This window comes from Azospirillum sp. NS33 (assembly GCF_059703765.1).
Map to the genome: position 1 here is coordinate 1 of NZ_BAAKJB010000027.1, position 56,413 is coordinate 56,413.

Below are 56,413 nucleotides of genomic sequence, written 5' to 3' on the forward strand. Positions count from 1 at the left end.
GGTTCAATCACCGGCGCCTGCTCGAACCCATCGGCAACATTCCTCCCGCCGAGGCCGAAGCGCGCTACTATGCTCAAACCGAGGGCGTCGCCATGGCGGCGTGACTCAAGCAAAATGGCCTCCGGGAAACCCGGGGCGGTTCATCACCAACAAAGCCCGCGACCTCGACACAGATTCAAGATCGACGAGCGCCGGATGGACGGTGCTTCGCATTTGGGAGCATGTCACCATGTATGATGCTATCGCGCTGATACGCTCCCAATTGCAGCAGATCAGTGCACGTGCGCCTGTACGTGCCCCACGAGCGAACGAGCGATAACTTCCCCAAGCCGAACGGGCACGGCGTTGCCGATCAGGCGCCCCAGCTTGTTGAACTTGATCGGAGCGCCAGGCGGGGCGAATGCGTAGGACTCCGGGAAGGTTTGGAGCATCGCTGCCTCTCGGAGTGAAATAGCGCGATCCTGCTCTGGATGCCCGAACCTTCCGTTGCCGTACCCAAAACATTGCGTGGTGATGGTCGGCGCGGGCTGATCCCATTCCATTCGTCCGTAGACGCTCGGATAGGTGGCGCCCGTGTCCTTACGGTGGCACGATGCTTGTAATTCTTCGGGCCAATCTCGCCACGTCCCTCCAGGGCGTGACATGCGAATCCTCGACATGTTCAAAGGACTCAAGGACGAGGCGGTGTGCAATTCGTCTTGGGGATCGCGCTCGCCAGCCTCGATCGGGGGAAGCGAGCCGATCGTCTCGCGCACGGTCACCTTCCGAACTTGATCTTGCGAAAGCTCCAGACCATCGCTGCCAAGTTTCGATGCGAGCAGTACCAGGCGCTTTCTAGTCTGCGGAATACCGATCGACGAGCACTCCACGACTTGCCACCATTTCTTGTAGCCGGAAAGGCTCTTGAGGAATTGCTGGAAGACCGGGTGATCGGCTAGTTGCGGGACATTCTCCATGGTCACGAGGTCGGGCTTGATCTTCTTGACCAAGCGGCCAAAGGAGGACACGAGCGGCCATTGCGACTCATATTTGCTGTTTCGTCCGCTGCGACTGTAGGTGGAGAACGGCTGGCACGGGGCGCAACCCGCGAGCAGCGTGAAGTCGGCACCCTCATAGAAGGGCATGATGTCCTCGGGTTTCAGCTCCCCGACATCGCACTCAAGGAACGAGGCGGAATTGTTCGCCTCAAAGGGGAACTTGCAGCTCGAATCGATATCAATTCCTGCGGCCACTTGGATGCCACCACGAACGAGGCCATGCGTGAGGCCGCCCACACCGCAGAAGAGATCGACCCCCACGATTCGAGGCATGTTCTTTGTATTGCGGCTCATGCAGGTCGCCTCTCGGGGAGGAGATATTCGAAACTATCGATGTAGCTGGTGAAGCAATCCACCACTTCTCTCAGGTAGTTAACGGTTCTATCCTTCAATTCGACGAGCCGTCCGACAGTCACATCTTCAGCGCACTGCGCGAACGAGATGGACCCGTGCGCGAGACGATTCCTCAGTTGCTTCACCAAGGCGAGCGGCCCCAGGTCGTCCCGGAAAGGCTGTTTGATGGCGCTGTAAACAGGCGGACTCACGACCAACTGGAAGCCCAGCCGTCTACTGAACGCTTCGATCTCGAAGTCGTCCCAATTGCCACCGCCCCCTTTTTCGATATCAAAGGCGCTGATCGGCAACGAGGCCACCAGGTGCTCGCAAAGGCGTAGTGCGCTCTCCAGCCGGTTCTCCGGTGCCAATTCGATGTGTGTGCGAGCGGTCACACGCACCCACTCGCGCCTCATCGAGTCGCTCAGATCGCCAGGCTTCCATTGAGCATTCTCTTTTGCGGCTTCCGAAACTGCTTCGATGCAGCGGGACATCGTTGCTTCGACAAGGTTATACAACTGTAAATATACGCTCGAATAAAGAATTCGTTGCTGTTGGGTCGTAATGGGATGTTCTGCACCTTCGATCCGTGGCGGTCCTTGTTGGGCCTGGGCTTCCATGGTCGAAAGGAATTCCAGATATGCCTCGACTTCCGCCAGACGCTCTTGGAATCCGATGGCTAAGTTGCTGCTCATTCACTCACCCAGCAGTCGATTTCGCACGAAGCCAGTACGTTCCCGCAGGCGTGCGATGGCATTGGCACCATCCGAACCAGTGACCTTCGTGAAGTTGGCACTGGTCAGCCATGGCGTCACGTTCTCAATGTCGTCGTTGGCGAGGCCGGGGCGGTCGTCCAGTGCGAGGCGTGATCCCACGGCAATGGCTTCGAACCTGGCCCTGGGGGTAGCCTTCCCTTTTGGAGCCCTGCGGAACCCATACGGGAACACCCGTTCGATGAAGTCGATGGCCTCCTGGAACCGCGCGCGGTACCGATCGGCCAATGCCGGATCATTGGCCGCTTCGACGTTCATCTTCTTGACGTAGTTGAAAATGAACTCGGATGGACGATCCTTGTAGCCTTCCAATCCATCGCTGTAGGCGAAGAAGCGGGCAACGAGTTCTTCATGCTCGCGCTCGCTCAAGTCCTTCTTGGATACAGGTGCTAGAGCAACGAACTTCGGAAGCACCGAAAGTTCGATGATGAGATCCATGAAAGGACCAGCAAGAGCACCGCGGCGGACCTCGGCCATGTTGGCGATCTTGCTGCCCGTGTTGATCCGCTCGAACATGTCGAAGCGTGCCTGCTCATCGGCATGTTCGTTGAGCACGATGCCACGTATCGAGCGATTGTTGATCTTCCTTTGGCGGGAATCGGGAAGGTCGGAGAACTTGAAGCCAGACAATGCCGTCAGGCTTTGCAACTCACCGAGCCGAAGGTCGCCGAGCACGAATTCCTCGATCGAACGCAGTCGCTGCGAGCCATCAACGATTTCCAGCTTCCCGTCCGGCATTTCCCAGAAGAAAAGGAATGGAATGGGAAGACCCAAGATCAGAGATTCGATGAATCGGGATTTGCGATCATGCTCCCACGTGTATTCGCGTTGATACGGAGGAACGACGAACTCTCCCTTGCTCATCTTGCTGGCCAAAAGTTCGACAGAATACTCCGTCAGATAGAACTCAATCCTCTTGGAAAGCTCGACGATTTGATCTTCGGCTTGTACGATCTCGTCCTCGGACTTGATGGGCGCCAGTTCTTTCTGCTTTTTCATGTCTTTTCGTCCGAGTTCTGCTTGGCGCGCCGCCCCGATACCTCGGCGGAGGGGGCCGTGTCATGCGTCATCCCCAGTTCGACCAGCCGCCTCACAGCTTCCGGCCTCGTCGGCAGATCGTCCTGTTCCTTGCGCCAACTGTCGATGGCTTCGAGCAGAGCTGCCTGAAAGCGAGTTCCGACGAGGGTGCCCGTGGTTGTGGCGCGTCGTCTTGGCCTTGCATTCATGGGTGATTCGACCGCTATGCATGTTGTCATGTTAACATGATACCACAGAGTCCAGCGTTCCGCGAGCGTTATCCAGCTCCTTTTCCTCGGTCGGGTTCGCTGGTGGCACATGGTGACAATTGGCAGCAGTCCCACGGTGTCGATGCCCCGTCTGCAAGTCCTCGTAGAGCAGAAGATGTTGGCTCGACAACGCCTTATCTTCGGCGGACAGGATGGACTGACGCCGCATCTGTACCCTAAATGTGCGTCCCCCGACATGGCCGGGTCGCGCTGTCGTGCTTCGCATCGAGCCTCGCGGTGCGAGTCCCGCCCCTGGCGGGCTCCCATCGCTGAGGCCTACGGCCCGGCTTCCAGCTTCGGGCCTGCGCGCTTCGCTTGCGTGCGGTTCAGCACACGAGGACGGCCGTTGCCTGTCCAGCCATCTTTCCTGACCTCATCACCTTGTCCGCGACTGTAGCCCACGGCCGGAGGCCGTCAAGGCGCACAGGGCCGTGTCCTCCGCTGCGCCTGCGGGCCGCCCCAACCCTGCGCTCGTTTCCTTGACGCTCCCCGGCCGCGCGCTCCCGACCGTCGCGGGCGATGAACTCAGGAAAGACGGTGGCAACGAGGCCAACCAGGCTCTTCGTGCCCACCGCACAGAAGGCCGAAAGGCTGGGCTCTGAATCTAGCTAGACGTAGTCGCCCAGCACCCGCAGATAGGGCCGCGCCTCCTGGATCAGCAGCACGATGTCGTGGAACAGGGCCTCCGGCGTCACGTGCCCCTCCACCCGGGTTTCGGAGAACAGCAGGATCTTGTTGCCCTCCTGCACCAGGAAGCGGGCCCGTCCGCCCGGCACCGGCGCCGCCTGGATCGCCCGCAGCGCATCGAGAAGCCGGCGGCGGCGCTGCGGCGACTGGGCGCTGTAGGGGATGTGGCCGACCTCCGCCCAGATCTGGCAGACCGCACCGTCGGCGCCGTCGCGCTCGTCGGGGCTCACGGCGACGTGGAAGGGCAGCCCCTCCGCGAAGAAGTTGAGGCGCGACGGCCGCGGCGGCCGGGCGATTCCCAGCACGCCCTCCGGCGTCATGAAGACGGCGTTCATGCCCAGCGGCAGCGAAGCGCGTGCGACCTCCGCCAGGGACGGAATCGCGTCGAGACGGGCGGACAGGGGAACGGACAAGGGCCACCGGCCATTCATCAGGGATCGGGACCCGCAGAATCCGCTGCGGCCCGCTAAAATTCTGTAAAGGCCGGGACGGCGTGACTAGAATGCGCCGCTTTCGAACAGGGGGGTTAAGGGCCGGGGATGACCGCCATCGACACCGTACTCGTACCGATCCATCGCGCGGGCTGGCCGTTCATCGCCGGATTCGCGGTGGTGTCGCTGCTTCTCGGCCTGATGGTCGCGGAACCGTTGGGCTGGCTGGGGCTGCTGCTCACCGCCTGGTGCGTCTATTTCTTCCGCGACCCCGACCGGGTGACGCCGGCCCGCAAGGGGCTGCTGGTCAGCCCCGCCGACGGGCGGGTGACCATGATCGTGCCGGCGGTGCCGCCGCCCGAGCTGGGCATGGGGGAGCAGCCGCGCACCCGCATCTCGATCTTCCTCAACGTCTTCAACGTTCACGTCAACCGCGTGCCGGGCGACGGCGAGGTTGTGGCCGCGGAATACCATCCCGGCCGCTTCCTCAACGCCGCCCTGGACAAGGCGAGCGACGAGAACGAGCGGATGGCGCTGCGCCAGCGCCTGCCCGACGGCCGCGAGATCGCCTATGTCCAGATCGCCGGGCTGGTGGCGCGGCGCATCATCTGCACCCTCAAGCCGGGCCAGGTGGTGCGCGCGGGCGAGCGGTTCGGGCTGATCCGCTTCGGCAGCCGCACCGACGTCTACCTGCCCTACGGGGTGGCGCCGCTGGTCTGCGTCGGCCAGCTGGCGATCGGCGGCGAGACGGTGCTGGCCGACCTCGAGTCCCCTGAACCGCAACGGCATGGCGAGGTGCGTTGATGAAGCGGAACCCGGTCTTCAAGCAGGGCGTCTTCAAGCCCGACGCCTTCCAGCGGCGCCGGACGCGGCGGCCGCACCCGCGCCTCAAGGGGCTGTCGCTCAACCATCTGCTGCCCAACGTGCTGACCGTGCTGGCGCTGTGCGCCGGCCTCACCGGCATCCGCTTCGCCATCCAGGAGCGGTGGGAGCCGGCGGTGACGGCGATCTTCATCGCTGCCGTGCTCGACGCGCTCGACGGGCGCATCGCCCGCCTCCTCAACGGCCAGAGCAAGTTCGGCGCCGAGCTGGACAGCCTGGCCGACGTCATCAGCTTCGGCGTCGCCCCGGCGCTCACCATCTATCTCTGGGCACTCGACGGCGCCGGCAGCCTGGGCTGGATCGCCACCCTGGCGTTCCCGGTGTGCGCCGCGCTGCGCCTGGCGCGCTTCAACTCGCGCCTCGGGGCGCCGGACCTGCCGCCCTTCGCCTTCAACTATTTCACCGGCATTCCCGCGCCGGCCGGGGCGGGGCTGGCGCTGCTGCCGCTGGTCGCCGGATTCGCCACCGACCCCGACGTCACCGGGCACCCGGCCCTGGTGGTGCCGTGGATGCTGGGCATGGGCGGGCTGATGGTGTCGACCATCCCGACCTTCTCGTTCAAGGGGCTGCGGGTGCCGCAGCGGATGGTGGTGCCGGCCCTGGTGGGAGTCGGCCTGCTGGCCGCCTTCCTGGTCAGCCAGCCCTGGTGGACCTTGACGGCGCTGGGGGTCGTGTACCTCGCCAGCCTGCCCTTCTCCGTGGGCCAGTTCCGCAAGCTGCAGCGTGCCGCCGCGCTGATCAAGGACAGCGAGGCGGAGGAGGGCGCCGCACCGCCGCCGGAGGGTGCCGGCACCGGCGGTGCCGCCGGCGCCGCCGTGCCGCCGCCGGCCCCGGACGGCGGCACGCGCCGCTGACCGCCGCGCGCCGGCCGGGCCGGGCCGCGCGTCAGGCCACGGCCTCGAGACGGTGCTCGCCGGTGAGCACCTGGGCCACCCCGGGGATGGTGCGCAGGCAGTTGGCGATGTGGTCGGACTCCGCCCGCGCCAGGCCGCGCACGGCGATCTCGAGGGTCAGGGTCTCGCCGTCCGCGGCGAGGTCGCTGCGCAGCGACAGCGGCACCAGGCCGCGCTTGGCGACCAGTTCGAGCGCCCGCGGCAGCAGCCCGGGGTCCGCGTCGGCGCGCAGCGCGAAGGTGACGGTGCGGCCGGGGTCGGCCGGTCGCGGCTCGGCCACGGGAGCGGCCGGTGAAACAACGGTGACGGTCATGGAGATGGTGTCCTGCTCTGCGGTGGGCAAAACCGGCCGCGGATCAGCGCGGCGCCGGTGCGGCATGGGTCCCGGCCCTCACACGAGGACCGGGCCGCTAATTCGCGCACGCGTCTGGAACAGGCGATGGACCATGCCTCCACATTAGCCGGCCGCCCGGCCGCCGGTCAACCGGCCCGCGTGCGGCCCACCGGCGCGCTGGGCGTGCCCGGCGGCGCTTGGCGTGCGCCGGTCGCCGCGCCACATTCGGCACAGCGCACCCCCGACCCGGACCCGGCCTCCCCCTCCCCGGCCTCCCCTCCTCCTTCGTCAACGGACGCCACCTTGGACATCCTCATCCGCCCCGCCGACGCGGACGACGCCCCCGCCATCGCCCCCCTGGTGCTGATGGCCGGCGGCGGCGTCTACGAGTTCCTGCTGGACGGACTGGTGCCGGGCGTGCCCGCGTGCGACCTCCTCGTGCCGGGGATCGCCGGCCGGAGCGGATCCTTTTCCCACCGCCACATGGCGGTGGCGGTGACCGCGGCGGACGGCCGGGTCGTCGGGGTGGCCCACACCCACCCGACGGATTGGATGCGCGACGCCGACCGCAGCTTCATCCCGGCCGACCGCCTGGCCCACCTCGCCCCGTTCGACACCGCCCACGACTGGGGCAGCCATTTCCTGTCGGCGCTGGCGGTGGAGCCGGGCTGGCGCCGCCATGGCGTGGCCCGCCGCCTGTTGCGCTGGAGCTACGGCCACGCCGTCGAAGGGGGCTACGACCGTCTCACCCTGCACGTGTGGGCCGACAACGCGGCGGCGCGGCGCCTCTACGCCGGGGACGGATTCGACGAGGTCGTGGTGGCGCCGATTCCCTGGCACGAGCGGCTGCCCCACGACGGCGGCAGCGTGCTGATGCGGCGCCGGCTCGACACCCCGGAATCCCCCACCGACGCCCCATAAATGACCGCCGCCGGTTGCTCTCTAGGGTGTGAAGGCATCCACCGTCCCGTCGCGAGGAACGCCGCATGCCCGCCACCAGCCTGGCCGCCGGCTGCCCGGGCCGGGCAGCGACGCGCGCGGCTCGGTCGCTGGGTCAACGGTCTCTTCCTCATCCAGCAGCACTATCGGACCCGCTTCACCTGGGAGCACCTGTGCCCCGAGCGCAACGCGCCGTGGCGGGTCGGCGTCGTCGTTCCCGACCATGTCGCGGTGTCCTTCCGCTTCCACAGCCCCGGCGCCACCAGCCGGATCGTCTCCTGCCGCCCGCCGGCCCAGGACCGGGCCGTCTGCACGACGCGGCAGCGCTGCGCCGTCGCCAGGGGGAAGGACGGCTGAGCCGGGTCGATCCCCGTCCCAGAATGGCGATGGCGCCCCCGGGGCAATTTGCAGTTTGCGAGGACTTTCGCATCCTCACGGCGGCAGGATGCGGAAAGCGGGCGCGCAGCAAACGGCCGACTGGTCGTGCACGTCGCGTCAACCGCTTGGATTCGTTGGAAATCTATAAAATGCGGACGCACGGTGAAGCCGCGGCATCGCGTTTGCTCCTACCGGGGAAACCCATCCACGGAGGACCCAAGATGAACGCCATGACCGCGACCATGCCGACCGCCGACGCCACCGTCGCCGCCACCACGGCGCACAGCCCCGACCGCCGCTTCGACCTCGCCGCTCCGGCCGCGCCCCGCGATCGCGAGCACTCCCTGGCCCCGCTGAAGCCGTCTGCGGAGATGCTGATCGCCGGTTCGCGCGCCGCCGGCGTCTCGGTCGAGGTGGTGTGGAAGATCTACCACGCCATGCTCAAGGAAGCCGCGTGATCCCGCCATACCCTGTGTCGCCGCCGGCAAAGCGGCGGCGACCGGGGATGGAGCGAGGCGACCAAGGATGACGCGGGGGTCGCACCAGGTTGATCCACCCGTCCGTCACCGCCCGACAAGATCAGTTCCTCGCCGCTGCCGAAGCGACCCCCGGACCTGGGTCGTTGAACCCGGAGATGTCGGCGCCACTCCCGCCGAAGACCGCGGTGGGCGCCTGCCCCAGGCCGAGAACGATGCCGGCCTCGCCATAGCCGTACAAGAATACCGCGACCGCCGGGCGGGCCCAGCCTGAAGACCATTACACGAACATCGTGCCGTTGTTCCCGGCGGCGAAGGATGACCGCCGGGCTACCGGTGACGTGGGGGAGCGGATGGGAACCAAGCGGCTCGACGGGTTGGGGATCTCGCCCGGCACGGCGTGCCCATTCCCGTGCGGTGCCGGTGCTGCGGGCACGGGGCGGAGGCGCGGCCGGAGCCCCTGATCCCCCGTTTCGGCTGGGCCGCCGCCCCGGACGCCCTGCCCTGGCGCTGCTCGGTCTGCAACGCGACGGGAGACGCGATCGCGGTGGGGCGCGCCGCGCGCAGGCGCTGAGGCGCCATGGCGTTTACCGACCATGCCGTCGATGAACAAGCCGCGGCCATTGGCCGAGAGCCGGATCCGCCCTGCCATGCCCCCGCCCGGCGCTGAATCGACTCAGGTCTGTCCGTAGGGGAGCAGATGGTTGACCCGTTTCATGGGCACGGGCTGCAAGGCGGACGCCTCCAGCGCGGCAAGCGGCTGGGGCGCAATGATGCCGTGACGGATGATGATGACGTTGTAGGTCTGGTTTGTCGGCGGCGATCCGGGACTGGGATAGGTCTTGTCTTTTACGTTCTGAAATTGTACGTCGTGGTCTTTTCCAAAGCACTCGTGACGGACGAGGACATCTTTTCTGTAGACGCCATTCGCGCGGAGACATCCCGAGCTGTTGTTCGTCGTGACGCATTCATGCGACGGATGGGAAGCCGCCGAAATGCTGGAGATCACGCAGTTCGGGTACAACGACCTCACGCCGTGGGTGGCGCGCCGGTACTCGGAGATGAGCAGCGCCAGGAATCGGTTGAGGCCGTAGTAGGCCGTGATGAAGGGCCCTCGATAGACGACATGCACCTGGGGAGGGTTGCCCAACATCTTGGACACGGCGGACCGCATGGCGTGGTGCCGCGGCTTCAACGCCCCCCGCGCGTTGAGGCCGAGCAATTCGTCCACCGCATCCCGATGGGCCTTCTCCAAGGCAGCGAAGTAGGGCCGTTGGTGGGCATGGCGCAAAACCGGGTCATCGTCGTGCGCCCAGCTGCGTCCCCGATGGGCTTCATCCTCCGCGGACATGATGTTCAGCAGGATGTCGGCGGGGATCTCCGCGCGGGCTTCCAACATCCTGAGGATGTCGATGGGACGCTTGCCGCCGGTCACGATGCGCAGGAAGTCCTGGAGCGCGCCGTCCCCGCTGCCGCTGATCAGCACCGCGTGCGTCCCGTTGACGGCTGACGCGAAGTCATCCGGCCCCCAGAACGGTTGGCCCTCGTAGGCGAGACGGCCGCCGTCTTCGAAGCGGCAGTTCTCGCTTCCGATCCCGAACCCCTGGATGACGGCGGCGACCCTTACGTTCAGAGAGCCGTGCGCCGGATGGTGGAAGCCCACATCCAGACGCTCGGCCACGCCGGACGGGCCGACATGCGGCCATAAGCCGGTCAGAGCGTATCCGAAGTGGGTGGCGAGATTGCCCGAGAGGTGGGACGCCGCGAGATGAAGCTGCCCTTGCCAGTCGATGCTGAGGAGGTCGGCTGATTTCGGCTTGTATGGCAACGGGAGGGCGTTCCCGTTGTACTTCAGGATGCCGCCTCTGAAGTGAACCGCGGGCCAGTCGTACTGGGTCGGATGCAGCTCCCGATTGTCGGCGTAGCTTTGGGCGGTAAACGGCCTGTTGGCCACGTCGACCAGAAATGTCGGCACCCCGAGCTCGGCCGCCGTCATGGCGGCGGAAGCGCCCCCCACTCCGGCGCCGAGCACCAGAAGGGGGCGGTCGTCGCCGATGTCACCGGCCTGGCTCAGGCGATGCGCAATGGTGACGCCGCGCAGCATCTGATCCCGAATGCTGATGGGCGAAGGACCGCTGATCGCGTACCACATCGACGCTCGCCGATGCGCATCGAGAATCGGGTCGCCCATCACACGTCGATCAGCCAGCCAGCATTGTTCAGGCGGCTGCCATCCGTCAGGGGCGCCGTCAGATTGGCGTAGGCCTCGTCGATTCCGGATCGCACGGCGTCCCCCCTCACGAACGCATCGGTGGGGCGGGCGGCGGTGGAGGTCCCCCCGGAAGACGACACCGCGGGGTTGGGGAAGGCAGCGATCACATCCTGCGGCGAACCCAGACGGGCAAGCTCCCGAAAGAGGCCCTGAAAGAGCAGCGCGGACGGCGATGCCTCGTCGTCTTCAAGTTCCTCCGGCGTCACAGTCCTGCTGACGACGGTGGCTCCCGCGTCCGCCAGATTGACGACGCTTTCGCGGTCCAGGCCGGGCGCGTAGACCACCAGGATTGGCCGGACCGCGCCATGGGCGGCGTAATCCCTCAGGATCGCGCGGACAATCCGCTCCGTCTCCTCGGCGAGATCAGCCAAACCGCTCGGGCCGACGGACAACACCAAACAAAAGGCATTAAAGCCAAAACTGCCGGACCAAAATTCTCCGTCCGACCTCCTGGTTTTTGCGCCTGTACGCGGAATTGGCCATAGTTTCGGTCTGGACATTTGCCCTCCCCGATTGCCGCGGGTCGCGTCCGAAACGCTGATGTTAGGGCATTCCTCCGCACACAGGAAGGATTTGGCGGTGGGAGACATCGGAGATTCGGTATCAGAAGTTTGCGAAAACGCCATCTCCCCGTCCCCCAACGGTATCACCACTGAGGGTGGGAATAAGACCACGGGTCCTCCCTCAGGTCAACGTCCGAAAACGCGAGCCGGTTCCAACGAAAACACTTTCGGAAGATTTTTGCTTTCGCTCGGCATGCCCGGCGCATACGCCAGTATTTCGTGCGCGTTGCCGCCGGGTGGCTTCGCCACGACCGCCGCCGGCCGCGCCACACATTGCCGGCGTCGTGCGGGCGGCATCGCTCGAGGCCGGGACGACCCATTGGCCGCCGGGGCGACGCGGAAGCCATGCGGGCACAGGCCGGCCAAGCGTTTCCAAACCGGCGAGCGGGAGCGATGGCGATCAGGCGCCGTCCAAAGACGGTGCGGAAACGGCGCGCAATGGGGGGAGGCCGACCGCCGACGGAACCAGCGCACCATGTCCACCAGTTTGACGTCCTGGAGGAAATGGTGGGCGCGACAGGGATTGAACCTGTGACCCCTCCCGTGTGAAGGGAGTGCTCTCCCGCTGAGCTACGCGCCCGCCGTCGTGCGGTGAGCGGCGTATTTAAGGGGTCGCGGGGCGCCTGTCAACACGGAAAAGCGGCCGCGTCAGCCGCCCAGCCGGGCGAGCGCCGCGGGCAGCTCGGCGAAGCGGTCGATCACCAGGTCGGCGCCGAGGTCGGCCACCGCCATGCGCGGGTAGCCATAGCTGACGGCCACGACGGGCACGCCGGCGGCGCGCGCCGCCGCGACGTCGTTGGCGTTGTCGCCGACCATCGCCGCGGGGCCACCGCCCAGCCGCTCGACCACCCAGGCGAGGTGGCGGCCGTCGGGCTTGCGCACCGCCAGGGTGTCGCCACCGGCCACCGCCCCGAACAGCGCCTCCAGGCCGAGCAACCCCAGCAGCTTGCGGGCGATGCGCTCGGGCTTGTTGGTGCACAGGCCGAGCCGGGCGCCGCCGCCGCGCAGCGCGGCCAGCGTCTCGGCCACCCCGGGGTAGAGGCAGGAGGGCTCCGCCGATTGGGCGAAGTAGAGGTCGAGGTAGCGGCCCACCACCGCCTCCAGGGCGCCCTCCTGCACCGGTGTCCCGGTGGCCGCGAAGGCCTGGCGCACCAGGGCGGCGGAGCCGTCGCCGACCATGCCGCGCACCTCCGCCACCGACAGCGGGCGCCGGCCGTGCTCGGCCAGCGTGGCGCCGAGGGCGCGGGCGATGTCCGGGGCGCTGTCGATCAGCGTGCCGTCGAGGTCGAAGACCAGGACGGTGGGACGCGGGCCGGGCGGACGGGGGGCGGTCATCGGTGCGGCCTCCTCGACGGGGTGCGACGGCCCCCTGCATACCCCGTTCGCGCCCGCGCCCGGAAGGCGCAATCGGCGGCGGGCGGGGGCGGTACGCCGACCGGCGGCGTTGCGGTGCGGGCGGGCACTCCATACCTCGGTCTCATGGGCAACGGCGTCCCCGGATCGTGTGACGGGGCGTTACAAAAGTTGACTTGGGTGCGCCCGGCGGACTGTGTCATCTAGGCGCGCCGCCCCTCCGGGCGCGTCGTGCGCCACGCCGAACCAAGGGTCGAAACAGGGATTGCCATGAGCCATCGCCCTCTCGCTTGCGTCATCCTTGCGGCCGGCAAGGGAACGCGCATGAAGTCCGACCTGCCCAAGGTGCTCCACCGCGTCGCCGGGCGGCCGATGATCGGCCACGTGCTGGCCGCGGTGGCGGCGCTCGACCCCGACCACGTGGTGGTGGTGGTCGGTCCGGGGATGGACGACGTGGCGGCCGCGGTCGCCCCCTATCCCACCGCCGTCCAGGAACGCCAGCGCGGCACCGCCGACGCGGTGCGCGCCGCCTTCGGTCTGCTGGAGGGGTTCCGCGGCGACGTGCTGGTGCTCTACGGCGACACCCCGCTGGTCACCCCCGACACCCTGCGCGCCATGGTCCGCGCCCGCGAGCAGGCCAGCGACCCGGCGGTGGTGGTGCTGGGCATGCGCCCCGACGAGCCCGGCGCCTACGGCCGCCTCATCCTCAACGCCCGGGGCGGGCTGGAGAAGATCGTCGAGTACCTCGACGCCACCCCGGAGGAGCGGGCGGTCGGCCTGTGCAACGCCGGGCTGATGGCCTTCGACGGCAGCCGCATGGCGGCGCTGATCGGGCGCGTCGGCAACGCCAACGCCAAGGGCGAGTACTACCTGACCGACGTGGTGCAGATCGCCCGGGCCGAGGCGATGCCCTGCGCCGTGGTGGAGGGTGCGCCGGCCGAGGTGATCGGCGTCAACTCCCGGGCCGAGCTGGCGGAGGTGGAGCGCATCATGCAGCGCCGCCTGCGCAAGGCGGCGATGGACAACGGCGCCACCCTGGTCGACCCGGACAGCGTCACCTTCTCCTACGACACCCGGCTGGGCCGCGACGTGGTGGTCGGCCCCTGCGTGGTCTTCGCCCCCGGCGTCAGCGTCGGCGACCGGGTGGAGATCCGCCCGTTCTGCCACCTCGAGCAGGTGCGCGTCGACGACGGCGCCCAGATCGGCCCCTACGCCCGGCTGCGCCCGGGGGCGGAGATCGGGCCCGACGCCCACATCGGCAACTTCGTCGAGATCAAGAACGCGCGGATCGAGGCGGGGGCCAAGGTCAACCACCTCACCTACATCGGCGACGCCCGGGTCGGCGCCCGTGCCAATGTCGGCGCCGGCACCATCACCTGCAACTACGACGGCTTCGCCAAGCACCGCACCGAGATCGGCGCCGGCGCCTTCATCGGCTCCAACACCGCGCTGGTGGCGCCGGTGCGGGTCGGCGACGGCGCCATCGTCGGGGCCGGCAGCGTGGTCACCCTGGACGTGCCCGCCGACGCCCTGGCGGTGGCCCGCGGCCGGCAACAGGCCTACCCCGACTGGGCCGCCGATTTCCGCGAACGGAAGCGAAACGAGACCGCGAAAAAGGCGTAAGATCGGGGCTTCGGACCCCGCAGGCGACGCCCCGGCCGGGCGACCGGCGACACCCGCGACACCTTTCAGGAGAACGGTTCGACATGTGCGGCATCATCGGCATCATCGGCATCCACGACGCGGCCCCGCGCCTGGTCGAAGGCCTGCGTCGCCTGGAGTACCGCGGTTACGACAGCGCCGGCGTGGCGACGCTGATCAACGGCCACATCGACCGCCGCCGGGCCGAGGGCAAGCTCTCGAACCTCGACATGAAGCTGCGGGACGACCCCCTGGCCGGCACCGTGGGCATCGGCCACACCCGCTGGGCCACCCACGGCGGCCCCACCGAGGTCAACGCCCACCCCCACGCCACGCCGCGGGTGGCGGTGGTGCACAACGGCATCATCGAGAACTACGCCGCGCTCAAGGCCGAGCTGATGGGCCACGGCTACGTCTTCGAGAGCGCCACCGACACCGAGGTGATCGCCCACCTCGTCACCCACTACCTGGAACACCACGGCCTGGCGCCGGCCGAGGCCGCCAGCGCGGCCTTCAAGCGCTTCGAGGGCGCCTTCGCCCTGGTGCTGATCTTCGCCGGGGAGCACGAGCTGATGATCGGCGCCCGCCACGGCACCCCGCTGGCGGTGGGCTACGGCGACGGCGAGATGTACCTGGCCTCCGACGCCTTCGCCCTGGCGCCGCTAACCAACCAGATCTGCTATCTGGAGGACGGCGACTGGGTGGAGGTGACGCGCACCGGCTGCACCGTCCACGACGCCGGCGACGCCGTGGTGCAGCGGCCGGTGAAGACCACCGCGGTGTCCGGCGCGCTGATCGGCAAGGACGGCTACCGCCACTACATGCTGAAGGAGATCTACGAGCAGCCCCAGGTGATCGGCGACACGCTCAGCGCCTACATCAACCCGGAGACCTCCTACATCACCCTGCCCGAGTTCCCCTTCGACGTCGCCAAGGCGCCGCGCATCACCATCGTCGCCTGCGGCACCGCCTATTACGCCGGGCTGGTCGCCAAGTACTGGTTCGAGACCCTGGCCCGGGTGCCGGTCGAGATCGACATCGCGTCGGAGTTCCGCTACCGCGAGGCGCCGATGCCCGAGGGCGGCGTCGCCGTCTTCATCTCCCAGTCCGGCGAGACCCTCGACACCCTGGAGGCGCTGCGCTACTGCAAGCGCCAGGGCCAGCACATCCTCTCCATCGTCAACGTGCCGGAGAGCACCATCGCCCGCGAGAGCGACGCGGTGCTCTACACCATGGCGGGACCGGAGATCGGCGTCGCCTCGACCAAGGCCTTCACCACCCAGCTCACCACCCTGGCCTGCCTGGCGGTGACGGTGGGCCGCGCCCGCGGCGCCATCGCGCCGGACCGCCTGCGCGCCATCGCCCAGGCCCTGCGCGAGGTGCCGGCCCGCGCCGCCGAGGTGCTGGCCCATGACGAGCGCCTGCGCGAGCTGGCCATGGAGGTGGCGGAGGCCCGCGACGTCCTCTACCTGGGCCGCGGCGCCATGTACCCGCTGGCCTTGGAGGGCGCCCTGAAGCTGAAGGAGATCAGCTACATCCACGCCGAAGGCTACGCCGCGGGCGAGCTCAAGCACGGGCCGATCGCGCTGATCGACGATTCCGTGCCGGTGATCGTCCTGGTGCCCTCCGACCACCTGTTCGAGAAGGTGGTGTCGAACGTGCAGGAGGTCTGCGCCCGCTCGGGCAAGGTCCTGCTGCTGGCCGACAAGAAGGGCATCGACCGGCTGTCCGACAAGGTGCGCTGGTCGGTGGAACTGCCGGCCTGCGACCCGCTGGTGGCCCCGCTGCTCTACGCCATCCCGGTGCAGCTGCTGGCCTACCACACTGCGGTGCTCAAGGGCACCGACGTCGACCAGCCCCGCAACCTCGCCAAGAGCGTCACGGTGGAGTGACGGGGAACCGCGGTCGGGGCCGGGGACGCGCGCCCCGGCCCTTGAACCGCGCCGGCGCCTCTGGGACAGTCGCCCCCGCGGGCGACCGCCGGCCGGGGGGCCGGGCCGGCGCCCCGGGGAGCCGAGGAGCGCCATGTCCGTCATCATCCACGGCATCAAGACCTGCGACACCATGAAGAAGGCCCGGGCCTGGCTGGACGGCCATGGCGTCGCGTACACCTTCCACGACTACAAGACGTCCGGCGCCAGCCGCGACGCCCTGGAGCGCTGGTGCGCCGCCGCCGGGTGGGAGACGGTGCTGAACCGGGCCGGCACCACCTTCCGCAAGCTGACCGACGCGGCCAAGACCGGCCTCGACCAGGACAAGGCCATCGCCCTGATGCTCGACCAGCCCTCCATGATCAAGCGGCCGGTGCTGGAGACGGGCGACACCGTCGAGATCGGCTTCCGGCCGGAGCGCTACGCCGCGCTGTTCGGCGGCTGACCGGGCGGCGCGGTGCCGCACCCGTCCGGCCGGTAGGGGTGCCGGCGCCGCCACTCCGCCAGCTCCGCCGCCGACAGGCGGGCCCCCGCCATGGCCGGGCGGCGGCCGTCGAGGGCGGCCAGCACCGTGCCGTCGGGGGCGACGATGCGGCTGTGGCCGCGGAAGCGGAAGGCGCCGTCGGGGCCGGCCGCGTCGGCGTAGACCAGGTAGCTGACGTTCTCGTAGGCCCGTGCCGGGACCAGGGCGTCGGGGATCACGCCATAGCGCTCGTTGGTGGCGCTCAGCACCACCAGGGTGTCGGCGCCCCGGGCGGCGAGGTCGCGCGCCGGTTCCGGCCGGTCGAGGTCATGGCAGATCAGGAGGCCCAGGTGGAAGCCGTTCCACGCCAGAACGGGGAACGGGAAGCCCGGCGCGAAGAGCGCGTGCTCGTAGGCACCCCACAGGTTCAGCTTGCGGTAGATCCCGCCGATCTCGCCGTCGGGCAGGACCACCAGGGCGGCGTTGTACAGGGCGTCGCCGTCGCGCTCGGCGAAGCCGGCGACCAGCCCGGTCCCGGCCGCGGCGACCAGGGCGCGCAGGCGGCCGACCAGGGCGTCGTCGCGGGTCAGGGCGAGACGCCGCACCCGCCCGGCGTCGCCGTAGCCGCACAGGGCCAGCTCCGGCAACACCACAAGGTCCGCCCCGGCGGCGTCGTGCAGGGTGCCGGCCACCAGGGCCAGCATCTCCTCCCGGGTCTCCGGCGCGCCGTCGGGCTGGACGACGCGCACGTCGAGCCGCCCCGGCGTCACCGCGGTGCCTCCGCGGGGGTCACTCGCAGCTCCACGTCGCGGGGCCGGCCGTCGGCGCCGTTGATGACGATCAGGTCCTGGGGACAGGCCGAGACGGCGAACAGGCAGTCCATCTCCGCCTCCAGCAACACGAAGTCGCCCGGCGCCGCGGCGCCGGGATGGTCCGTGAGGTCCCGGTCGCCCTCCACCACCGTGTGCATGAACAGGTTCCACGGGGTCGGCACGATACCGGCCGGGAGCCCGTACCCGGCGGCCGCCATTGCGCCGCGCAGGTTGTCGGCGCAGTTGGCGTGCTCCCCCTCGACGCCGTAGTAGAGGCGGTAGCTCTCCGCGCAGCAGGCCGGGCACAGGGTGTCGTGGACACCCGGCGAGCGGTCCTCGACCAGCCGCAGGATCGGCCGCAGCCGGTTGGTGACCAGCACGTCGCCCGGCCGGAACATCAGGCGGTAGTGGTGGACGCGGGAATGCTCCATGGACAGGTATTCGACGCCGCCCTCGGGGGCGGCGGGGAACGCCCAGGTGTCCACCACCTGCCCGCCATGGGTGTTCACCACGGCGACCCGGTCCCCCATCTTCAGGGGGACCGTGCGCGCCGTGCGCGCGGGCACCCGGACGACGATCCCCGCCACGCCGCCGGCCTCAGTAGTCAAAGCGGTCACGCCAGCGCCGGGAGAACACCGCCCGGTCGTCCTCGAAAGCCTCGTACGCCGCCTCCAGCACCAGCTTGCCGTCCTCCCAGAACACGTCGCTGCGGCTCTCCAGGCGGACCGCCCAGCCCGGCCGCTCGTAGCGCTGCACGCTCTCGAAACGGGCCCGCGCCGACGCGGGATCGCCGGGCAGGATGGAATAGCCGTGGCCGCCGCGCCCGCCCATGGTCAGCTCGCCCAGGCGCACCGTGGCGCGCCGGCTGCGCGAGGTCAGCTCGGACCGCCCGGTCGTGGCGTCCCAGGACACGGTGCGGACGATGTCGCCGGGCTCCACCGTCTCGCACGGGATCGGCGGTGCCGACACCGCGGCGGGGAAGTCCGGCAGGTCGTGGACCGCCGCGGCGGGCATGCCGGGCAGCCGGAACAGCGTGGTGGCGGGATAGAGGGTGATGCCCCCCTTGGCGTGCTCGGGCCACACGAAGGGCCAGTAGGTGGTGGAGAGGGCGAGGCGGATGCGGTTACCGGGGGCGAAGGCGTGGGCCACCCCCTTCAGCGGGATCTCGTGGAAAAAGCGCTCTCCCGCCGCCACGCCGGCCGGGCGGCGGATGCGCCGCACCGCCAGGGTGACGCGCGCCGAGGTGCCGTCGGCGGCCACCTCGTTCAGGCGCACGACCACCGTCGCCGTCTCGCCGTCCATGGCGAGGTCGAGGCCGAGGCGGGGAATGCCGACCACCTCCACCGTCTCGCGCAGGACCGGGGTGTCGAAGCACACCGACAGCCCGTCGTCCATGCGGTTGTCGGCCTGGAACTCCGGCCCGTCGCCGCCGCCGTCCAGCGGGCACCACTCCCCGGCGTAGGCGCCGAGGTGCTGGGGCGTGTCGACGCGCACCGGCGTCGGGTCGGCCGGCGGTGCCGCGGTGAGGGAGCGGTCGGAGAGGTGGAAGGTGACGGGCGCGCCCTCGCACGGCCAGCCCGGCACGGCGATCCAGCGTCCGTCGATCGCCGGGTGGCGCGGGTGCGGCTTGAGGTCCCGGCCGACCCACAGGCGCAGCATCGGCTCGTCCATGATCCCGGTGTCCTCGTCCAGCAGCCAGTGACGCCACCAGCGCATGCACTCCTCCAGGAAGCCGATGGTCGGGCCGGGCACGCCCCAGTTCGGGTACATGTGGGTCCACGGCCCGATCAGCCCCTTGCGCGGCCCCTTCAGGTTCTCCATCAGCCGCAGCACGGGGTCGGAGTAGCCATCGGTCCAGCCGGTCACGGCGTAGACCGCGCACTCGATGGCGTCGTAGGTCTCGCAGACCGATCCGTGCTTCCAGAATTCGTCCCGCTCCATGTGGGCGAACCAACGTTTGAGCGGCGGCTCCAGGTTCTCCAGCCGGTTCATCCACATCTCGCGCCAGCGCTCGCCCACATGGGCGGGGTCGGCCGGCCGGCCGAGCTGGGCGAACAGGCCGGACCCCCACTGCATGCCGTCGATCAGCAGGCCGCCGCCCATGAAGTGGACGTCGTCGGCGTAGCGGTCGTCGGTGGAGCAGCAGGTGACGATGGCCTTCAGCGCCGGCGGCCGGCGCGCGGCGATCTGCAACCCGGCGAAGCCGCCCCAGGAGATGCCGATGATGCCGACCTTGCCGTTGCACCAGTCCTGGGTGGCCAGCCAGGCGATGACCTCGCAGGCGTCGTCCTGCTCCTGCTTCAGGTATTCGTCGTGGAGCAGCCCGTCGGAGTTGCCGCTGCCGCGCAGGTCCACCCGGACCGACGCGATGCCGTTCATGGCGAAGTAGCCATGCACCATGGAATCGCCGACCGCCGTGTTGTCGGACTGGCGGTAGGGGATCCACTCCAGCACCACCGGGACCGTCGCCGCCACCGGTGTCTCCGGCAGCCACAGCCGCCCGGTCAGCACAGCGCCGTCGCTCATGGGGATGGTGATCTGCCGGTAGGGCGGCGGCCGATCACCGAGATACGTGTTCTCCATGGAAGGTCCTTCAGGGGTTGTGCGGCGGAAGGCCGGGGGCGACGGGGATCGGCAGCGCGGGGACCGGCTCGGGATGGTCCGGCAGGCGGCCCACGGCGAGCGCCGTGGCGGCGCACAGGACACCGCCGGCGACGAAGGTGAACGGCATGCCCAGCCAGTCGCCGAGCGCGCCGACGACCAGGGAGCCCAGCGGCACCGTGCCCAGCATCATCATCGAGTACATGGCCATCACCCGCCCGCGGAACGCCGGCGGGGCGAAGTGCTGCAGCAGGGTGTTGGAGGCGAGGTTCTGCGACAGGATGGCGAAGCCCATGGGCAGCGCCAGGGCCGCGGTGAGAACCAGGTCGCCGGACCAGCCGATGCCGATCTGCACCAGCCCCAGCAGCAGCGTCGACCACACGGGGTAGCGCCGCAACACGGCAAGGTCGTCGAACACGGTGAGGGTGATGGCCGCGGCGACCGCGCCGACCCCGGTGATGCTCATGAGCATGCCGGCGACGCTGGCGTCGGAGTGCAGCATCTGGTTGGCCAGGGCCGGCAGGAACGAGAAGTAGGGCACGCTGGTGAAGCTGCACACGCCCACCAGCAGCAGGATGCGCACGGCGGTGGCGTGGCCGCGCACGAAGGCGAAGCCGCGCCGCATCTCGGTGAGGAAGCCCTCGCCGCGCACCCGCGGCTCCTGGGGCCGGTCGACCAGGGTCGCCAGGGTCAGCAGCATCGGCGCGTAGGCCAGCGCCTTCAGCACGAAGCACCAGCCCTCGCCGAACGACGCGACGATGGCCCCGCCAACGGCCGGGCCGACCAGGCGGGCGGCGTTGAACAGCATGGAGTTGAGGGCGATGGCGTTGCGCAGGTCGTCGATCCCGACCAGCTCGGCCACGAAGGCCTGGCGGGCCGGGCTGTCGAAGGCCGTCACCACGCCGATCGCCAGGGTGAGGGCGAGCACGATCTCCACCGTCACCCGGCCGCTCAGGGTGAGGCCGGCCAGCACCACCACCAGGCCGATGAACGCGCCCTGGGTGATCATCAGCAGGCGGCGGCGGTCCATGCGGTCGCACACCGTGCCGGCCACCGGCCCCAGCAGGAAGGTCGGGCCGAGGTCGCACAGGGCCAGCAGGCCGAGCAGCCACGGCGAGGCGCTGAGCCGCCACATCAGCCAGCCGATCGCCAGGGAATGGAGCCAGGAGCCCACGACCAACGGCGTCTGGGCCAGGAAGTAGCGGCGGTAGAGCGGGTTGCGCAGCGCCCGCCCGGCCCGCTGCCGCCAGCGGGCGGGGGCCGGATCGGGGGTCGGCACGCCGCTTGGCACGGGGTGTCTCACGCCGCCCTCCGGGCCGCAAGGCGGCGTCCGGCACGGGCCGGACGCCGGGGCAAGCAGCCCGGAACGGGGCCCGGGCTCCAACGGGGGATCATTCCGCCGCCATCTCCCGCAACAGCGCCCACTGGCCGTCCGGCGTCCACGCGCCCTTGAAGCCCTTGGGCGACAGCCAGGCGTTGACGCCGTGGTAGAGGAAGACGTAGGCCCCGGTCTCCTCCAGCTTGTCCTGGAGGTCGACGTACAGGGCGGCGCGCACCGCCGGGTCGGACTCCTCCGCAGCCTTGGCGTTCTGGTCGTCCCAGGCGGCGTCGCAGGTGCGCTGGAAGTTCCACACCCCGACCTGGTCGCACTTGAACCATTCGGTGACCCAGCTGGGGTCCGGCGCGGTGGTGAAGGTGATGAAGAACAGCTCGATGTCCTTCCAGGTGCCGCCCTCCTTGTCCTGCTGCTGGGCGGTCAGGGTCGCCTCGTCCATCTGGCGGACGTCCAGGGTGATCCCCACCACGGCGAGCTGGGCCTGCATGACCTGGGCCGCCACCAGCAGGTCGGCGTCGGTGCCGAACTCCAGCTTCAGGCGCAGGTTTGTCACGCCGGCCTCGGCCAGCAGGTCCTTGGCGGCGACGGGGTCGTAGGGGTAGAGCAGGCGGTCGCGCGCCCCCAGCAGCGGTGGCGGGATGATGCCGTAGGCCTGGGTCACCGCGTCGCCGAAGGTGCCGCCGACCACCTCGGGCACGTTGATCGCCCGCTGGATGGCCCGGCGCACCCGCACGTCGGCCAGCTTGGGGTTCTCGATGTTCATGCCCATCCAGGTGTAGGCCAGGGCCGGCTTGACCGTCAGGTCGGCGGCGCCGCCGCCGCGCAGCGCGATGGAGCTGACCGCGATCTGGGTGACGTCGAGATCGCCGGCGTCGAACGCCGTCTCGGCTGCGGTCTTGTCGCCGACCGGGTAGAGCTGGATCTCGTCGAACCAGGGCTGCGGGCCGGTCCAGTCCGGGTCGCGGGTGAGCGTGATGCGCTCGTTGGGCTGCCACTTGGTCAGGGCGTAGGGGCCGCAGGTCGCCAGCGGGTCGGTGCCGATGACGCCGCCGGCCTTCTCCACCGCCGCCTTGCAGACGATCAGGCCCGACGCGTGCGGCAGGGTGCTGGTGAACAGCGGCGCGAACGGCTTCTTCAGGCGGATCACCCCGGTCAGCTCACCGGTCACCTCCACCGTGTCCAGCGCCGCCCAGTCCGAGGCGTAGACGGCGTTGACCTTGGGATCGGCGAAGCGCTCGTAGGAGTACTTCACGTCCTCGGCGGTCACCGGGCCGAAGCCGTTGGTCCAGGTCAGGCCCGGCCGCAGCCGGAAGGGGATGGCCAGCGGGTCGGCCGGGTCGAGGCTCTCGGCGGCATCGAGCTGCCAGCCCCATTCGTCGCCCGCCTTGAACTGGACGAGTCCGCAGAAGATGGCGAACATCACCGTCTCGTCGTACCAGCCGCCACGGGTCGCCGGGTCGAGGTTGCGGATGTCGCCGTCGTTGCGGATCTTCAGGGTGCGGCCGTCGATGGCGAAGGCGGCGCGGCTGCCCACGAGGGTGGAACCGACGACGCCGAGGGTGGCGGCGCTCAGCGCCTTGAGCATCTGCCGGCGGTGGAGGATGGGCGGGATCATCGGGGGCTCCATGCGGTTGACGGGGTGGGCGCCGCCGGCTCCGGCCGGCCGAGCGGAAGCGGGGTCTGCGGGAAGTGGCAGCGGACCTGGTGGCCGGCGCCCAGCACCCGCTCGGGCGGCGCCTCGCGCCGGCACAGGTCCTGGGCGAGGGGACAGCGGGTGTGGAACGCGCAGCCCGGCGGGCGCCGGCGCAGGCCCGGCACCTCGCCGCGCAGGGGCGGGCCGCCGCCTCCGGCGTCGTGGGCGCTCAGCAGGGCCCGGGTGTAGGGGTGGGCCGGGCGGGCGAACAGGTCGGCGGTGCGCGCGCATTCGACGATCCGCCCGAGATACATCACGGCGACCCGGTCGGTGACGTGGCGGGCGACCGCAAGGTTGTGGGTGATGAACAGGAAACTGACCCCCGCGGACGCCTGGATGGCGGCCAGCAGGTTCAGCAGCTCCCCCTGCACCGACAGGTCCAGCCCGGCCGTCGGCTCGTCGGCGATCACCAGCTTCGGGCGCAGGGCCAGCGCCCGCGCGACGGTGACCCGGCGGGCCTGGCCGCCGGACACCTGGTGGGGAAAGCGGTCGGCAAAGCCGGCCGGCAGCCCGACCTCCTCCAGCAACTCCACCGCCCGGCGCTGGCGCTCCGCGGCGCCGGCCCCTTGGATCGCCAGGGGCTCGGTGATGGAGGTGGCGAGCCGCATCCGGGGGTCCAGCGCCGCCATCGGGTCCTGGAACATGAAGCCGATGTTGCGGCGGATCTCCCGCCACAGCGCGTCCTTGCGCCCGGTGACGGCGGCACCGGCCACCGTGATCGAGCCGGCGGCGATGGGGGCGATTCCGCCGATGGCCCGGCCCAGCGTGGTCTTGCCGCTGCCGCTCTCGCCGACCAATCCCAGCGTCTCGCCCTGCCCCACCGTGAGGCTGACGCGGTCGAGCACCACCACCTCGCGGGGCTCGCCGCGCAGGGCGTCGAGCACGGAGCCGACGGGGTAGCGCACGACCAGGTCGTTGACTTCGAGGAGGGGGGTCATGGCGCGCTCACCAGATGGCAGGAGACCCGGCCCGGACCGACGTCCCTGGCCGCCGGGCGCTCGCGGTGGCAGGCCGCCACCGCCTCGGCGCAGCGGGTCGAGAAGACGCAGCCCGGCGGCAGGGCGGCCGGGCTGGGCACCGTGCCGGGGATCGTCGGCAGGGCGCGCGACGCGACGGTGATGCGGGCGGGGTCGCAGGCCAGCAGCGCCCGGGTGTAGGGATGGCGGGGCCGGTCCAGCACGGCGCCCACCGGGCCGCTCTCCACCAGTTCGCCGGCGTACATCACGGCGACGTCGTCGCACAGCCGGCGCACCACCCCCATGTCGTGGGTGACGAAGACGATGGACCCGTCGACCGCGCCGCGCATGGCGCGGATGATCTCGATCACCTCGGCCTCGGTGGTGGCATCGAGCGCCGTCGTCGGCTCGTCGGCGATCAGCAGCGTCGGCCCGACCAGCAGGGCCGCGGCGATCGCCACCCGCTGGCGCAGCCCGCCCGAGAGCTGGTGCGGGTACTGGCCCATCCGCACCATGGGATCGGAGAGGCCGACGCGGCCCAGCATCTCCGCCGCCCGCGCCCGCTTGTCGGCCCTGGACAGGCCGTCCAGCCGGTGCTGGAACTCCACCAGCTGGGTGCCGATGGGGATGACGGGGTTGAGCGCGGTGAACGGGTCCTGGGACACGGTGGCGACGGTGCGGCCGCGCAGGGCGCGGCGCTCGCGCTCGTCCATCGCATAGAGATCGCGGCCGTCGATGCGGATGGTACCGCCGATGCGCGCGCTGCGCGGCAGCAGGGCCAGCATGGCGCCGACCATGCTCGACTTGCCCGACCCGCTTTCGCCCACCAGGCCCAGGATGCGGCCGCGGCCCACCGACAGCGTCACGTCGCGCACCGCCGGCACCGGGCCGCCGTCGCCGTGGTAGGTGATGGAGAAGCCGTCGATGGCGACGATGGGATCGGCGTTCATCGCCGTCCTCCGCTCTTGGGATCGAGCAGGTCGCGCAGCGCCTCGCCCAGGAAGGTGAAGGCGACGGTGGCGATCACCACCGGCAGCCCCGCGGCGATGGCGATGTGCGGCGCCTGGCGCAGGAAGCTGTAGCCGTCGCTCAGCATCGTGCCCCAGCTCGGGTCGGGCGGCTGGATGCCCTGGCCCAGGAAGGACAGCCCGGATTCGATGCCGATCACCGCGGGGATGTCCATGGCGATCAGCACGACGATCGGACCCAGCAGGTTCGGCACCAGATGGGTGAGCGCGATGCGCAGGCGCGAGGCCCCCATCACCTCGGCGGCGGTGACGAAGTCGGTGCGGCGCAGCACCAGCACCTGGTTGCGCACCACCCGGAAATAGCCGGGGGCCATGGCGAAGGCGATGACCGCCACCAGGGTGGCGAGGCTGGGGCCGTGGATCGCCACGATGGCCAGCGCGAACAGGATCATCGGCAGGGCCCGCATGGCGTCGCACCACAGCACCAGCAGGCCGTCGATCCAGCGCCCGCCCAGCCCCGCGGCGATGCCCAGCGCCGCCCCCAGGCCGAGCGCGGCCAGCGTCCCGGTCAGCGCCACCTTGAGGGCGACGCCGGTGCCGTGGATGACCCGGGACAGCACGTCGCGGCCGAGCTGGTCGGTGCCCAGCCAATGGGCCCAGGAGGGCCCCTGGAAGCGGAGCCGCGGCGCGATGCGCACGGGATCGAAGGGTGCGATCCACGGCGCCAGCAGGGCGCAGGCGACCAGCGCGACGACGACGGCCAGGGCCACCGCACCGGCCGGATTGGCCAGCAGCCGGCGCATCCCGGCGGCCATGGCGCCGGCCGCGGGGCTGCGCCAGGCCGCGCCGACGCGCCCCAACGGGCCGTTCCGGGACGGCGCGTCCGGCACGCCCGCCACCCTCAGGCCTCCTTCCGGACGCGGGGGTCGAGAACCGCGGCCAGCACGTCGGTCGCCAGGTTGGCGATGACGTAGAGCACGGTGGTCACGACCACGGTGCCGAGCAGCACCGGGAAGTTCCGCGCGGTCACCGCACCATAGGCCAGGGAGCCCAGGCCGGGGCGGGAGAACACCACCTCCACCAGCACCGCGCCGGACAGCAGGTTGCCGAGCCCGACGCCGATCACCGCCACCACCGGGATCAGGGCGATGGGCAGGCCGAAGCGGAGCGCGATCCGCGTGTCGGAGACGCCGAACGCCCGGTAGGTGCGCACGTGGTTCTCGTGCAGCGTCTCCAGCAGCGAGGCCCTCACCAGGCGGGCGATGTAGCCGACCCAGCCGATCCCCACCGCGAAGGCCGGCAGCACGAGGTGGTGGAGCTGGTCGCCGAGATCCCCCGCCTCCCCCGCCCCCATCGCGGGGAACCAGCCCAGGGTCACCGCGAACAGGATCAGCGCGTAGATCGCCAGCAGGAAGGACGGCAGCGCGATCACGCTGGTCGAGAACAGCCCGACGGCCCCGTCGGTCCAGCCGTTGGGCCGCAGCGCCGACAGGGTGCCCAGGGGCACCCCCAGGACGACCGCCCAGCCCAGCCCGGCCATCGCCAGGGTCACCGTCTTGGGCAAGGCCGCCGTCACCAGGACCAGCACCGGCTGGCGGGTCAGCAGGTCGGTGCCGAGGTCGCCGCGCGCCAGGTTGCCGAGGAAGCGGAACGCCTGCACGACGATGGAGCGGTCGAGGCCCATCGCCGCGCGGAACACCTGCTTCTGGGCCTCCGTGGCGCGCGGCCCCAGGGCGATGGTCGCCGGGTCGCCGGGCACCAGGTAGATCAGGCAGAACAGGATCAGCAGGGCGGTCAGCAGCACGCCGATCGACAGGACGAGCTGCCGCAGAACGTATCCAGTCACATCGCGACTCCGCTGCGGATTCCACGGGGCGGGCGTAGCGGCGTCGCCCGTCGGGGTGCGGCGCGCTCTCGTGATATTCTTTGTAAGATATTACAGGATGCACTACGCTGCGCAAGCCGCTTTTTTGCGGTGCGTCATGGCGATCCACGCGGCGGGGTCCGCGGCCGTGGCGCAACAAATCAAAAGGGCTGGAGGAACGAGGAATGGCGAGCAACGCCGGCAACGCGCGCGACGGCGCGGGGCGCCGCGGCAAGGCGTCCCTGGCCGATCGCGCCTACGACGCGATCCGCCGGGACATCGTGTCGTGCACCCTGAAGCCGGGGGACGAGTTCACCGAGATGGACATCGCGGCCCGCATCGACATGAGCAAGACGCCGGTGCGCGAAGCGCTGATGCGCCTGCAGTTCGACGGCCTGGTGAAGGCCTACCCGCGGCGCGGCTACATGGTGCAGCCGATCAAGGTCTCCCACATCAACGACATCTTCGACCTTCGGGTGATCCTGGAGCGCGGCGCGACGGAGCTGGCGGTGGCCCGGGCCGGTGCCGCGGAGCTGGACGAACTGGCCGCGCTGGCCGGCGCCATTCCCCAGGAGCGCTACCGCGACGACGCCGACCGCGCCCACGACGTGAACGACGCGTTCCACTCCGGCATTGCCCGCGCCGCCCGCAACGAACGCCTGCACCGCACCGTGGGCCAGTTGCTGAAGGAGCTGGAGCGGTTCTTCTTCATCGAGGCGCGGGCGACGGTGGCGCGGCCGGTCACCTACGCCACCCATCTCGACGTCGTCGAGGCGATGCGGCGCGGCGACGCGAAGGCCGCCGGCGACGCCATGGTCGACCATCTCGAGGGGACGCGGCACACCCTGCTCGCCTCCGTTCTCGACATCAACCGCCACACGCCGATCCTGCTGTGAGGCGCCGGAGAGGGGGGCGAAAAAAGCGGTGCGGCGCCGCAAATCGATGTTTGCCCCGGCAAATCCCTTGCGCTATGGTGCGCTTCCGCTGACGGGGACCCGTAGCTCAGCTGGATAGAGCGCTGCCCTCCGAAGGCAGAGGTCACAGGTTCGAATCCTGTCGGGTCCGCCAGCGTCTCCCATGCTTTTCAAGTTTATGGCCGCCACCTTGGGCATCTGTCCCGGCGGCACCACGGCGGTGTCGTGGCTTCCCGCGCCAGTCCGCAGGAAAGACGACGCTGGCTTCCGATAGCCATCATGAATTCCCAGATGTTACAGTGGCTCTGAGGGGCCTATCTCCCGTTGCCAGACTGCCAAGGAGGGCACCATGGCTCAGAAGAAGCTCAAGGGCGACGCGCATCGGACGAACGTCGAGGTCAACAGCATCATTGAAGCCGAACACCCGGCCGCGCCCGCACGCTCCTTCGAGCCTCGCCCGGCAAAGGACAAAGCCGACATCGATGCCCGATTGGAACGGGTGATGACGAAGATTTCCAAAACGCGCGCGTACCTTGGCCGATGAACCTCTCTGGCTGACCGCCGACGATATCGAACGATCAACCAGCGAGAAGTCGGCGAGACGGGCGAGCCGTTCTTCGTCCGCGACCATGGACTGCTGGACAGTGCCGTCGCGAAGCCGATCAATCGGTGGCACTACGGCGAGTATGACGTTGTAAACCTCGCCGTAGCGCTCCTCCAAGGGTTGGCGCAAAATCACTGCTTCGAGCAAGGAAACAAGCGCACGGCGGCAACGGCGGCCGTGCTGTTTCTGGACCTGAACGGCTACGAGTGGGTCGCACCGGACACGACAGAGTTCGGCGTTTGGGTAGAACGTCTCATCTTGCATGACATCAGCGAAGGCGACCTCGCCGAATTCATGAAAGATCGACTCCGGCCATACTGATCAACGCGGTCCGTGGGAATCATCCACTACAGCACCGCCGAAAGGGCCGTCCATTTCGGGCGGCCCCTTTGTCATGGGCGATGTATCGCACGCACGTTCGATAATGGCGAAACTCGGCGGATAGGGCGGTCGCAAATGATCAACCTGATGGCGACCCGTCTGGCGGCGAGAACCATCGCCCGGCCGGGGTGAAGCGGTTGACGACGTCATCGAACCCGGGCAGGCCCAAGCAGGGGCTGCCGAGCCACGTCACCTCGCCCCCCCAATCCTGCAGCACAAAGTGCGCGCTGGTCATGGCGTTCAACAACGCCTGCACACTGTCGATTCCCATGGCATCGCCGCGATGGCATCTGGACGGCGATGAAATCTCGTACTCACATCGGAAGTCCTGATTGTCCGGTGTGGGGATAAAGAAGCGGCAGGAGACCTCCTGCCCTGCCACGTCAAACACCCGCTTGGCGACAACCCTCTCATCCATGCGGCACCTCGTTCATGTCCGTGAACCGTCTCGCCCACCGTCATCATGGCGGGCGGCATCGGAGGCGGTGTTGGCAGCGGCCACGTCGACCGCCTTGCCACACCGGGAGCAGGTGTCCGCACCGGGCTTCAGGACGGCGTAGCAGTTCGGGCAGGTGTTGAGGATGTCGGCGGCGTTCATCCGGCGCGGCGGGTTCGCGCTGCCGGCCGCCGGCACGGTCTTCAACGCCGGCTTTTTCATCTCCACCACGATCTGCTCCAACAAGGTGGCGGTCCGATGTGAATTGCGCAGCATTTCCGCCATCCAGCCGAAGGCCACCAGGGCCGCGAGGCCGGTGAACCCGTAGCTGAAGACGAGTGCAAGGCTGCCATAGAACTGGTAGACCACCAGGCCGAAGCCGGCCCCGCTGATCAGCCCGAGCACCCACAGAACAGTCGGCATGACGCGCTCCCCTCATCGTTCGGGCCGAGGATGCGCGTCAATGCACCTCCGGTCCAACCGTTGGCCACCGATGGCGCAGGTGAACCGCATGCCGCCGCAGAGGCGCACCCGGTCGCGCGCCGGCAACGGCCGTCAGGCCGCCCGCCCCAGCCCCTCCAGCACTGCGACCGCCGTCGCCACCCCGTCCTCGGCGCGGATCGCCCGCCCCAGGGCCGCCGCCGCCCGGGCGATGGCCGGGTCGCCCGTCGCCAGGGTGACGGCGGCGGCGAGCCGGGAGGCGCTCAGGCGGCGCCGGGGAAGCGGGGCGGGGCCGGCGCCCAGCGCGCGGACCCGGTCCCCCCAGAAGGGCTGGTCGCCGAACACCGGCACCACCACCGACGGGCACCCGGCCCGCAGGGCGGCGGCGGTGGTCCCGGCGCCGCCGTGATGGACCACCGCGGCGGCACGCGGGAACAGCCAATCGTGCGGTGCCTGGTCGATCGCCAGCATGCCGTCGGACAGGGTGCCCGGCCGCAGACCGTCGCCGCCCGTCACCAGCACGCCGCGCACCCCGGCCTGCCGCAGCCCCTCCACCACCGTCGCGGCGAGCCCCGCCGGGTCGCGTCCGGCCATCGAGCCGAAGCCGACGCAGACCGGCGGCGGCCCGCCGTCGAGGAAAGCCGCGAGGTCCGGCGGCGGCACCCAGCCGGCGGCGCCGTCGGCGGCCCCATCAGGGGCGGCGTCGAGGAACCAGTACCCCGTCAGCCGCGCCGTCGCCGGCCAGTCCGCCGGCCGCGGCACCACCTGCGGGCTGACCGCGTGCAGCACCGGCAGGGGCCGGCCGTCGGCGGCGTGCAGCGGGTCGAGACGGGCCGGCCGCGGCAGCCCCCGCGCCGCGCGCCACGCCCGCATCTGCGGCCCGGTGGTCCGGGACAGCAGGGCGCCGACCGCGGCGTAGGTCAGGCGGTTGTACCCGCCGCCCAGGGGCAGCGCCGGAAAGCCCGGGCACGGCCGCTCCGCCGTCGGCACCAGCATCGGCACCGGCAGGGCCAGCACCCCCGGCACCCCCAGGGCCTCGGCGAAATGGGCACCGCCCAGCGCCTTGGGGTGGAAGACGACGAGATCGGGGGCCGTCCGCTCCGCCGCGGCCCAGCCATCGTCGAGCACCGCGCGCAGCAGGGGCCCCAGTTGGCCGGCCATCGCCAGGGTGTGGCGCAGCGCCTGGAGCGCGTTGGTGGTCGTCTCAACCATGATGCGCCCCGCGGGCCCGTCGAGCAGCGCCAGCAGCCCGTCGTCCAGCGGCGCGAATCCCAGCCCGTGGCCGGCCACGAAGGCCTCGAAGCGCGGGCTGGTGGCCAGGACCACCCGGTGGCCGGCGGCCGCCAGACCCCGGCCCAGCGCCACGAAGGGCTGGACGTCGCCCCGCGTCCCGTAGGTGAGAAGAAGGACCCTCACGGCCCGGCGCCGACCGCGCCCGCCACCACGCCCGCCCCCACCGCGCCACGGTGCGGCGGCGCCGTGGCGGCGACGCCCATCTCCGCCTTCAAGGCGGCGGCGAGATGCAGGAAGGTGTCCTTGCGCCCCGAGGTGCGGCGCCACACCAGCCCGATCCGCCGGAACGGGCGTTCGCCGCTCAACGGGCGGACCGCCAGGTCGAGGCCGCGCAGGATGCCGGCGTCCAGCGCCATCTGCGGCAGCAGAGTCACCCCCAGGCCGTTGGCGACCATCTGCACCAGGGTGTGCAGGCTGGTGCCCTGGTACGCCGCGTTGCGCCGCCCCGCCTCCAGGGAGCACGCGGCCAGCGCGTGGTCGCGCAGGCAATGGCCGTCCTCCAGCAGCAGCAGGTCGGCCAGCGCGACGTCGGCGGGGCGGGCGGCCGAGGCCCCGCACAGCCGGTGGCCCGGCGGGCAGACCACCGAGAACCGGTCCTCCGCGAGGTCCACGGACTCCACGTCGCCGGACGGGTACGGCAGGGCGAGAATGGCGGCGTCCAGTTCGCCGGCGTCGAGGCGCTCCAGCAGACGCGCCGTCTGGTCCTCGCGCAGGAACAGCTTGAGATCGGGAAAGGCGGCGCGCAATCCCGGCATCACCCGGGGGATCAGGAAGGGGCCGATGGTCGGGATCACGCCGAGGTGCAAGGGTCCGGACATCGGCGATTCGGTGGACCGCGCCACGTCGACCAGATCCTCCGCCCCCTTGAGGATCGCCCGCGCCCGCTCCGCCACCTCCCGGCCCAGCGGAGTCGGCATCACCGAGCGGCGGGTGCGCTCCAGCAGCGGCGCCCCCAGCAGCTCCTCCAGCTCCTGCACGCCGGCGCTCAGGGTCGACTGGCTGACATGGCACGCCTCCGCGGCGCGGCCGAAATGGCAGCGCTCCACGACGGCGACGAGGTAGCGGAGCTGGCGCAGCGTGGGAAGCGCGTTCATGCCCCGACTGTAATCGACTGAGTCGATCAATGCGATCTGAATTTTCCGCTTTTTGCGGCGCGAAAATCCCCCTATTTTCCCGACGGGCAACGGGCCGTGGAAAGCCGACCCCTGACACGCCCTTCGTGTCCGGTGTCCCCGCTGCAGGGACCCGGCACAGGGCGGACGGCAGGAACGCTGGCGTTCCCGATTGTTTGTACAACGGAGCTTATCATGTCGCTGATCAACACGGAAATCAAGCCCTTCAACGCCACCGCCTTCAAGAACGGCAAGTTCGTCCCGGTTTCGGACGCCGACCTGAAGGGCAAGTGGTCGGTGGTGTTCTTCTACCCCGCGGACTTCACGTTCGTGTGCCCGACCGAGCTGGAGGACCTCGCCGACAATTACGGCGCGTTCCAGAAGCTGGGCGTCGAGATCTACAGCGTGTCGACCGACACGCACTTCTGCCACAAGGCCTGGCACGACACCTCGCCGGCCATCGGCAAGATCGAGTACACCATGGTCGCCGACCCGACCCAGGCGATCTCGCGCAACTTCGAGATCCTGATCGAAGAGAACGGCCTGGCCGACCGCGGCACCTTCGTGATCGACCCCGAGGGCAAGATCCAGATCGTCGAGATCACCGCCGGCGGCGTCGGCCGCAGCGCCACCGAGCTGCTGCGCAAGATCAAGGCCGCCCAGTACGTCGCCGCCCACCCGGGCGAGGTCTGCCCGGCGAAGTGGGAGGAGGGCGAGAAGACCCTCGCCCCGTCGCTCGACCTGGTCGGCAAGATCTGAGGCACGGGCCACGCCGGCTCCGCCCCCCGGCACCGCTCGGTGCCCACCGGGGGCCGGGGCCGGCACCCGTCCGATCTGTTGTCCCCCCGGCCCTCGATCGGGGCCGGGGAGATGGCGCCGCCTCGCCCTCGTGCGGGACCGCGCGCCGGCGGAACGTGGCGCAGCGCCACCGTGCCGCATGGCCATTCTGCCGCACGCGCGTTGCGTCGCCCCGGCAGCCCGGCCGACACTTCCTGTCAAGAATTGCGTCCTGGGGGAGCCATCGCGATGTTGGATGATTCTGTCAAAGGCCAGCTCAAGGCCTATTTCGAGCGCATCACGCAGCCGGTCGTCCTGGTGGCCAGTCTGGACGACGGCGCCAAGGCGCAGGAGATGCTGACCCTGCTGCAGGAGGTCGCGGCGCTGTCCGACAAGATCTCCCTGGCGACCGACGGCGACGACGCCCGCACGCCGTCCTTCGCCATCACCCGCGCCGGCACGGAGATCGCCGTGCGCTTCGCCGGCCTGCCCATGGGGCACGAGTTCAACTCGCTCATTCTCGCCCTGCTCCAGGTCGGCGGCCACCCGTCGAAGGAGTCGGCGGACCTGCTCGAGCAGATCAAGGCGCTGGACGGCGACTATCTGTTCGAGACCTATTTTTCGCTGTCCTGCCAGAACTGCCCCGACGTGGTGCAGGCGCTGAACCTAATGAGCGTGATCAACCCGCGCATCCGCCACGTCGCCATCGACGGCGCCCTGTTCCAGGACGAGGTCACGGCGCGCAAGGTCATGGCGGTGCCGTCGGTCTACCTCAACGGCGAGCCGTTCGCCCAGGGCCGGATGAGCCTGGAGCAGGTGGTGGCCAAGCTCGACACCGGCGCCGAGACGCGCGCCGCCGAGGCCATCAAGGGCAAGGAACCGTTCGACGTGCTGGTGATCGGCGGCGGGCCGGCCGGCGCCGCCGCCGCCATCTACGCCGCGCGCAAGGGCATCCGCACCGGCGTCGCCGCCGAGCGGTTCGGCGGCCAGGTGCTGGACACCATGGCGATCGAGAACTTCATCTCGGTGTCCCACACCGAGGGGCCGAAGCTGGCCGCGGCGCTGGAACAGCACGTGAAGGACTACGAGGTCGACGTGATGAACCTGCAGCGCGCCGAGGCGCTGGTGCCGGCCAAGATGCCGGGCGGCCTGCACGAGGTGCGCCTGGCCAGCGGCGCCGCCCTGCGCGCCCGCACGGTGGTGCTGTCGACCGGCGCCCGCTGGCGGCAGATGAACGTCCCGGGCGAGGACGAGTACCGCAACCGGGGCGTCGCCTACTGCCCGCACTGCGACGGCCCGCTGTTCAAGGGCAAGCGGGTGGCGGTGATCGGCGGCGGCAACTCCGGCGTCGAGGCGGCCATCGACCTCGCCGGCATCGTCGCCCATGTGACGCTGGTCGAGTTCGACAGCCAGCTCCGCGCCGACGCGGTGCTGCAGGCCAAGCTGCGCAGCCTGCCCAACGTCACCGTCATCACCTCGGGCCAGACCACCGAAGTGCACGGCGACGGCGACACGGTCACCGGGCTGTCCTACAAGGACCGCACCAGCGGCGAGCTGAAGCGGGTGGCGTTGGACGGCATCTTCGTGCAGATCGGCCTGGTGCCCAACACCGAATGGCTGAAGGGCGCGGTGGCGCTGAGCCCGCGCGGGGAGATCGAGGTGGACGCCCGCGGCGCCACGTCGGTGCCGGGCGTGTTCGCCGCCGGCGACGCCACCACGGTTCCCTACAAGCAGATCATCATCGCCATGGGCGAAGGCTCCAAGGCGTCGCTGTCCGCCTTCGACCACCTGATCCGCACCGTCCCGGCCAACGAGGCGGCGGCCGCCTGACGCCGCCGCAGACGCGACCCTCCGATGCCGGCGCCGGGCCTCACGGCGCCGGCGGCGGTGCGTCGGCGGCGTTGCTCTGCAGCCAGACCAGCAGCAGGCCGGCCTCGTCCGGGGTCAGCCGCGTCAGCCGCGTCATGGCGTTGAGGTTGCCGATCCACGCGTCGGCGCTGTAGGCCTGCGGCGCGTAGGGGGCGTGGCAGAAGGTGCAGGTGGCGTCGTACATCTCGGCGGCGTAGGCCCACAGCGCGGCGGCATCGCCCACCAGCCCGTCCGTCCCGGTCCATGCCGCCAGGCGCACCTCGGTCCACGTCCACCGCTCGCCGGCGGGCGCGACGGTGCGCAGGTCCTCGGCCGCGGCGACCGCCGGACCCTCCAGGCGGGCGCGCGGGATGCGCCGGCCCCGGGCGGCGTAGAGGGTGGCCCGCGTGGTGCCGCGCTGCCATCCCCGGACCTCGACCCGCACGCGGTCGCCGTCCACCCCCAGAACCCGCAACGGGCTGCCGGCGGCGACCGCGCCCGCCGCCTGGCCCTGCAGGCTCAGGGGCAGCGGCGCCAGGGCGTACACCGTGTCGCCGGGGGCCGGGGTCCGCGCCGCCGCCGCCGCGGCGAGCCCGTCGCGGGTGCGCCGGTGGGCGGCGTCGATGTCGGGCAGGCGATGGGCGATCCCCTTGTGGCAGTCGATGCAGGTCCGCCCCGCCTTCATCGCCGCTTCCATGGCGGTGGCCGCCTTGGCGGATTGCTTGTGGAAGTCCATCGCCGCGAAGGAATGGCAGTTCCGGCACTCCCGGCTGTCGGAAGCGCGCATGCGGTCCCACTCGTGGCGGGCCAGGGTGTGGCGCTTGGCCTCGAACCGCTCCGGCGTGGCGATGCTGCCCAGCGCCCAGTGGACCAGCTCCTTGGTCGCCAGCGCCTTGCGCGCCACCTTGTGGACCCAGTCCCGCGGCACGTGGCAGTCGGCGCACACCGCCCGCACCCCGGACGCGTTCTGGAAATGCACCGAGCCCGTGTACTCGGCGTACACCGTGTCGCGCATCTCGTGGCACGAGATGCAGAACTCCAGGCGGTTGGTGGCCTCCATGGCGGTGTTGAAGCCGCCCCAGCCGGCCACCCCGGCGAGCACGCCGACCACCCCCACCAGCGCGAGGCCGCCGCTCCCGCGCCCCCGAAACACCCTGCGAGCCATGCGCAGCGCTCCCCGATCCTCCACTCCCCATGGGAAAGGGGCCGGACGGCGTCCCCGCCATCCGACCCCTTCCCTTCTCCCTGCGGCCCGCGGCCGCAGCCGGTCAGTCGAACGGCCGGGGCTGCGGCGTCGCGTCGGTCGACGGCGGCAGGATCGGCAGCGCGAAGGACGGCTGGTCGCCGGTCAGCGTCTTCAGGAACGCCACGATCTTGCCGTTCTCCTCGTCGGAGAACTTGCGGCCGAGCTGGATGCGGCCCATCACGTCCACCGCCTGGGCCAGGGTTCCGGCTTCGCCGTCGTGGAAGTACGGGTAGGTCAGCTCGACGTTGCGCAGGGTCGGCACCTTGAAGTTGAAGCGGTCCGCCTCCTCCTTGGTGACGGCGATGCGGCCCTCGGCCGGGTTGGAGGTCTGGTACGGCTCCATCACGCCCATCTTCTGGAACGTGTTGCCGCCGGCGGCCGAGCCGTTGTGGCAGGCGGTGCAGCCGGAGTCGCGGAACAGCTCGTAGCCCTCCAGCTCGTCGTTGCTGAGCGCCGCCTTGTCACCTTTCAGCCACTGGTCGAAGCGCGAGTTCGGGGTGACCAGCGTCTCCTCGAACGCGGCGATCGCCTTGGTCACCTCCTCGATGGTGACCGTGTCCTGGCCGAACACGGCCTTGAACTCCTCGACATAGCCGGGAATGGACTGCAGCAGCGACACCGCCAGGGAATGGGTGAAGGCCATCTCGCCGGGGTTGGCGATCGGGCCGCCGGCCTGGTCCTGCAGCGACATGGCCCGGCCGTCCCAGAACTGGGCGACGTTGAGGCTGGCGTTCAGGACCGTCGGCGCGTTGATCGGGCCTTGCGACCAGTTGTGCCCGATCGAAGTCTTCAGGTTGTCCGTTCCCCCCATCGACAGGTTGTGGCAGGAGTTGCACGAGATGAACCCGGACTTCGACAGCCGCGGATCGAAGTAAAGTTTCTTGCCCAATTCGACCAACCCGGCGTCGGTGACCTTTGCCGGCTCGATCGGTTGAATCGGCTCGTCCATCTGGGCGATCGCGCCGCCCGCTCCCCCGAGCGCGACAGCCAGCGCGGCCGCCACCGATAGCGCATGACGCTTGGACATGGTGTGCTCCCCAAAGCTTCTAAGTTGTCGAAAACAGCGCTGATATCGTTGGGAGTTTAGCCGCGGGCCTGGCGCCGTTCCGCCCCGCCGCTTGCCGCGCGTCACTATGCCTCACGCCGGCTTGACCGCGGTCGTTGCACCGCCGGCACCCCCTCCGGGCGAGCACGGGGGCGGTTGCGCCTCATTCGCATTACTTCGGCCACGACCGGCAGTTGCGGGGTTGCCGGCCGGGCGCGGGGACGAACGGTGGCATGCGGCGCGTCAGCCTCTATATTGAGTGGACCGCCCGCTGGCCCGCCATTCGAGGAACGCCCCTTGACCTACCGCAGAGTGCTGCCGGCGGCGGCCGGCCTGGTGTTGGTGGCCGCGGCGGCGATGGCGCAGGAGGACGGCGGCGGGCGCAGCGGCATCCGCGGCTGGATCGCCGGCACCATCGAGTCCCTCGTGTCCGGCCCCGACCTGCAGGTCCGCATCGGCGAGATCAGTGGCTTCGTCCCCCTGAATTTCCGGGTCAGCGAGATCTCCGTGGCCGACCGCGCCGGCGAGTGGCTGCGCCTGGAGGGGCTTCACCTCAACCTCGCCCCCACCGCCCTGTTCTCCGGCCGCCTCGGCGCCGACGCCATCGAGGCGGAGCGCATCGTGGTCGCGCGTGCGCCCCTGCCGTCCGCCGCCGCGACGCCGCCGGAGGACCAGGAGGATGGTCCGGTCTCGCTGCTGCCGGACCTGCCCATCGGCGTCTCCGTGGACCGCCTCGCGGTGGGCGAGCTGCGCCTGGGCGCGCCGCTGCTGGGCGAGGCGGCGGTGCTCCGCATCGCCGGGCAGAACATCGTGCTCAGCTCCGGCGGGGCGGCGGTGTCGGCCGACCTGGACGTGGAGCGGGTCGACGCCACCCCCGGCCAGGCCAGCCTCGACGTGGCGTTCCGCCCGGAGGACCGCACCCTCGACCTGGCGCTTCAGGCCTCGGAACCGGCCGGCGGGGTGATCGCCCGTGCCGCCGCCCTGCCCGGCCTGCCGCCGGTGGAGCTGCGCCTGGACGGCACCGGCAGCCTCGACGACTGGCAGGGCACCCTGGTCGCCGCCGCCGGGGAGCTGCTGCTGAACGCCGACGCCACCATCCGCCGGGTCGAGGCCGGGCACCGCGCCATCCTGACGGCCGGCGGCAACCTGATGCCGCTGGTCGCCGCCAAGGCGGGGCCGGCTGTGGCGCCCCTGGTGGGCGACGAGCCGCGGCTGCGGGCCGAGGTTCTGGTGGGCCCCGACGGGGCGCTGACCTTGCAGCCGCTCACCGCCACCCTGGCGGCCGGCACCGCCACCCTGTCCGGCACCGTCGCCGCCGGGTTCGAGCGGGTCGCCCTCGACTACGAGGTCACCGCCGGACCGGAATCCGCCCTCCACGCCGCCCTGCCGGCCCCGGCCTGGACCAGCGCCACCCTCGCCGGCCGGGTCGAGGGACCGCTGGACGCCCTGGCCACCACCCTGGAGGCCCGCCTGGCCGGCCTGGCCGCGGGCGACCCGGCGCTGGAGCCGCTGCTGGGCGAGCGCCTGACACTGAGCGCGGCCGCCACCGTGGCCACCGGCACCGGGCGCATCGCGCTGGACCGCGCCACCCTCACGACGGCGGCCGGCACCGCCTCGCTGGCCGGCACCGTCACCGACTGGGGCGGGGCGGTGGACGCGGTGGTGACCCTCGACCTGCCCGAGCTGGCCCGTCTCTCCGCCCTGGCCGGCCGGCCGCTGGCCGGCGCCGCCAGCCTGCAGGGGCCGCTCACCGTCGGCCCCGGCAACGCCGTCCGGGCCGAGCTGGCGGGGACCGTCCGCGACCTGGAGACCGGCACCCCGGCGGACCCGCTGCTGGGAGCCCGGGCCGACCTGGCCGTGGTGGCCGCCCTCGATCCGGACGGGGCGGTCCGCGTGGAGCGGCTCGCCGTCGAGGGCGCCGACGCCACCCTGGTCGCCGAGGCCGCGCTGGACGGCGGACGGCTGGACGCCACCGCCCGCCTCGCCCTGCCGCGCCTTGCCGCCGTCGGCGACGCCGTGGGCACGCCGATGGCCGGGTCCGCCACGCTCACCGCCACCGCCACCGGCGCGCTGGACGCCCTGGCGGTGCGCGCCGAGGCCGCGGCCCAGGGGCTGGAGGCGGCCGGGCGCCGTTTCGGCGACACCACCGTGACCGCCACCGCCGAGTCCCTGGCCCAGGGGCCGCGCGGCCGGGTCGAGGCCGGCGCCCGGCTCGCCGGGCTGGGCCTGCGGTTGCAGTCGGACTACGCCCTGGATGGCTCCGCCCTCCGCCTTGCGGACCTGGCGGTGACCGCCGGCGCCAACCGGGTCAACGGTTCGGCGACCCTGGCGCTCGACACGATGACCGCGACCGGCACGCTGGACGGAACCATGCCGGAGCTGGCGGCCCTGTCGGAGCTGGCCGGGGTGGACCTGCGCGGCGACGCCGCCTTCACCCTGGCGCTCGACGCCCGCGACGGCGAGCAGGCGGCGACCCTCGACGCCCGGGCCTCCGGCCTGCGGGTGGCCCAGGACGGGGCGGAGACGCTGGCGGCCCGCCGCCTCACCGTCACCGCCCGCGTCGCCCGCGCCCTGACCGCGCCGTCGGGCGAGGCCAGTCTGCGCCTGGACGACGGCGCGGTGGCCGGCACCGCGGTGGCACGGCTGACGGCGCGGGCCAGCGGCGACCCCTCCGCCGCCACCTTCGAGGCCCGCGCCGACGCGCCGGGGCGCGACGGCCTGAACGCCGAGCTCGCCGGCGCCCTGGACACCTCCGCAGCGGTGACCACCGTCCGCCTCGACCGGCTGCGCGCCAGCGCGCACGGCGAGAGCGTGCGCCTCGCCGGCCCCGCCCGCCTCGAGCTGGGCGCCGGGCGCACGGTGGTGCGGGGGCTCCGCCTGGTCAGCGGCGAGGCCAGCCTCGCCGCCGACGCCGGCCTCGTCGCCGGCCGGCTGGAGGGCGCGCTGCGCCTGGACCGCATCCCCTTGGCGCTGGCCCGGCTCGCCGCCCCCGATCTGCCGGTGGAGGGCACCCTGAACGCCACCGTCGACCTCGGCGGCACGCTGGCCGCGCCACGGGTCGACGCCGCCCTGCGCCTGGCCGGCGTGCGCGCCCGCCAGATCGAGCAGGCCGGCATCGCCGGGCTGGACGCCGAGGTGCAGGCGCGCTGGCGCGACGCCCGCCTGTCGGTCGACGGGACCGTGCGCCCGCAGGGGCGCAGCGGCGAACTGGCGCTGCGCGGCTCCCTGCCCCTGGTCATGGACCCGCAGACCATGGTGCCGGCCCTGCCGCCGGGCGGCCGGCTGGAGGCCGCGGTGACCGGCGATCTCATCCTCGACCAGTTCAACGACCTGCTGGCGACCAGCGGCGACCGCATGGGCGGACGGCTGGTGCTGGATGTCCGGGTGGGCGGCACCCTCGCCGATCCCAGCGTCGGCGGCCGCGTGACGCTGGCCGACGGGCGCTACGAGAACCGCGCGTCGGGGGCGGTGCTCACCGGCATCGAGGGACGGGTGGTCGGCACCGGCGCGGTCTTCCGGGTCGAGCGGCTGGTCGCCGCCACGCCGAATGGCGGCGGGCTCCGGGTCGACGGCACGGTCGCGCCGGGCGCCGACCAGGTCTTCGACCTGACCATCACGATGAACGACGCCGCCCTGCTGCAGACCGATCTGGTCGCCGCGTCGGTCGACGCCGACCTGACCCTGACGGGATCGCTCGCGCGCGCGGTTCTCGCCGGGCCGATCCGGATCGTGCGGGCGGACGTGCGCGTGCCCGACAGCGCGCCGCCGGAGGTGGTGACCCTCGACGTGGTGGAGATCGGGCGTGGCCGGCGCACCCCGACGCCAGGGCGCAAGCCGGGCGCGGCCACCCCGGCCGGGGACGCAACCGGCGCCGCCGGGGACGCCGCCGGCGCAGAGCCGGCCGCGGCCGAGCCCTTCGCCCTGGCCCTGGACATGACGGTGGAGGCGCGCAACCGGATCTTCGTGCGCGGCCGCGGCCTGAACGCCCAGTTCTCCGGCGACCTCCGGATCGCCGGGACGGCGGCCCGGCCGGTGGTCGACGGGCGGCTGGTGATGGTGCGCGGCGAGCTCGACGTGCTCAGTCAGACCTTCGACTTCCAGCGTGGCATCATCGCCTTCGACGGGCGCTGGCCGATCGATCCACGCCTCGACCTGGTGGCGCGCGCCACCGCCAACGACGCGACGGCGGAGATCGCCGTGTCCGGTGCCGCCAGCCGGCCGCGCATCGCCCTGTCGTCGCCCCAGGGGCTGCCCCAGGACGAGGTGCTGGCGCGGGTGCTGTTCGGCAAGCCGCTGAACCGGCTGAGCGCGCTGGAGGCGGTGCAGATCGCCCGCTCCGCCGCCGACCTCGCCGGCGTCGGCGGTGGCGCCGGATTCGTCGACCGCCTGCGCGAGGGGCTGGGCATCGACCGGCTGGAGTTCACCCAGGGCACCGCCGGCAGTCCCGGCGGGGTCGAGGCCGGCCGCTACGTCAGCGACCGCGTCTATGTCGGCATCGAGCAGGGCATCGGCCCGGCCCAGAGCCGCGCCAAGGTGGAGGTGGACATCACCGATTCGATCAAGGCCGAGGCCGGCGTCGGCGCCAACGCCGACACCCAGGTCGGCGTCAAGTTCGAGTGGGATTACTGAGGCCGCGGCCGGGCCGCGCCGTCATCGACTCCTCGCCCCGGCCGGGCGGCAGCGGGACGCCCGGCTCGCACGGGCGCGGGACGCATCGCGATCACCCGTCGCCCGGCTCGATCCGCACCGCGGCCCCCGCCGGCGTGAGCCGATTGCCGCCGCGCGCACGCGCTGCCACGCCGGGGGCCGAACGCCGGGGCCGGGACGCCACGCCCGTTGTCGGGGACGTGCGCGGTGTTACCGATCCGCACGCCGAAGCGCCGCTTCGGCAGCGCCGTTGGTCGGGTGGCGCCGCTGTCCGATCTTGCCGGACAGTTCCGCGCAGGAATAGTGCCATGGCGACGTCGGCTCTTCCCCGGCCCATCGCGGACGTCCCGGTGGGATGGTCTCGCCGCAGAAGACACAGCAGGGCAGTTCACGCACCGTCTGTTTCATCGTTTTTTTCCGGGACCGGGCAGATACCTGATTTATGCACCCCGAACCGCCGGGGATGGTTGCGAATTGGGGTTCGTGGTGCGTGCCTCGGCACAGTGTGGCGGCAGAGGCACGGTGACTCGCCTCACATGCCGATGGTGGGACCCTCTACCGCTCGGCCACCAGGGTGCGCGGTGCGCGGTCGGCGCCGCTCAGCAGCGGGCGGGCGGGATCGGCGATCCACTGGACGATGTCGGCCCGCACCACCGGCGCCTGCAGGTCGCGCAGCAGCATGTGGTAGCCCTTGGGGTAGACCGCGATGCGGTGCGGCCCCGGCACTCCCTCCAGCCGGGCGATGGCGCGCTTCACCGGCTTGGGCGGCAGCACCTCCTCGTGGGCGCCGTAGAGCAGCAGGACCGGCACCGGCGGCCGGGCGATGGCGTCCAGGCCGCGCCCCATCAGCTCGGTCAGCCCGTTCAGGGTGTCGACCCGCGATTCCTTGATGACCAGGGGATCGCGGCCCAGGGCGCGCAGCATCTCGATGTTGTCGGACGGCGTGATGCCCAGATCCCGGGGCGGGCTCACCGTCATGCCCGGCACCAGGGTGTTGGTCAGCCACAGGGCGGCGCGTGGGAAGAATCCCATCACGTCCTTCCCCCACACCGCCGGCGCGGCCAGGATCGCCCCCTCCACCTCGGGCGCGTCGCCGCGGTCGAGGGCGGCGAGCACCACCGCGCCGCCCATGCTCTCGCCCAGGAGAAAGAGCGGCACGCCGGGGTGGCGCGCGCGCAGCACCGCGACCGCGCTGCGCAGGTCGGCGGTGAGGGTGTCGATGCCCGGCCAGATGCCGGGATCGCGCGACGCGCCGAAGCCCCGCTGGTCATAGGCGTAGGTGGCGATGCCGGCGGCCGCGAAGGCGCGGCCGGTGTCGGCGAAGGCGTTGGAGTAGTCGTTGAAGCCGTGCAGCGCCAGCACCACGGCGCGGGGCGCCGCCTCCGGCAGCCAGGCGCGCGCCGGCAGGGCGTAGCCGTCGGCCGCGACGATGGCGCCGTCGGCAAGCTGCGGCGGCGCCAGCGCCGGCCCCATCGGCTGGAAGCGCGACGCGCAGCCCGTCAGCAGCAGGCCGAGGGCGAGCACGACGGCCAGGCGGGCCGGTGGCCCGATGGCCAGGCGGGCCGGTGGCCCGATGGCCAGGCGGGCCGGTGGCCCGGCGGACCGGTGGGCCGGTGGCCCGGCGGACCGGCGCGGCATGTCCGCCCTCTCACGCACCGGCGCGCCGCCCGTCGCCGGCGGCCGCTCCCCGCTGGGCCGGGTCGTGGGCGCCGCTGGTGAGCTGGAGGAAGATGTCCTCCAGGTCGGACTCCTCGGTGGTCAGGTCGACGACGGACAGGCCGGCCTGGGCGACCGCGGCGAGGATGGCGTCGACACGCTGGCGGCTCGGCTGGTAGCGCACCACCAGGCGGCGCGGCTCCGGCAACTCGGCGGTGAAGGCCGCCAGTTCGGCCGGCACCGCGTCGAGGTCGCGGTCGACGAACACCGTCAGCGCCTTGGCGTCGATGCGGCGCAGCAGGGTGCGCGTCGGCTCGCACGCCACCACCGCCCCGTGGTCGATGATGGCGATGGTGTCGCACAGCTCCTCCGCCTCCTGGAGGTAGTGGGTGGTCAGCAGCACCGTGGTGCCGGCGCGGTTCAACTCCCGCACGTGGTCCCACAGCAGGCGGCGCAGCTCGATGTCGACGCCGGCGGTGGGCTCGTCCAGCACCAGCACGGGCGGGGCGTGGACCATCGCCTTGGCCACCATCAGGCGCCGCTTCATGCCGCCCGACAGGGTGCGGGCGTAGGCGGTGGCCTTGTCGGCCAGGCCGACCGCCGCCAGCAGCGCGTCGGTGCGCCGCTCCGCCTTCGGCACCCCGTAGAGGCCGGCCTGCAGCTCCAGCATCTCGCGCGGCGTGAAGAAGGGGTCGATGTTGAGCTCCTGCGGCACCACGCCGATGGACGCCCGGGCCTGGCGCGGGTTGGCGTCGACGTCGGTGCCCCAGATCGCCACCCGCCCCTCGGACTTGTTGACCAGGCCGGCGAGGATGTTGATCAGGGTCGACTTGCCGGCGCCGTTGGGGCCGAGCAGACCGAACACCGAGCCGCGCGGGATCGCCAGGTCGATCCCCTTCAGCGCGTGCTTCGGCCCGGTGCGGCCGCTGCCGGCGTAGGTCTTTGCGAGGCCGCGGATCTCCACGGCGTGGGCCGGCAGGGACACGGGCGAAGGGGTGGGCATGCGTGCAACCATGGTCGAAGGGGGCTTTTCCGGTTCAATCCCGTTGATCGGCGCGGCGCGTCTTGTATCATCCCGCCGCACCGCCACCGATCCTAACGGTGGGTCGAGCGGGCGTGTGAGTCAAAAGGAAGGATGATGACCGCGATGCAGCCCATCGAAACCATCGAGGTGGACACGGCCGAGGTCGGCTGCGACGGCGGCGGCGGCGCCCTGGGTCACCCCCTCGTCTACCTGACGCTGGGCCGCGAGGGGCATGTGGAATGCCCCTACTGCTCGCGCCGCTACGCGCTGAAGGCCGGGGCCAAGACCGGCACCCACGGACACTGAGCCGGCGGCGCCCGCTGCCACGGCGCGGAAAGCGCCCCCCCGGGCCGACCCTGTCCGGTTGACTTGGCGGCGTGCCGGGGATATCACCCACCCGGCGCGCCGGCGAGCCGCGGGCGACGCGTGCGCCCGCCCTCCGGCGCGGCTCGGCGCCGGGTCTTGGGCCGGGCCGTGTCAGGCACAGCGGGGGACGGTCGACCGTGCATGAAATGGTGGTGCTGCTTCAGGGGGTGATACTGGGCATCGCCATCGCCGCGCCCGTCGGGCCGATCGGCCTGCTGTGCATCCGCCGCACCCTCGAGCACGGCCCCCGCATGGGATTCGCCACCGGCATGGGCGCCGCGGTCGCCGACACCTTCTATGGCGGCATCGCCGCCTTCGGCGTATCGGCGGCGCTCAATTTCCTCACCGGGCACCAGGTCTTCTTCCGGATCGTCGGCGGGGTGTTCCTGCTGGCGGTGGCGGTGCGGACCTTCCGCCAGCAGCCCCAGGCGGAGGAGCGCGAGGCCGCGGCGGCCCCCGACAGCCGCACCGCCATCGAGGGGTTCCTCACCGGTCTGTCGCTGACCCTGACCAACCCCGCCACCATCCTGGCGTTCATCGCCGTCTTCGCCGGCTTCGGCCTGGGCGCCGACCTCGGCCGGTTCGACGCCGCCACCATGGTGCTGGGGGTGTTCATCGGCTCGGCCAGCTGGTGGCTGGCCCTGTCGACGGGGGTGGCCGCGGTGCGTCACCGCATCTCCGACGAGCGCCTCACGCTGCTGAACCACTGCACCGGCGTCGCCCTGGCCGGCTTCGGCCTGTGGGCGCTCACCACCGGCTTCACGGGCATGGTGGCTGCGGCGATGTGAGCACCGCCGCCCCGTCGGCCGGGCACTCCCCGCCGCGGGCGGGGCGGGTGCGGAAGAAGTGGACGAGGCGGGCCAGATAGGCGCCCACCAGCACCACCACCAGCCCGACCGTGACATAGCCCACCCAGTCGACCGCAGCCGGCCAGGTCGACAGCATGTAGCCGGTCCAGGCCAGCACCGCGGTCCACAGCACGGACCCGGCGGCCGACGCCAGGCCATAATGCCACACCGCCATCCGGCACGCCCCGGCGGGGATGGCGATCAGGGTGCGCAGCCCGGGCACGGGCTGGCTGAGGAACACCGCGACGCCGCCGTAGCGCTGGAACCAGCGGGTGGCGCGGTCCACCTTGTCCTGGCGGATGGTCAGCCAGTGGCCGTGCCGCTTGAGGAAGCGGTCCAGCCGCCCAGGCTCGGCGAAGCGCGCGGGGGCGTACCACACGAACTGTCCGGCCAGCGACCCCAGGCCACCGGCCAGGGCGATGCCCAGCAGGCTGTACTCGCCGTGGGCGGCGGCCAGCCCGGCCAGCGGAATGACGCTTTCCGCGGGCACCGGCGGCACGACGCGGGCGAGCACCAGCAGCAGGAAGATGCCGACATAGTGCATCGAGTGCAGCACCTCGACCAGCCACTCGGTCATGGACCTCCTCGATCGGCAGGGGGACGGACGGCGTTCCGGCGGAACGCCTCGGGTCGATGGAAACGCCGGCGGCACCCGCCGGTTCCCCCGGGCCCGGCCGCCCCTGCGGCGACCTGCCGCACCGCCCGCCATGCGGTTTGCATTGGCCGCGCGGATTGTCGCACATTGGCAATGCTGCCATGCGCCGCAACGCGGCGTGGCCGACGGAGCAATCCGCACAAAACCAAAAAGCACGAGGACGCCCCATGACCCAGACGTCAGCCGCCACGTTCGACGCCATGCACGCCCGCTCGCTCCAGGACCCCGAGGGCTTCTGGGGCGAGGCGGCCGAAGGACTCTCCTGGTACAAGCGCTGGGACGCCGTCCTGGACGACAGCGCCGCCCCCTTCTACCGCTGGTTCCGCGGCGGCGTCCTCAACACCTGCTACAACGCGGTCGACCGCCACGTCGAGGCCGGGCGCGGCGGCCAGGCCGCCATCATCTACGACAGCCCGGTCACCGGCACCGTCCAGACCACGACCTACGCCGAACTGAAGGAGCAGGTGTCGCTGTTCGCCGGCGCGCTGCGCCGCCTCGGGGTGGAGAAGGGCGACCGGGTCATCCTCTACATGCCGATGATCCCGCAGTCGCTGGTCGCCATGCTCGCCTGCGCGCGCCTGGGCGCGGTCCACTCCGTGGTGTTCGGCGGCTTCGCCCCGCACGAGCTGGCGACCCGCATCGACGACGCCCGGCCCCGCGTCATCGTCTCCGCCTCCTGCGGCATCGAGCCGAACCGCGTGGTCAAGTACAAGCCGATGCTGGACGCCGCCATCGACCAGTCCACCCACAAGCCGGAGCGCTGCATCGTCTTCCAGCGCCCGCAGGAGCACGCGACCCTGATCCCCGGCCGCGACGTCGACTGGGCCGAGGCGGTGGCCAGCGCGCGGCCCGCCGAGTGCGTCCCGGTGGCGGCGACCGATCCCCTCTACATCCTCTACACCTCGGGCACCACCGGCGAGCCCAAGGGCGTGGTCCGCGACAACGGCGGCCACGCCGTGGCCCTGTCGTGGACCATGAAGAACATCTACAACGTCGCGCCCGGCGAGGTGTACTGGGCCGCCTCCGACGTCGGCTGGGTGGTCGGCCACTCCTACATCGTCTACGGCCCGCTGCTCAACGGCAACACCACCATCGTCTTCGAGGGGAAGCCGGTCGGCACCCCCGACGCCGGCACCTTCTGGCGGGTGATCCAGCAGCACAAGGTGTCCACCCTGTTCACGGCCCCGACCGCCTTCCGCGCCATCAAGCGCGAGGACCCCAGGGCCGAACTGCTGAAGAAGTACGATCTGTCGGGCCTGCGGGCCCTGTTCCTGGCCGGCGAGCGGTCGGACCCCGACACCCTGCACTGGGCCGAGGACAACCTGAACGTCCCGGTCATCGACCACTGGTGGCAGACGGAGACGGGCTGGGCGATCTCCGGCAACCCGCTGGGGGTGCACCTCTTCCCCATCAAGTACGGCTCGGCCACCCGGCCGATGCCGGGCTGGGACGTGCGCATCCTCGATCCGGAGAACCAGGAGGTGCCGAGGGGCGACATCGGCGCCATCTGCGTGAAGCTGCCGCTGCCGCCGGGCACCCTGCCGACCCTGTGGAACGCCGACGAGCGCTACCGCAAGTCCTATCTGACCGAGTACCCCGGCCACTACCAGACCGGCGATGCCGGCTTCATCGACGACGACGGCTACGTCTACATCATGGCGCGCACCGACGACATCATCAACGTGGCCGGTCATCGGCTGTCCACCGGCGGCATGGAGGAGGTGCTGGCCTCCCATCCCGACGTCGCGGAATGCGCGGTGATCGGCGTCGCCGACCCGCTGAAGGGCCAGGTGCCGCTGGGCTTCGTGTGCCTGAAGGCCGGCGTCGACCGCCCCCACGCGGACATTGTCAAGGAGGTGGTGGCCCTGGTGCGCGAGCAGATCGGCCCGGTCGCCGACTTCAAGCGCGCCCTGGTGGTGGAGCGTCTGCCGAAGACCCGGTCGGGCAAGATCCTGCGCGGCACCATGCAGAAGATCGCCGACGACCAGGCGTACAAGATGCCGGCGACCATCGACGACCCCGGCATCCTGCCGGAGATCGCCGAGGCCCTGAAGTCACTGGGCTACGCCCAGGGCCACACGGAGGTGGCGTAGCCCGCGGCCGGGGCCGAGCCGCCGGCTGCCGTCGAGCGGACGGTGGTCGTTCCGGGTGGCGGCCGGGGCGGACGCGGCGGTCCGCCCCGGCCGCCCCGCACCCCGTTTGCCCGGCCGCCCGTCGAGGCGTAGTCTGTCCATGCCACGCCATCGAACCAAGACCGTTGCGGGGACCACCATGCGCCTGAAGGACAAATCCGTCATCGTCACCGGGGCCGCCCAGGGCATCGGGCTGGCCTGCGCCCGCGCCTTCGCCGAGGAGGGGGCGCATGTGCTGCTGACCGACATCGACACCGAAAAGGGCGAGGCCGCGGCGGCCCACATCGGCGGCGGCGCCCGCTTCCAGCGCTGCGACGTCGCCGACAAGGCCTCGGTGGAGGCGGCGGTGGCCGCCGCCGGCGCCGCCTTCGGCGGGCTCGACGTGCTGGTGAACAACGCCGGCATCATCCACACCGCCGATTTCCTCGACATCGCCGAGGAGGATTTCGACCGCGTGCTGCGGGTCAACCTGAAGGGCGCGTTCCTGATGGGCCAGGCGGCGGCCCGGGCCATGGTCAGGGCCGGGCGGCCCGGCGCCATCGTCAACATGTCCTCGGTCAACGCCGTGCTGGCGATCCCCAACCAGGTCCCCTACACGGTGTCCAAGGGCGGGGTGAACCAGCTCACCAAGGTGATGGCCCTGGCGCTGGCCCCCCACGGCATCCGGGTCAACGGGATCGGCCCGGGCTCGATCATGACCGACATCCTGAAGACGGTGATGACCGACGAGGCGGCCCGCCGCAAGATCCTGTCGCGCACCCCCCTGGGGCGCACCGGGGACCCCATGGAGATCGCCCGGGTCGCCGTGTTCCTGGCCTCCGACGACGCCTCCTACCTCACGGGGCAGACCATCTACCCCGACGGCGGGCGCCTGCCGCTGAACTACACGGTGCCGGTGGCCGACGCCTGACGGCCGCCGCCTAGCGCGGCGCCAGCGGCCACACCACGGCGATCGCCAGGGTGCCGACCACCACCACCAGCAGCGACAGCGGCAGGCCGAGGCGGGAATAGTCGGCGAAGCGGTAGCCGCCGGGGCTCATCACCAGGGTGTTGCACTGGTGGCCGATGGGGGTGAGGAAGTCGCAGCCGGCCCCCACCGCCACCGCCATGAGGAAGGCATCGGGCCGCAGGCCGAGGTGGGCGGCGAGGCTGGCGCCGATCGGCGCCATCACCAGCACCGTGGCGGCGTTGTTGAGGAACGGCGTCACCGCCATCGCCGCGACCATCATCAGCGCCAGCGCCCCCAGGGGCGGCAGGGCCGCCGCCGCCACCGACAGCCAGCCGGCGATCAGATCGGTGCCGCCGGTGGACTGCAGCGCCTGGGACACCGGGATGAGCGAGCCGAACAGCACCAGGACCGGCCAGTCCACGGCGTCGTACGCCTCCTTCGGCGTCACCACCCGGAACAGCACCATGGCCACGGCCGCGGCGAAGAAGGCCGGCGCCACATGCACCACGCCGGTCGCCACCAGGGCCACGGTCGCGCCGACGATGGCGACGGCGAGGCCGCGCTTGCGCGGCCGGCCGATCGGCAGGTCGCGCGCCGCCAGCGGCAGGCAGCCGAGCGTCGCCAGGGTCTCGTGCACCTCGCCGGCGCGGGCCTGCAGCACCACCAGGTCGCCGAACTGGAAGCGCACGCGGCGCAGCCGCTGGCGGATGCGCTGGCCGCGCCGCGACAGGGCCAGCAGGATCACCCCGTAGCGGCCGCGCAGCGCCAGGTTCTCCACGGTCTGGCCGATCAGCAGGGAGCCCTGGGTGACCACCGCCTCCACCACCACCAGGTCCTCGATCCCGGTCGCCCCGTCCAGGGTCTTGCCGTCGGCCAGCTCCAGCCCGGCGTTCTTGACGAAGCGGGCGAGCGCCTGGGTGTCGCATTCCAGCACCAGAACGTCGCCCTCGAACAGGGTCCAATGGCCCGAGGGCACGTAGCGCCGGCGCCGCTCGCGCAGGATGGCGGCGACCGTCACGTCGCCCTCGCCCAGGTCCTCCAGCTCGGCCACGGTGCGGCCGACGAAGGGGGAGCCGGCGGGCAGCCGGGCCTCGGCGGTGAGGTCGTCGATGGAGAACGCGGCCTGGGAGGCCTGGGCCCGGCGCCGCGGCAGCAGGCGCCAGCCCAGCCCGAGGAAGGCGACCCCGGCCACCGCCAGGACGGCGCCCACGGGGGTGAAGTCGAACATGCGGAACGGCTCGCCCAGGATGTCCTCGCGCATGCGCGAGACGATGATGTTGGGCGAGGTGCCGACCAGCGTCATCAGCCCGCCCAGCAGCGAGCCGAAGGCCATGGGCATCAGCAGCGCCGACACCGGGGTCCCGGTGCGCGCCGCGATCTGCACCGCCACCGGCATCAGCATGGCCAGCGCGCCGACGTTCTTGACGATGGCCGACAGCACCGTGACGGTGCCGGCCAGGATCAGCACCTGGGTCGCCGGCGTGCGCATGCGGGCGGCGAGCGGCTTCATCGCCACCTCCACCACGCCGGAGCGCGCCACCCCGGCGCTGACCACCAGGGCGGAGCCGACGATGATGACGATCTCGTCGGAAAAGCCGCGGAACGCCGCCTCCTCCGGCACGATGCCGACGGCCAGCGCCGCCACCAGGGCCAGCAGGCCGACGATGTCGTAGCGCAGGCGGTCCCACACCAGCAGCACCACCACGGCGCCGATGATGGCAAAGGCCAAACCCTGTTCGCCGGTCATGAATCCCGTCGCGTCGTCGTGGTGGAGGAAGGGCGCAGCCCCGAGACATGGCGCGCCCGCGGCGTCCTGGCAAACCCTATTGCGCGGGGTCGGGGTCGGGGTCGGGGGCGCCGTCGTCGGGCGCCAGGGCGCGGCGGATCAGCGCGCCGCAGTTGGGCTGCTCCGCGGTGCCCGCGTCGAGCAGGGGCAGGAGCGCCGCCAGCGGCGTCAGCAGGGTCCCCAGGGCGACGGCGGCGGCGCCGCGCGCCGCCGCCTCGGTCGGGTCGAAGCCGATCTCGGGGGCGGCGAAGGGGCCGCGCACCAGCACCGGCACCTGGGTGGACAGCAGGTTCGGCTGCTTGGGCCGCCCCTCGATCCGCAGGTCGAGGGTCTCGACGCCGAGATCGATGGTGCCGGTGCCCACCGCCAGGGTCTCCGGGGTGTCGAGGACCAGCGCCTTGACCCGTCCCACCCCCTGCTCGACCGCGATGTCGGTGACGAAGCAGGTGACGGGGGCGGGCTCGTCGCCGCCCAGCACGATGCCCAGGGTCTCCAGCAGGTCGGTCTGCAGCCCCTCGACCACCAGCGCGCCCACCGTGCCGCCATCGACCGCCAGGCCGATGGTGCCGTCGGACACCGCCGCGATGTCGGCCACCGTGGCGCCGCGCCCGGTCAGCACGATGCGGCCGGTCACCGTGCCGCCCATCTGGTCGGCGAGGTCGCTGCCCTCGAACAGGTCGGCCAGGCCGATGCCGCGCAGGCCGACGTCGACGGCGGCCGCGGGGATCGCCTCGCGCCCGTCCAGCACCACCTTGCCGAGGATGCGGCCATCGCCCACCCCGAACGACACGGGATCGGCGGTGAGCACGCCGCGCTCCAGGTGCAGCACCATGCCGAAATTGTCGAGCGCCGCCGCCGCGGCCTCCAGCCGCTTGCCGTTCAGCCGCAGGTCGATGTCGGTGGTGCGCAGGCGCTCCAGGTTGACCGAGGTCGCCGGCAGCAGGCGCCCCGACGCCTTGGTGGGGTACGCCTCCGTGCCCGGCGGCGCGCCGCCGATCAGCCCGGCGAGGTCCGCCAGGGTCAGCCGCTCCGACACCAGCTCGGCGCCGATGTGGGTGCGGTCCGCGCCGGCGTCGATGGCGACGGTGCCGGCGACGTCGCTGCCGCCGACCCGGCCGGCAAGGTCGTCGAGGCGCCACTGGGCGCCGTCGCGCGCCAGCCGCCCGCGCAGGGCGTAGGGGCCGGTCTGCGGGGTGGGGATGCCGAACAGCGGGAGCACGGCGGACAGGTCGTCGCCTTCCAGCTCCACCGCCATGTCGATCCCTTCCAAGCGCGCCGGCTCGGCCAGGGTGCCGGTGACGGCGGCGCGGGTCCGCCCCACCGTGGCGACGGCACTGAGGGGCCAGGGCTCCGTGCCGTCGCGCAGCCGGTGCAGGGAGCCGCCGTCGAGGGTCAGCGCGAAGGGGGCGTCGGCGAAGGTGCCCTCGCCCTCGAGATGGACGCGGTCGTCGCCGTTGTCGCCGACCGCGGTGCTGATGGCGCTGTCGAAGGCGACGGCGCGGGTGGCGTCGCGGTAGATCAGGCGGCCGTCGTCGATGCGCAGCCGGTCGATCACCGGGACGCCGTCACGGCTGTCCGGCGCCACCGCACCGTCCCCCGCCCGGTCCCCCGCCGGTTCCCAGGTGGCGCGCCCCGCCGCGTCGCGCTCCAGGGCAAGGCGCGGCGCCACCAGCCTCACCTCCGGAAGCTCCCAGTCGCCGCGCAGCAGCGGCCAGAGGCGGAGCTGCACGTCCAGCGCCGCGATGGCCAGCATCGCGTCGTCCTGCGCCCAGTCGGGGTTGGCGACGCGCACGTCCGTGGCCTCGATCCGGATGGGGTCGCCGAGGCGGACGCGCAGGTCACCGTCGATCCGCACCGTGCGCCCCAGGGCGCCACTCGCCCAGGCGGCCGCGGTGGGGCGGGCGTGGTTCCACTCGAACAGCAGCACGGCCCCGACGGCGACCAGCAGCACCGCAAGGACACCCGCGCCGATCCACCTGGACACCCTCATCCCCCGGCCCCTTTCCCGTTGCGGAGGGTCAACGCGGGGCGGGCCCCTCCGGCCCCGGGGGTAATCCGGAAGTGCGGCGGCGCGACACCACCTCGGCGATGGCGGCGCCGTCGGAGCCGCGCTCCAGCACGCAGCGGTGGGCCAGCTCCTCCGGTCCGGCGCGCCACTCCACGACGCGCACGGTGACGCTCTCGCCGGGATCGGCGTTGCCAAGATAGACGACGTCGCGCTCGACCGTGGTCGCCCGGTCGGCCGCCGCCGGGTCGATCCGCCATTCCGCGCGGTCGACCAGCGCCACGAAGCTGGCGAAGTAGAGGAACCCCGCGCCGTTGAAGTCGAGGCTGGGACAGGGGTCGAAGGCGACGGCGGCAACCGCGCCGGCCACCCCCGTCTGGCGCCCGGCGCGCCGTGCCGCGGCGCGGTCGGCGATGGCGGCGGCCGGCGTCGGAGTGGCCCCCCGCGGGTCGGCCCCCCGCGGGTCGGCGACCGGCGGCAGCCCTTCCACCTCGACCCGCGCCACCACGTGGTTGCCGCCGCCGGGGCCGCGCCGCACGAAGGTCGACAGCAGGGTGACGGTGCCGATGGGCCGGTCGTCACAGGTCAGCGCGTGCCAGCTGCCGACCTGGGTGCGCGACACCCGCTCCAGCGTCGAGACGACGCGCAGCACGCCGTTCTCCCGCACCGCCGCGAAGTCGCCGCCGTCCACCCGGAGGGCGCAGAAGGCGGCGTAGACCGGCGCCCCCCGCGCGTCGTGGAAATCGGGCACGGCGCGGCCCGCCGCCCGGGCCAGCAGCAGCCAGTGGCGGTGCCCCAGTTCCTTCAGCAGCCAGTTCTCCGACAGGCCGCCCCGGGCGAGGTGCGGCATGCCCAGCAGGATGGCGTCGGGGGCCTCCCCCCACGGCGCCGCGGCGGCCGCTCCGGCGGCGGCGCGCAGCAACCCGTCCATGGCCACGCCCCCTTACCGGCTGACGGCGACGCGGCGGTCGGGCGCCGTCTGCCCAGCGGCGGTCCGTTCGGCGATCCGCTCGGCGATGCGCTGGGCGATGTGGCCGGCGTCGCGGGCGATGCCGGAGAAGCGCCCCGATCCCCAGGTGTGCAGCCAGGGCAGGCCGAGGACGTAGAGCCCGGGCTCGCCGGTCACCCCGCGATGGTGCTTGGGGTGTCCGGCGCCGTTGAAGACCGGCGCGTCGAGCCAGCGGAAATCGGGCTGGAAGCCGATGCACCAGACAATGGCGGCGATTCCCGCGTCGTCGAGGTCCAGCGCCCGCGGCTCGACCGGCGGCTGCCACACCGGCTCGTACACCGAGGCCGGCGGGGCGTCGACGCCCGTCTCGGCGATGTGGCGGTCGATGGCGGCGTTGATGGCGTTGTACACGCGGTCGGCCTCGTCGAGCGCGGCGCGCAGGCTCGGCCGGAACGTCAGGGTCGTGCCTTCCAGCCCGTCCAGCAGGCCGTAGAGCCGCATGCCCTGGAGCGCGAAGGCCCGCAGGTCGATGTCGCGGCCGCCGTCGCGGCCGGTGACGTAATGGTTGGTGTTGTCCCGGACCCCCTCGCGCAGGGGGTGCTTCTCCACGGGCATGTCGTAATAGCCCATCCCGGCCAGCCAGGTGACCACGTCCCGGCCGCGGTAGACGCGGGCGCAGCGCGGGGCGTCGCCCACCGCCAGGTGGACCTGGCGGCCGGCGAGGTGCAGGTCCTCGGCGATCTGGGCGCCGGACTGGCCGGAGCCGACCACCAGCACCGCGCCCTCCGGCAGGGCGGCGGCGCTGCGGTACTGCTCGGAATGGATCTGCACCACGCGCGGCGGCACCCGCTCGGCGAGGCGGGGCACGATCGGCACGGTGTAGCCGCCCGACGCCGCCACCACCTGCTCGGCCACGAAATCGCCGGCGCTGGTGACCACGTCGAAGGCGCCGTCGGGCCGCCGCGCCACCCGCGACACGCCCACCCCCTCCCGCAGATGCGCCCCGGCCTTGGCGCGGAAGCCCTGGAGATAGGCGAGGATCTGGTCGCGCGTCATGAACCCGTCGGGGTCGTCGCCCTGGTAGGGGTGGCCGGGAAGCTGGCACTGCCAGTTGGGCGTCACCAGGCAGAAATTGTCCCAGCGCTGCTCCTTCCAGACATGCATCGCCGTCTTGCGCTCGAAGACGAGATGCTCGATCCCCGATTCCTGGAGGAAGCAACTGATGGACAGGCCGGCCTGGCCACCGCCGATGACGGCGACCGGAAGCACGGGGGAAGGGCTGGGCATGGCGAAGGGCTCCGGTCAGACGGGGTCGAAGGACACGACGCGCACGCGGGCGTCGGGATGGTCGGCGAAGCGGGCACCCGCCGCCTCGACGCGGGCGAGCTGGGCGGCGGCGCGGGAACAGGGAAAGCCGTATTTCTCCCGCACCCGGTCGCTGGCGATGGCCAGGGCGGTGCGGGTCCGCCGGAGGAAGTCGTCCAGCGGGTACTCGGCACCCTCCTCCAGGTGGTCGCGGACCACCAGCGACGGGGAGTAGCAGCGCTCCCGCGTGCCGTCGGGCCAGCGGACGGAGAAGCTCATCTCAGGCATGGAGGACCTCGTGGAGCTGGCGGTAGACGGGCAGATGCGCCGCGGCGACGCGGCCCCAGTCATGGGGGGCGAGCGCCACGTCGGCCCGCGCGGCGAAGGCGGCCCGCGCCCCGGGCAGCAGCGTGCGCCGCATCGCCACGGCGATGTCGGCCGGGGCGGCGGGGTCGCAGAACGCGACGTCGCCGTCGCCGAACAGGTCGGTGAACGGCGCGATGCGGGCGGTGACGACCGGCGTGCCGCAGGCGATGGCCTCGATGGCGACCAGCCCGAACCCCTCCTTGACCGATGGAAAGACCAGGGCGTCGGCCATCCGGTAGAGCGCCGGCATGTCCGGCTGGTCGATCGCCCCGGCAAGGTGGACCCGCTCGGCGACGGCGCCGAGTCCGGCCAGTTCGGCGTCGAAGGACCTGCGGTAGGCGCCGTGGTCGAGCAGCGAGACCCCGCCGGCGATGACGAGGCGTGCCTTTGGCCGCTCGGCGGCGAGGCGGGCGAAGGCGCGCAGGATGTTGAGCGTATTCTTGCGCGCCTCGACCCCGCCGACGGCGAGGAAGACCGGACCCGGGCCGGGGGCGAGGCGGGCGCGCAGGGCGGCCTCGCGGCCGTCCGGCCGGGGCGTGAACACGGTGCGGTCGACGCCGTTGCCGGTGACCGTGGCGGCCACCGCGAAGCTCCGCGCCAGGCGGTCGCGCCACAGCGCACTGACCACCAGGTGGCGGTCGGCGTCGCGGATGGAGCGCGCCTGCAGGGCGACCAGCCGCGGGTCGGCGAAGCTGTCGACGTGGTGCACGGTGCGGGCGAAGCCGG

General features: G+C 71.6%; 50 protein-coding genes and 2 tRNA genes (1 of these 52 cut by a window edge). 19 read left to right on the forward strand and 33 right to left on the reverse strand.

The features are described 5' to 3' along the window. Positions 1 to 272: 272 nt before the first annotated feature. The 4 genes from AC6H2I_RS21590 to AC6H2I_RS21605 form a co-directional block, all read right to left on the reverse strand. Entirely contained in the window at positions 273 to 1,331 is a 1,059-nt protein-coding gene (locus tag AC6H2I_RS21590; RefSeq protein WP_497502778.1) for a DNA cytosine methyltransferase, read from the reverse strand. Continuing rightward, positions 1,328 to 2,065 (reverse strand): MAE_28990/MAE_18760 family HEPN-like nuclease, encoded by a 738-nt coding sequence (locus AC6H2I_RS21595; protein WP_497502779.1) that lies wholly within the window; start codon positions 2,063 to 2,065, stop codon positions 1,328 to 1,330. Before AC6H2I_RS21595 ends, AC6H2I_RS21590 begins: the two co-directional genes overlap by 4 nt. After that, positions 2,066 to 3,142: a DUF262 domain-containing protein gene (locus AC6H2I_RS21600; protein WP_497502780.1), complete on the reverse strand. Its 1,077-nt coding sequence runs from the start codon at positions 3,140 to 3,142 to the stop codon at positions 2,066 to 2,068. 895 nt (positions 3,143 to 4,037) lie between these two features. After that, positions 4,038 to 4,529: a hypothetical protein gene (locus AC6H2I_RS21605; RefSeq protein WP_497502781.1), complete on the reverse strand. Its 492-nt coding sequence runs from the start codon at positions 4,527 to 4,529 to the stop codon at positions 4,038 to 4,040. Positions 4,530 to 4,655: 126 nt separating this feature from the next. On the opposite strand from AC6H2I_RS21605, the gene AC6H2I_RS21610 reads away from it, so the two are divergent. Next, complete coding sequence (locus AC6H2I_RS21610; protein WP_497502782.1) at positions 4,656 to 5,351, forward strand: phosphatidylserine decarboxylase; 696 nt, start codon at positions 4,656 to 4,658, stop codon at positions 5,349 to 5,351. Further along, positions 5,351 to 6,283 (forward strand): CDP-alcohol phosphatidyltransferase family protein, encoded by a 933-nt coding sequence (locus AC6H2I_RS21615; RefSeq protein ID WP_497502783.1) that lies wholly within the window; start codon positions 5,351 to 5,353, stop codon positions 6,281 to 6,283. The genes AC6H2I_RS21610 and AC6H2I_RS21615 overlap by 1 nt, the downstream gene beginning before the upstream one ends. Positions 6,284 to 6,314: 31 nt before the next feature. Here the strand turns inward: AC6H2I_RS21615 and AC6H2I_RS21620 are convergent, their stop codons facing one another. Next, complete coding sequence (locus AC6H2I_RS21620; protein ID WP_497502784.1) at positions 6,315 to 6,635, reverse strand: ACT-like domain-containing protein; 321 nt, start codon at positions 6,633 to 6,635, stop codon at positions 6,315 to 6,317. Between the two features lie 324 nt (positions 6,636 to 6,959). Here AC6H2I_RS21620 and AC6H2I_RS21625 point away from each other — a divergent pair, with 324 nt between their 5' ends. From AC6H2I_RS21625 to AC6H2I_RS21635, 3 genes are all read left to right on the forward strand, one after another. Then, a complete protein-coding gene (locus tag AC6H2I_RS21625) occupies positions 6,960 to 7,577 on the forward strand; it encodes a GNAT family N-acetyltransferase (protein WP_497502785.1) in 618 nt (205 codons plus the stop codon). Then, entirely contained in the window at positions 7,578 to 7,952 is a 375-nt protein-coding gene (locus AC6H2I_RS21630) for a hypothetical protein (RefSeq protein ID WP_497502786.1), read from the forward strand. A gap of 242 nt (positions 7,953 to 8,194) precedes the next feature. Continuing rightward, positions 8,195 to 8,431: a hypothetical protein gene (locus tag AC6H2I_RS21635; RefSeq protein ID WP_497502787.1), complete on the forward strand. Its 237-nt coding sequence runs from the start codon at positions 8,195 to 8,197 to the stop codon at positions 8,429 to 8,431. Between the two features lie 694 nt (positions 8,432 to 9,125). On the opposite strand, the gene AC6H2I_RS21640 is transcribed toward AC6H2I_RS21635, so the two are convergent. From AC6H2I_RS21640 to gph, 4 genes are all read right to left on the reverse strand, one after another. Further along, positions 9,126 to 10,640 carry a hypothetical protein gene (locus AC6H2I_RS21640; protein ID WP_497502788.1) on the reverse strand — a complete coding sequence of 505 codons (1,515 nt, stop codon included), beginning with the start codon at positions 10,638 to 10,640 and terminating at the stop codon, positions 9,126 to 9,128. Next, positions 10,640 to 11,092 carry a hypothetical protein gene (locus AC6H2I_RS21645; RefSeq protein WP_497502789.1) on the reverse strand — a complete coding sequence of 151 codons (453 nt, stop codon included), beginning with the start codon at positions 11,090 to 11,092 and terminating at the stop codon, positions 10,640 to 10,642. The genes AC6H2I_RS21640 and AC6H2I_RS21645 overlap by 1 nt, the downstream gene beginning before the upstream one ends. Positions 11,093 to 11,789: 697 nt before the next feature. Further along, positions 11,790 to 11,864: transfer RNA gene (locus AC6H2I_RS21650), tRNA-Val, on the reverse strand. A 68-nt stretch (positions 11,865 to 11,932) separates the two neighbouring features. Then, entirely contained in the window at positions 11,933 to 12,619 is a 687-nt protein-coding gene (gph, locus tag AC6H2I_RS21655) for a phosphoglycolate phosphatase (RefSeq protein ID WP_497502790.1), read from the reverse strand. A 288-nt stretch (positions 12,620 to 12,907) separates the two neighbouring features. Here gph and glmU point away from each other — a divergent pair, with 288 nt between their 5' ends. The 3 genes from glmU (at position 12,908) to AC6H2I_RS21670 (ending at position 16,654) form a co-directional block, all read left to right on the forward strand. Continuing rightward, entirely contained in the window at positions 12,908 to 14,260 is a 1,353-nt protein-coding gene (glmU, locus tag AC6H2I_RS21660) for a bifunctional UDP-N-acetylglucosamine diphosphorylase/glucosamine-1-phosphate N-acetyltransferase GlmU (protein WP_497502791.1), read from the forward strand. 83 nt (positions 14,261 to 14,343) lie between these two features. After that, complete coding sequence (gene glmS, locus AC6H2I_RS21665; RefSeq protein WP_497502792.1) at positions 14,344 to 16,170, forward strand: glutamine--fructose-6-phosphate transaminase (isomerizing); 1,827 nt, start codon at positions 14,344 to 14,346, stop codon at positions 16,168 to 16,170. Between the two features lie 133 nt (positions 16,171 to 16,303). Further along, positions 16,304 to 16,654, forward strand: coding sequence for an arsenate reductase (locus AC6H2I_RS21670; RefSeq protein ID WP_497502793.1), 351 nt, complete (start codon positions 16,304 to 16,306; stop codon positions 16,652 to 16,654). Here AC6H2I_RS21670 and AC6H2I_RS21675 read toward each other — a convergent pair. The 9 genes from AC6H2I_RS21675 to AC6H2I_RS21715 form a co-directional block, all read right to left on the reverse strand. After that, positions 16,630 to 17,442: a nitrilase-related carbon-nitrogen hydrolase gene (locus tag AC6H2I_RS21675; protein ID WP_497502794.1), complete on the reverse strand. Its 813-nt coding sequence runs from the start codon at positions 17,440 to 17,442 to the stop codon at positions 16,630 to 16,632. The two genes, AC6H2I_RS21670 and AC6H2I_RS21675, sit on opposite strands and share 25 nt — an antisense overlap. Beyond that, complete coding sequence (locus AC6H2I_RS21680; RefSeq protein WP_497502795.1) at positions 17,439 to 18,071, reverse strand: DUF1989 domain-containing protein; 633 nt, start codon at positions 18,069 to 18,071, stop codon at positions 17,439 to 17,441. Before AC6H2I_RS21680 ends, AC6H2I_RS21675 begins: the two co-directional genes overlap by 4 nt. Before the next feature lie 10 nt (positions 18,072 to 18,081). Then, the gene (locus AC6H2I_RS21685; protein WP_497502796.1) at positions 18,082 to 20,067 is read right to left on the reverse strand and encodes a CocE/NonD family hydrolase; all 1,986 of its coding nucleotides are present in this window, start codon (positions 20,065 to 20,067) and stop codon (positions 18,082 to 18,084) included. A gap of 10 nt (positions 20,068 to 20,077) precedes the next feature. Next, positions 20,078 to 21,388 (reverse strand): MFS transporter, encoded by a 1,311-nt coding sequence (locus AC6H2I_RS21690; protein ID WP_497502797.1) that lies wholly within the window; start codon positions 21,386 to 21,388, stop codon positions 20,078 to 20,080. An 88-nt stretch (positions 21,389 to 21,476) separates the two neighbouring features. Beyond that, on the reverse strand, positions 21,477 to 23,036 hold the full coding sequence (locus AC6H2I_RS21695) for an ABC transporter substrate-binding protein (protein ID WP_497502798.1): 1,560 nt from the start codon (positions 23,034 to 23,036) through the stop codon (positions 21,477 to 21,479). After that, positions 23,033 to 24,052, reverse strand: coding sequence for an ABC transporter ATP-binding protein (locus AC6H2I_RS21700; RefSeq protein WP_497502800.1), 1,020 nt, complete (start codon positions 24,050 to 24,052; stop codon positions 23,033 to 23,035). Before AC6H2I_RS21700 ends, AC6H2I_RS21695 begins: the two co-directional genes overlap by 4 nt. After that, positions 24,049 to 25,020, reverse strand: coding sequence for an ABC transporter ATP-binding protein (locus AC6H2I_RS21705; protein ID WP_497502801.1), 972 nt, complete (start codon positions 25,018 to 25,020; stop codon positions 24,049 to 24,051). The genes AC6H2I_RS21700 and AC6H2I_RS21705 overlap by 4 nt, the downstream gene beginning before the upstream one ends. Next, the gene (locus AC6H2I_RS21710; RefSeq protein WP_497502802.1) at positions 25,017 to 25,937 is read right to left on the reverse strand and encodes an ABC transporter permease; all 921 of its coding nucleotides are present in this window, start codon (positions 25,935 to 25,937) and stop codon (positions 25,017 to 25,019) included. Before AC6H2I_RS21710 ends, AC6H2I_RS21705 begins: the two co-directional genes overlap by 4 nt. 2 nt (positions 25,938 to 25,939) lie before the next feature. Continuing rightward, on the reverse strand, positions 25,940 to 26,884 hold the full coding sequence (locus AC6H2I_RS21715; RefSeq protein ID WP_497502803.1) for an ABC transporter permease: 945 nt from the start codon (positions 26,882 to 26,884) through the stop codon (positions 25,940 to 25,942). Between the two features lie 203 nt (positions 26,885 to 27,087). On the opposite strand from AC6H2I_RS21715, the gene AC6H2I_RS21720 reads away from it, so the two are divergent. From AC6H2I_RS21720 to AC6H2I_RS21735, 4 genes are all read left to right on the forward strand, one after another. After that, positions 27,088 to 27,798: a GntR family transcriptional regulator gene (locus AC6H2I_RS21720; protein WP_497502804.1), complete on the forward strand. Its 711-nt coding sequence runs from the start codon at positions 27,088 to 27,090 to the stop codon at positions 27,796 to 27,798. 95 nt (positions 27,799 to 27,893) lie between these two features. Further along, positions 27,894 to 27,970, forward strand: a tRNA-Arg gene (locus AC6H2I_RS21725). Between the two features lie 195 nt (positions 27,971 to 28,165). Then, complete coding sequence (locus tag AC6H2I_RS21730) at positions 28,166 to 28,360, forward strand: hypothetical protein (RefSeq protein WP_497502805.1); 195 nt, start codon at positions 28,166 to 28,168, stop codon at positions 28,358 to 28,360. A gap of 33 nt (positions 28,361 to 28,393) precedes the next feature. Next, on the forward strand, positions 28,394 to 28,741 hold the full coding sequence (locus AC6H2I_RS21735) for a type II toxin-antitoxin system death-on-curing family toxin (RefSeq protein WP_497502858.1): 348 nt from the start codon (positions 28,394 to 28,396) through the stop codon (positions 28,739 to 28,741). 139 nt (positions 28,742 to 28,880) lie between these two features. On the opposite strand, the gene AC6H2I_RS21740 is transcribed toward AC6H2I_RS21735, so the two are convergent. The 4 genes from AC6H2I_RS21740 to AC6H2I_RS21755 form a co-directional block, all read right to left on the reverse strand. Continuing rightward, positions 28,881 to 29,219, reverse strand: a complete 339-nt coding sequence (locus tag AC6H2I_RS21740; RefSeq protein ID WP_497502806.1) for a DUF6968 family protein — start codon at positions 29,217 to 29,219, stop codon at positions 28,881 to 28,883. Positions 29,220 to 29,231: 12 nt separating this feature from the next. Further along, positions 29,232 to 29,660: a hypothetical protein gene (locus AC6H2I_RS21745; RefSeq protein WP_497502807.1), complete on the reverse strand. Its 429-nt coding sequence runs from the start codon at positions 29,658 to 29,660 to the stop codon at positions 29,232 to 29,234. A 132-nt stretch (positions 29,661 to 29,792) separates the two neighbouring features. After that, positions 29,793 to 31,094, reverse strand: coding sequence for a glycosyltransferase (locus AC6H2I_RS21750; RefSeq protein WP_497502808.1), 1,302 nt, complete (start codon positions 31,092 to 31,094; stop codon positions 29,793 to 29,795). Beyond that, entirely contained in the window at positions 31,091 to 32,065 is a 975-nt protein-coding gene (locus tag AC6H2I_RS21755) for a hydrogen peroxide-inducible genes activator (protein ID WP_497502809.1), read from the reverse strand. The genes AC6H2I_RS21750 and AC6H2I_RS21755 overlap by 4 nt, the downstream gene beginning before the upstream one ends. 213 nt (positions 32,066 to 32,278) lie before the next feature. Here AC6H2I_RS21755 and ahpC point away from each other — a divergent pair, with 213 nt between their 5' ends. Together ahpC and ahpF are read left to right on the forward strand one after the other, a co-directional pair. Next, positions 32,279 to 32,842, forward strand: coding sequence for an alkyl hydroperoxide reductase subunit C (ahpC, locus tag AC6H2I_RS21760; RefSeq protein WP_497502810.1), 564 nt, complete (start codon positions 32,279 to 32,281; stop codon positions 32,840 to 32,842). Between the two features lie 267 nt (positions 32,843 to 33,109). Then, positions 33,110 to 34,690, forward strand: coding sequence for an alkyl hydroperoxide reductase subunit F (gene ahpF / locus AC6H2I_RS21765; protein WP_497502811.1), 1,581 nt, complete (start codon positions 33,110 to 33,112; stop codon positions 34,688 to 34,690). Between the two features lie 40 nt (positions 34,691 to 34,730). On the opposite strand, the gene AC6H2I_RS21770 is transcribed toward ahpF, so the two are convergent. After that, positions 34,731 to 35,873, reverse strand: coding sequence for a NapC/NirT family cytochrome c (locus tag AC6H2I_RS21770; protein ID WP_497502812.1), 1,143 nt, complete (start codon positions 35,871 to 35,873; stop codon positions 34,731 to 34,733). A gap of 103 nt (positions 35,874 to 35,976) precedes the next feature. After that, positions 35,977 to 36,981, reverse strand: coding sequence for a cytochrome-c peroxidase (locus AC6H2I_RS21775; protein WP_497502813.1), 1,005 nt, complete (start codon positions 36,979 to 36,981; stop codon positions 35,977 to 35,979). A 315-nt stretch (positions 36,982 to 37,296) separates the two neighbouring features. Here AC6H2I_RS21775 and AC6H2I_RS21780 point away from each other — a divergent pair, with 315 nt between their 5' ends. Further along, positions 37,297 to 41,628 carry a translocation/assembly module TamB domain-containing protein gene (locus AC6H2I_RS21780; protein WP_497502814.1) on the forward strand — a complete coding sequence of 1,444 codons (4,332 nt, stop codon included), beginning with the start codon at positions 37,297 to 37,299 and terminating at the stop codon, positions 41,626 to 41,628. Between the two features lie 573 nt (positions 41,629 to 42,201). Here the strand turns inward: AC6H2I_RS21780 and AC6H2I_RS21785 are convergent. Together AC6H2I_RS21785 and AC6H2I_RS21790 are read right to left on the reverse strand one after the other, a co-directional pair. Further along, positions 42,202 to 43,284, reverse strand: a complete 1,083-nt coding sequence (locus AC6H2I_RS21785) for an alpha/beta hydrolase (RefSeq protein WP_497502816.1) — start codon at positions 43,282 to 43,284, stop codon at positions 42,202 to 42,204. Positions 43,285 to 43,294: 10 nt separating this feature from the next. Next, positions 43,295 to 44,317, reverse strand: coding sequence for an ABC transporter ATP-binding protein (locus AC6H2I_RS21790; RefSeq protein WP_497502817.1), 1,023 nt, complete (start codon positions 44,315 to 44,317; stop codon positions 43,295 to 43,297). A 123-nt stretch (positions 44,318 to 44,440) separates the two neighbouring features. On the opposite strand from AC6H2I_RS21790, the gene AC6H2I_RS21795 reads away from it, so the two are divergent. Next, on the forward strand, positions 44,441 to 44,632 hold the full coding sequence (locus AC6H2I_RS21795) for a zinc-finger domain-containing protein (protein ID WP_497502818.1): 192 nt from the start codon (positions 44,441 to 44,443) through the stop codon (positions 44,630 to 44,632). Positions 44,633 to 44,838: 206 nt separating this feature from the next. Continuing rightward, a complete protein-coding gene (locus AC6H2I_RS21800; RefSeq protein ID WP_497502859.1) occupies positions 44,839 to 45,480 on the forward strand; it encodes a LysE/ArgO family amino acid transporter in 642 nt (213 codons plus the stop codon). Here the strand turns inward: AC6H2I_RS21800 and AC6H2I_RS21805 are convergent. Next, entirely contained in the window at positions 45,452 to 46,117 is a 666-nt protein-coding gene (locus AC6H2I_RS21805; protein WP_497502820.1) for a DedA family protein, read from the reverse strand. The two genes, AC6H2I_RS21800 and AC6H2I_RS21805, sit on opposite strands and share 29 nt — an antisense overlap. A gap of 179 nt (positions 46,118 to 46,296) precedes the next feature. On the opposite strand from AC6H2I_RS21805, the gene AC6H2I_RS21810 reads away from it, so the two are divergent. After that, the gene (locus tag AC6H2I_RS21810; RefSeq protein WP_497502821.1) at positions 46,297 to 48,288 is read left to right on the forward strand and encodes a propionyl-CoA synthetase; all 1,992 of its coding nucleotides are present in this window, start codon (positions 46,297 to 46,299) and stop codon (positions 48,286 to 48,288) included. Positions 48,289 to 48,427: 139 nt separating this feature from the next. Continuing rightward, a complete protein-coding gene (locus AC6H2I_RS21815; protein WP_497502822.1) occupies positions 48,428 to 49,237 on the forward strand; it encodes an SDR family NAD(P)-dependent oxidoreductase in 810 nt (269 codons plus the stop codon). Between the two features lie 10 nt (positions 49,238 to 49,247). On the opposite strand, the gene AC6H2I_RS21820 is transcribed toward AC6H2I_RS21815, so the two are convergent. From AC6H2I_RS21820 to AC6H2I_RS21845, 6 genes are all read right to left on the reverse strand, one after another. After that, entirely contained in the window at positions 49,248 to 51,023 is a 1,776-nt protein-coding gene (locus tag AC6H2I_RS21820; RefSeq protein WP_497502823.1) for an SLC13 family permease, read from the reverse strand. Between the two features lie 76 nt (positions 51,024 to 51,099). Next, positions 51,100 to 53,052, reverse strand: a complete 1,953-nt coding sequence (locus tag AC6H2I_RS21825; RefSeq protein ID WP_497502824.1) for an AsmA family protein — start codon at positions 53,050 to 53,052, stop codon at positions 51,100 to 51,102. Positions 53,053 to 53,080: 28 nt separating this feature from the next. Continuing rightward, complete coding sequence (locus AC6H2I_RS21830) at positions 53,081 to 53,998, reverse strand: Pnap_2097 family protein (RefSeq protein WP_497502825.1); 918 nt, start codon at positions 53,996 to 53,998, stop codon at positions 53,081 to 53,083. 12 nt (positions 53,999 to 54,010) lie between these two features. Then, positions 54,011 to 55,303: an MSMEG_0569 family flavin-dependent oxidoreductase gene (locus AC6H2I_RS21835; protein ID WP_497502826.1), complete on the reverse strand. Its 1,293-nt coding sequence runs from the start codon at positions 55,301 to 55,303 to the stop codon at positions 54,011 to 54,013. Positions 55,304 to 55,318: 15 nt separating this feature from the next. Continuing rightward, positions 55,319 to 55,609, reverse strand: a complete 291-nt coding sequence (locus AC6H2I_RS21840; protein ID WP_497502827.1) for an MSMEG_0570 family nitrogen starvation response protein — start codon at positions 55,607 to 55,609, stop codon at positions 55,319 to 55,321. Then, a protein-coding gene (locus tag AC6H2I_RS21845) for an MSMEG_0565 family glycosyltransferase (RefSeq protein WP_497502828.1) crosses the window boundary here: on the reverse strand, positions 55,602 to 56,413 show its 3' portion. Its footprint extends 352 nt past the window's final position; only the last 812 of its 1,164 coding nucleotides appear in the window; the start codon falls outside the window, past its right edge — the gene reads right to left on this strand; its stop codon occupies positions 55,602 to 55,604. Before AC6H2I_RS21845 ends, AC6H2I_RS21840 begins: the two co-directional genes overlap by 8 nt.

Excerpts from the sequence above, each read along its gene's own strand:
- AC6H2I_RS21590 (WP_497502778.1), bottom strand. The coding sequence starts at position 1,331 with ATGAGCCGCAATACAAAGAACATGCCTCGAATCGTGGGGGTCGATCTC.
- AC6H2I_RS21595 (WP_497502779.1), bottom strand. The coding sequence starts at position 2,065 with ATGAGCAGCAACTTAGCCATCGGATTCCAAGAGCGTCTGGCGGAAGTC.
- AC6H2I_RS21600 (WP_497502780.1), bottom strand. The coding sequence starts at position 3,142 with ATGAAAAAGCAGAAAGAACTGGCGCCCATCAAGTCCGAGGACGAGATC.
- AC6H2I_RS21610 (WP_497502782.1), top strand. The coding sequence starts at position 4,656 with ATGACCGCCATCGACACCGTACTCGTACCGATCCATCGCGCGGGCTGG.
- AC6H2I_RS21615 (WP_497502783.1), top strand. The coding sequence starts at position 5,351 with ATGAAGCGGAACCCGGTCTTCAAGCAGGGCGTCTTCAAGCCCGACGCC.
- AC6H2I_RS21620 (WP_497502784.1), bottom strand. The coding sequence starts at position 6,635 with ATGACCGTCACCGTTGTTTCACCGGCCGCTCCCGTGGCCGAGCCGCGA.
- AC6H2I_RS21630 (WP_497502786.1), top strand. The coding sequence starts at position 7,578 with ATGACCGCCGCCGGTTGCTCTCTAGGGTGTGAAGGCATCCACCGTCCC.
- AC6H2I_RS21635 (WP_497502787.1), top strand. The coding sequence starts at position 8,195 with ATGAACGCCATGACCGCGACCATGCCGACCGCCGACGCCACCGTCGCC.
- AC6H2I_RS21640 (WP_497502788.1), bottom strand. The coding sequence starts at position 10,640 with ATGGGCGACCCGATTCTCGATGCGCATCGGCGAGCGTCGATGTGGTAC.
- gph (WP_497502790.1), bottom strand. The coding sequence starts at position 12,619 with ATGACCGCCCCCCGTCCGCCCGGCCCGCGTCCCACCGTCCTGGTCTTC.
- glmU (WP_497502791.1), top strand. The coding sequence starts at position 12,908 with ATGAGCCATCGCCCTCTCGCTTGCGTCATCCTTGCGGCCGGCAAGGGA.
- glmS (WP_497502792.1), top strand. The coding sequence starts at position 14,344 with ATGTGCGGCATCATCGGCATCATCGGCATCCACGACGCGGCCCCGCGC.
- AC6H2I_RS21670 (WP_497502793.1), top strand. The coding sequence starts at position 16,304 with ATGTCCGTCATCATCCACGGCATCAAGACCTGCGACACCATGAAGAAG.
- AC6H2I_RS21685 (WP_497502796.1), bottom strand. The coding sequence starts at position 20,067 with ATGGAGAACACGTATCTCGGTGATCGGCCGCCGCCCTACCGGCAGATC.
- AC6H2I_RS21695 (WP_497502798.1), bottom strand. The coding sequence starts at position 23,036 with ATGATCCCGCCCATCCTCCACCGCCGGCAGATGCTCAAGGCGCTGAGC.
- AC6H2I_RS21700 (WP_497502800.1), bottom strand. The coding sequence starts at position 24,052 with ATGACCCCCCTCCTCGAAGTCAACGACCTGGTCGTGCGCTACCCCGTC.
- AC6H2I_RS21705 (WP_497502801.1), bottom strand. The coding sequence starts at position 25,020 with ATGAACGCCGATCCCATCGTCGCCATCGACGGCTTCTCCATCACCTAC.
- AC6H2I_RS21720 (WP_497502804.1), top strand. The coding sequence starts at position 27,088 with ATGGCGAGCAACGCCGGCAACGCGCGCGACGGCGCGGGGCGCCGCGGC.
- AC6H2I_RS21730 (WP_497502805.1), top strand. The coding sequence starts at position 28,166 with ATGGCTCAGAAGAAGCTCAAGGGCGACGCGCATCGGACGAACGTCGAG.
- AC6H2I_RS21740 (WP_497502806.1), bottom strand. The coding sequence starts at position 29,219 with ATGGATGAGAGGGTTGTCGCCAAGCGGGTGTTTGACGTGGCAGGGCAG.
- AC6H2I_RS21745 (WP_497502807.1), bottom strand. The coding sequence starts at position 29,660 with ATGCCGACTGTTCTGTGGGTGCTCGGGCTGATCAGCGGGGCCGGCTTC.
- AC6H2I_RS21755 (WP_497502809.1), bottom strand. The coding sequence starts at position 32,065 with ATGAACGCGCTTCCCACGCTGCGCCAGCTCCGCTACCTCGTCGCCGTC.
- ahpC (WP_497502810.1), top strand. The coding sequence starts at position 32,279 with ATGTCGCTGATCAACACGGAAATCAAGCCCTTCAACGCCACCGCCTTC.
- ahpF (WP_497502811.1), top strand. The coding sequence starts at position 33,110 with ATGTTGGATGATTCTGTCAAAGGCCAGCTCAAGGCCTATTTCGAGCGC.
- AC6H2I_RS21770 (WP_497502812.1), bottom strand. The coding sequence starts at position 35,873 with ATGGCTCGCAGGGTGTTTCGGGGGCGCGGGAGCGGCGGCCTCGCGCTG.
- AC6H2I_RS21775 (WP_497502813.1), bottom strand. The coding sequence starts at position 36,981 with ATGTCCAAGCGTCATGCGCTATCGGTGGCGGCCGCGCTGGCTGTCGCG.
- AC6H2I_RS21785 (WP_497502816.1), bottom strand. The coding sequence starts at position 43,284 with ATGCCGCGCCGGTCCGCCGGGCCACCGGCCCACCGGTCCGCCGGGCCA.
- AC6H2I_RS21790 (WP_497502817.1), bottom strand. The coding sequence starts at position 44,317 with ATGGTTGCACGCATGCCCACCCCTTCGCCCGTGTCCCTGCCGGCCCAC.
- AC6H2I_RS21795 (WP_497502818.1), top strand. The coding sequence starts at position 44,441 with ATGACCGCGATGCAGCCCATCGAAACCATCGAGGTGGACACGGCCGAG.
- AC6H2I_RS21800 (WP_497502859.1), top strand. The coding sequence starts at position 44,839 with ATGGTGGTGCTGCTTCAGGGGGTGATACTGGGCATCGCCATCGCCGCG.
- AC6H2I_RS21805 (WP_497502820.1), bottom strand. The coding sequence starts at position 46,117 with ATGACCGAGTGGCTGGTCGAGGTGCTGCACTCGATGCACTATGTCGGC.
- AC6H2I_RS21810 (WP_497502821.1), top strand. The coding sequence starts at position 46,297 with ATGCGCCGCAACGCGGCGTGGCCGACGGAGCAATCCGCACAAAACCAA.
- AC6H2I_RS21815 (WP_497502822.1), top strand. The coding sequence starts at position 48,428 with ATGCCACGCCATCGAACCAAGACCGTTGCGGGGACCACCATGCGCCTG.
- AC6H2I_RS21820 (WP_497502823.1), bottom strand. The coding sequence starts at position 51,023 with ATGACCGGCGAACAGGGTTTGGCCTTTGCCATCATCGGCGCCGTGGTG.
- AC6H2I_RS21825 (WP_497502824.1), bottom strand. The coding sequence starts at position 53,052 with ATGAGGGTGTCCAGGTGGATCGGCGCGGGTGTCCTTGCGGTGCTGCTG.
- AC6H2I_RS21830 (WP_497502825.1), bottom strand. The coding sequence starts at position 53,998 with ATGGACGGGTTGCTGCGCGCCGCCGCCGGAGCGGCCGCCGCGGCGCCG.
- AC6H2I_RS21835 (WP_497502826.1), bottom strand. The coding sequence starts at position 55,303 with ATGCCCAGCCCTTCCCCCGTGCTTCCGGTCGCCGTCATCGGCGGTGGC.
- AC6H2I_RS21840 (WP_497502827.1), bottom strand. The coding sequence starts at position 55,609 with ATGCCTGAGATGAGCTTCTCCGTCCGCTGGCCCGACGGCACGCGGGAG.